Source organism: Pantoea sp. SGAir0430 (genome assembly GCF_043549295.1).
In genome coordinates this window covers 227,561-282,209 of sequence record NZ_CP039428.1, presented here as the reverse complement: position 1 = coordinate 282,209, position 54,649 = coordinate 227,561, and the positions used below count along the sequence as shown (strand labels likewise).

The window sequence follows — 54,649 nt, the reverse complement described above, 5'->3', positions numbered from 1 at the left end:
CGCGTCACCGCGACGGCAATTTGCGGCTCCGACTTACATCTTTATCGCGGGAAAATTCCCGGTACCGATCACGGTGATATATTTGGTCACGAATTTATGGGTGAAGTGGTGGAAGCGGGGAGTGAGGTTACCAACGTGAAAATTGGCGATCGCGTTGTGGTGCCCTTTGTTATTGCCTGTGGCGACTGTTTCTTTTGTCATCTGCATCAGTATGCGGCCTGTGAAAATACCAATAGCGGGCGCGGTGCTATTTTAAACAAGAAAAATATTACCTCGCCTGCAGCGTTATTTGGCTACAGCAAACTGTACGGCGGCGTGCCGGGCGGCCAGGCGGAATATGTCCGGGTGCCAAAAGCCAATGTCGGGCCGTTTAAAGTGCCGCTGGCGCTACCGGATGAGAAAGTGCTGTTTCTCTCCGATATCCTGCCCACCGCCTGGCAGGCAGTGCAAAATGCCGGGCTGGATAAAGGCTCCAGCGTCGCCATTTTTGGCGCCGGCCCGGTCGGGTTACTGAGCGCCGCCTGCGCGCGCCTGGTAGGGGCGGAAGAGATCTTTATGATTGACCACAACGCTTATCGACTGGAATTTGCCCGCCAGCGCTATGGGGTTACGCCGATCAATTTTGATGAAATCGACGATCCTGCTGGCTGGATCATTGATCATACCCAGGGCCACCGGGGCGTTGATGCGGTAATCGATGCGGTAGGTTTTGAAGCCAAGGGCAGCCTGACGGAAACGGTGATGAGTAATCTGAAGCTGGAGGGCAGCAGCGGGAAGGCGCTGCGGCAGTGTATTGCGGCGGTACGCCGTGGCGGTGTGGTCAGCGTGCCGGGCGTGTATGCCGGCTTTATCCACGGCTTCCTGTTTGGCGATGCATTCGATAAAGGACTGACGTTTAAAATGGGCCAGACGCATGTGCAGGCCTATTTACCGCGCCTGCTGTCGCTGATTGAGCAAGGGCTGCTGACGCCGGAAGAGATTGTGACGCACCATATGCCGCTGGAAGAGGCCGCGCGCGGCTATGAAATCTTTGAAAAACGTAAAGAGGATTGCCGTAAAGTGATTCTGGTGCCCGGTATGGCCAGTACCACGCCGGCGACCTGAGTGCTGACAGGCTGCCTGACGGCAGCCTGCTTCCGTGGCTTAACGCACGATATCTTCATCGCGGTCGTTGAGCTCGGGTAGTGCAATTTGCCGTGAGGGCGCGTTATCCAGCCGATCGCCATAATCAGCACTGACATCGGGCAGGCTGGTAAACTGGCCATCGACGAACAAAAAGCTCAGGTGTTTTTCCACCTCCGCCAGTAATTCGTCCACTTCCTGCTCTGTTTCTCCCCCGGCATCTTTACCATCCAGCTGCCAGCGATAACGATCACCCACTCTTTCCGCACCGCCAATATCAACGATATGGCCGTCGATATTTTCCACCAGTAAACGCTGACGGGAAAAATAGAGTAGATAGGGCATCCGATCGCGGTTGTTTTCTGACATAACATAACTCCTTCATGACGTTACCACGGTTAGCGCAGAAAATAATAGCGAAACGCAAATACTGCCCAATATACCGCGTTCAGACCTAAATAAGCCCAGCACCCCCAATAAGCCACAGGCTCGCGACGGGTGCGCAGTTTAGGTAAGAAAGCCAGTAAATAACCGGCTGCAGCAATAAGCGAAACGAAATAAAGTAGTTTCATGCGCTCTCCTGAATTTATTATCGTCTGATAAGCATAGTCAGGATAAATAAGGTTGGGGATAACGCAGGACATTCTTATCGGTGGCGATGACAAAGATAACGGACGTCAGCCAATCAGCGCTTTAGCTTTAGCGCGAATCTCACTCAGTTCTTCGGCGGTCACATGGCTTTTTTTCACCACTTTTCTGGCGCGCCAGTCGATGGAGGTGACCTGATCGGCCAGCGCCACACTATCACGGCTACCGGTAAGGGAAACTTCAAAAGGATAGCCTTTGACCTGGGTGGTACACGGGACGCACAACAACATGCCAACCTTGTTGTTATAGGCAAAGGGACTCAGCACAACCGCAGGACGATGGCCGCCCTGTTCATGGCCGAGGGTGGGATCAAAATCCAGCCAGATGAGATCGCCTGCATCGGGAACAAAACGTGACACCATCAGATTCTTTCCTTGCCCACTGAAGGTCCAAAATCAATTTTATCATGGACGTTATCGTCGGTGATCTCGTCCAGCAGAGCGTCCAGTGAATACACCTTTTCCCTAAGCGGCACAAGGATCAGCTTGCCATCTTCAACGCTGAGTTCCAGTTTATCGTCCACGCTAAGCGACGCGGATTGCATCACGCTGGACGGAATGCGAATCGAGGGACTGTTGCCCCATTTCTTTAAGGTGACGGTCGTCATAACAGGCCTCCGAAGAATGTGTATACATTGTATAGCCGTGATGATGTTGATACAACGTATAAACACCTTCAGCCTGACATGTTAAGAAAGCGGCAGGATTCAGCGCGCCGTTAACTGTTGCAGCGCCGCTGCGCTGGCGGCATCATCCGGCACATACACCAGCAGGCGGTCGCCGTTGCGTGACGCCGACCACCAGTTGTTCTGGCGCAGCGTCATTTCGCCCACTTCGGCACGGTAAAAGCGTTTCACGCGGTTTTCGACCTTGCCCAGTTCGTAGCGCTGCCAGGTGTGCGCGAACTCATCGGAACTGTTCAGCAATCGCGCCAGGAAGCTCTCCCAGTGCGGATCGCCCAGATGCTCGCCCATCTGACCGCGAAACATCGCCACCATCTGTGGCATCACTTCGTCCCAGTCGGTCATCACATTGCGCCAGCCGGCATGGTTGAACGCCAGCCAGATACAGTTGCGATCTTCCGGCGCGATCTGGGCTAAATCGACGCCCATCAGCGCACACCACGCCTGGTTATAGCCAAGGATATCGAAGCGCGGCGTTTCGATGATCGCCGGTAGCTGAATGGCATCCAGCATTTGCTGATTATGTCCGGCGAGTTTGCAGCAGGCAGCGGCGACGCGCGTCGATGGCAGGGTGTGTCCGGCCAGCGAAAACAGATGCTGTGTCTCAACATCATTGCATTGCAGGGCGCTGGCAATGGCCGTCAGCGTTTTGGTGGAGGCTTTGATATCGCGCCCCTGTTCCAGCCAGGTGTACCAGGTGACGCCGACATCCGCCAGCTGCGCTACCTCTTCACGGCGTAAACCCGGCGTGCGGCGCTGACGCATACGCGGTAAACCGAGGCGGTTAGGATCCAGGCTCTCACGGCGCGTACGTAAAAAAGTACCGAGTAATTTACGGTTGTTCAGCTCAGCGGGGGTAAGGGTTTGCGCGGTGCTCATCAGCAGCTCTCCAGACGAGACGGGTAGAATTTATACCATGATAATCAAGAACTGGTACCCGTTTAATGGTTAGGTGATGCTATGCCGTAGTGAAACTAAAAACAAGGTTAACGCTATGCAGACATCGCAACTTCAACGTGCAGGACTGGTGGTCCTGCTGGCCGGGCAGCTATTGCCGATGATCGACTTTTCCATAGTCAACGTCGCGCTGGATGCGATGGCGCAATCGCTGCGTGCCTCGCCGATCGCGCTGGCGCTGATCGTGGCGGTGTACGGTATCGCTTTTGCTATTTGTCTGGCGATGGGCGGACGCCTGGGCGATAACTTTGGCCGCCGTCGCGTGTTTTTAGCCGGCGTCTGGATCTTCGGCATTGCGTCATTATTGTGCGGCATTGCTAACAGCGTCGGCATGCTGATGTTTGCGCGCGCGCTGCAGGGCGTCGGCGCCGCTTTTATGGTGCCGCAGATTCTTGCCACGCTGCACGTTACGCTGCAGGGCAGGGCGCATGCGCGGGCCATTGGTCTGTACGGCGGTATCGGCGGGCTGGCTTTTATTATTGGCCAGGTGCTGGGCGGTTTTTTGATCAAAGCTGATATTGGCGGCTACGGCTGGCGCAGCGTGTTTCTCATCAACCTGCCGATCTGCCTGTTTGTCCTGCTGACCGCGCGCCGCTTCGTGCCGGAAACGCATAACCTCAAGCGCGTGCCGGTGGATGTGAGCGGTACGCTGCTGCTGGCTGGCGCGATCGGCTGTCTGATGCTGGCACTCGCGCTGGGGCCGCTGCTGCACTGGTCGTGGCCGTGCCTGTTACTGCTGGCGCTGTTTCCGTTGTTTCTGCATCGGCTGCGTCACAGCGCGCTGCGACTGGAAGCCGCAGGCGGATCGCCGCTGCTGCCGCCCTCGCTGCTGCGTCTTTCCAGCGTGCGTTTTGGTCTGACGCTGGCGGTGCTGTTCTTCTCCTGCTGGAGCGGCTTTATGTTCGCGGTGGCGCTGACGCTGCAATCCGGCATCGGCATGACCGCTTTCCAGTCCGGCAACGCGTTTATTGCCCTGGGCGCGGCCTATTTTATCGGCTCAATGCGTACTACCCGCATGGTTGAGCGTTATGGTAAACGTGCCACGTTACTGTCTGGCTGTGCAATTCAGATGGTCGGGCTGGTGGCGCTGATCGCGACGCTGCAGCTGGCGTGGCCGCAGGTGGGCATTGTTACGTTGATTCCGGCTACCGCGCTGATTGGCTTTGGCCAGTCGTTTATTGTCAGCACCTTCTACCGCATTGGCATGAGCGGTGTGCCGCATCATCAGGCCGGCGCAGGCAGTGCGGTGCTGTCCACCGTGCAGCAATCGGCGCTGGGACTGGGACCGATGCTGCTCGGCGGCGTGTTCACCCAGATCAATCAGCATGGTAATCATCTGGCAGCCATCAGCGGTACGCTGGCGGTGGAGTTGCTGATGATGGCACTGCTGGTGGTGCTGACCAGCGTCAACCGTCGGACGTTCCAGCCGGTGACGGCTGAAGGCTGACGCCGGAGGGAAAAAGTCAGCCCGTCTGGTCACCGTAAACGCTGATCCTGCAAGGTAATAACAGGTTTTTGGGCCGGGTGCGCATTGATGCGCCCCGGCACCTGAAAACTGCGCAGCGCTTACTTTTCCGCCAGGCGTAAACCACTTTCGGCATCGAACAGATGAATTTTTTGCGGATTGAAACCGATGCGCAGCGTCGCGCCACTGCTGGCCGCATGCCGTCCGGCCATCTGCATATGCAGCGCATGACCGTGCCAGTCAAGGTGCAGCAGAGTTGATTCCCCGGTAATCTCCACCACGTTCACCCTCGCAGGCGCGCCGTCCTGCACTTCGCACAGATCGTGCGGGCGCACCCCCAGCGTCACGGCAGCGCCTTCACGCTCCCGCGCCACCGCCTGCCACTGCGCGGGCAGCGGCTGCCACCAGTCCTGACACTGCACGCCCGGCACGCCGTCATGCGTCAGCAATTGTGCCGGTAACAGGTTCATGGGCGGCGAACCAATAAAACGCGCCACAAAGGTATCTGCCGGACGATCGTAGATCGCCAGCGGTGCGCCCTGTTGCACGATGCGTCCCTCTTTCATCACCACAATCTGGTCGGCCAGCGTCATCGCTTCTACCTGATCGTGCGTGACATACACCATGGTGGTTTTGAAACGCTGATGCAGCGACTTGATCTCGGCGCGCAGCTCCATGCGCAGCTGGGCATCAAGGTTAGAGAGCGGTTCGTCAAACAGAAACACCTGCGGATTACGCACCATGGCGCGGCCCATCGCCACGCGCTGACGCTGCCCACCCGAGAGCGCGCGCGGGTAGCGTTGCAGCAGCTTATCTATGCCAAGAATCGCGGCGATGCGCGCGATTTTCTGCTGTTGCTCATCGCGACGTACCTTTTTCACCTGCATATGAAACGCCAGGTTTTCGGCCACCGTCAGATGCGGATAAAGCGCATAACTCTGAAACACCATCGCAATGTCGCGATCGGCGGGATCGCGATCGTTAATCTGCACTTTATCCATCAGAATCGCGCCGTCGGAGAGACTCTCCAGTCCGGCGAGCAGGCGCAGCAGCGTCGACTTGCCGCAGCCGGACGGGCCAACCAGCACGGTAAAGCTGCCGTCGGGAATGGTCAGGTCGAGCGGATGCAGCACCGACTGTTTACCGTAGCGCTTGGCCACTTTAACGAGTTCAACACCGGCCATAATTTAAAACTCCTGTGCGCATAGTTGCAGTTGTTGCCAGTCGGGATAACGACGTGGCTGCGTGCTGATTGCCAGTGAGGCCACCGCAATGCCCCATAGCAGCGCGGTGGCAAGATCCTGCCGATGCAGCAGCGCGGTAAGAAAACCGGCGTTAAAGCTGTCGCCGGCACCGATGGTGTCGACCACCGCGACCGCGCGACCGGGCTGTTGCAGGCTGTGCTGACGTTGCCAGCAGCCCGCGCCCTGCGCACCGCATTTCACCACGCAGCCGCCGCGCCCGCTGAGCCGTTGCGCCAGCAGGTGCGCGCCGGTGTGCAGATCATCTGCGCCACTCAGCCCGAGCGTTTCGACTTCATTGAGCAGCAGCCAGTCGCACTGCGGCAGCCAGCGGGCGATCTGCGCGCGTACCTCATCGCTCCAGCCCTGTGGCGGCCAGCCGGTATCGACGGCAGTGATAAACCCGCGCTGCTGCAGTTCGGCCAGCAACTGCGGGTAGTCGTCATACAGTTGCAGGCAGAGAAACGTGCCGCACAACAGCACGATATCGCCGCTGCTGGCTTGCGCCGGGAGCTGGCTCAGCACGTCCTGCGCGCTGAGCCGCACAATATGACCGAGATTGCTGAGGAACGATCGCTCGTGATCGGAGTGCGTGACGCCAACGGTGAGCGAGGTTTCGCAGGCGTAGCGTGTCCAGTGCGCCGCGCTGTGCGGAAAATGGCTCGCCAGCCATGCGCTGAGGCCGTCATCACCCTGATTAGCGACGGCGCGATGGCGCACCTGCATCGCTTCCAGCGCCAGCGCGCAGTTGCCCGCCGAACCGCCCGGACGCAGCTCACTGTGCTGCAGCATCACTTCGGTGCCGCGCTGCGGCCAGCTGTCCAGCGTACCCATGATGACATCGACATTGATATTGCCCACCACGTAGAGCGTGGCGCGGGCTTCCTTATTGCTCATCATCCTTTGCTCCCGCCACTGGCAAGGCCGCTGACCAGCGTTTTTTGCAGCCAGATAGCGATAAAGAGAGGAGGAACCGACGCCAGAATACCGACGGCGGCAATCAGCCCATCGTCGGTGGCGCGGCCTGCGGTAAAGCCGGCAATGGTGACCGGCAGGGTTTGCGCGGCGATGTTACTGGTGAACAGCAGGGCGTAGAAAAATTCATCCCACGCCAGCAGCCAGCCAAACAGCGCCGCCGCGCCCAGCACCGGTTTCGCCAGCGGCAGCGTAATGCGCAGCAGCACCTGCCAGACGCGCAGCCCATCAAGACGCGCGGCCTGTTCGATATCCTGCGGCAGGGCATCAAACTGGTTTTTCAGCATCCAAGTGAGAAACGGTAAAATCAGCGAGCAGTACACGATGATCAAACCGGGTCGGGTGTTGAGCAGATCGAACTGCTGCAGCAGAAAGTAGAGCGGCAGCACAAACGCCACCGGCGGCACCATATAGATGGCCAGAGAGGCGAACAGCCAGCCGTCACGGCCGCGATAGCGCGAGAAGCTGAACGCCGCCGGGATCGCCAGCAGCAGGCACACCAGCGTCGCGCCGGTTGCCACCAGCAGGCTATTACCCAGCGCATGCAGAAACAGCGCGCCGGGCTGGCCGGGTTCCAGCGAGATCAGCCTGCCGTAGCGGCTGAAATCCCACTGGCGCGGCAGCCACTCCAGCGGCACGCGTGTCAGATCGCTGGTGGCGCTGACGCTCATCAGAAACAGCCAGCCCATCGGTGCCACGACAGAGAGCGCCACCAGCAGCGCCGCCGCGTATTTAGCGCAGGTACGCAGTTTAACCTTCATAGGCACTCCCCCGACGGCGCTGCCGCCACAGTAATAGCATGTAAAGGGTGATCAGCACCGCGCACAGCAGTGTCATTAACATGGCATAAGCCGCACCGCTGCCGGCGCGCAGGTAGCTGAAGGATTCCTGATAGACGTAAAAGCTCAGTGTTTTGGTGCTGTCGACCGGACCGCCGCGCGTCATCACATAGATGATGTCGAAGATCTTAAAGGCGTCGATGGTGCGTAACACCAGCGCCACGCTGAGCGAGCCAACAATCGCCGGAAAGGTGATGGCACGGAAACGCCGCCATGCCGATGCGCCATCCAGTCGTGCCGCTTCGTAGAGATCCTCCGGCACCGACTGCAGCGCCGCCAGCACCAGCAGCGTCACCAGCGGATAGTTTTTCCAGATGTCGGCAAACATTACTGCGTTGAGCGCGGAAGCCGGCGACCCGAGCCAGCTGCGGTAGCCATCGATGATACCGAGCTGCGTCAGTAGGGCGTTGATACTGCCGTAGTCCGGATTGAAATTGAGGCGCCACATCATGGCGTTCACAATGGTTGGCAGCGCCCACGGCAGAATCACCAGCACGCGCAGCACGTTACGTCCGGCGAATTTCTGGTTGAGCAGCAGCGCAACCAGCACGCCGATGACGCCTTCAATCGCTACCGACACCACGGTGAAGTAGAGCGTGCGCCACAGCGAGGTTTGAAAATCCGCATCGGTAATGGCGTAGAGATAGTTCTCCAGGCCAATCCATTGCGGCGCTTCACCGCCGCTGCCAATCAGCGCGGCGTCGGTAAAACTCAGCCAGATAGTGCGCAGCAGCGGCCAGGCGGTGAGCAACAGCATCACCAGTAGCATGGGTGCCAGCAGCACCCACGCCTGCCGTTGTTCGCGTTGACGCAAACTCAGCATACTGACCCCTTAACGCAGACGCGCCGCACTTTTGTCTACCGCCTGCATGGCCGCTTCCGGTGTCGCGCTGCCGACCAGAACCTGTTGCAGCTGCTGCTGCAGGGTGTTGGAGAGACGTGAGTAATCAGCGGTTTCCGGACGCGACAGCATGACATTCAGCGATTTGTCGGCAGCAGCGATCAGGCTCTCCTGATTCTTACTGACCGCGGGATCCTGATAGGAGCTTTTCCAGATCGGCAGACTGAGCGTGGCGTATTTATTCTGTACCGGCTGCGAAGTCATGTAACTGATGTACTGCCACGCCTGCTCCGGATGGCTGCTGCCTTTGGCAATGCCCAGACCCATCGAACCGTTGACCGCGCCGAAACGATTGGGCGCATCGCCAGGTGCCGGCATGATGCCAACCTGGCCGGCGACTTTACTCTGTTTGGCATCGTTGGCCATGTTGTACATGTAGGTCCAGTTGAGAGCGAAAGCCGCATCGCCGTTGGAGAAGGCTTTGCGCACGTCCTCTTCCAGATATTCGCGCGAAGCCGGGTTGGTCAGGCCCTCATCAAGCGAGCTTTTCATCAGCTTCACCGCCTGCAGCGAGGCTGGCGTAGAGAAATCGAGCTTACCGTTGTTATAGAATTTGCCGCCGAAGCCGGAGACCAGCGTGGTGTAGTCACACACCAGCGCTTCCGCCTGTGACCAGCTCCATACCAGCGGATATTTAACGATATTTTTCTGCTTAATGATGCGCGCATCATCCAGCACCTGCTGCCAGGTTTGCGGCAGATCTTTGATGCCGGCTTTTTCCAGCATCGCTTTGTTGTAGTAGAGATATTTGGTGTCGAGGATCCACGGCATGCCTAGTGTTTTGCCTTTGAACACCACGGTGTTCATTGCGCCGGGGAAGATTTTCTCTTTTTCATCTGCGCTGATACGGCTGCTGACATCCTGCAACAGGTCGAACTTGCTGAATTCCGCCGGCCAGATGGCATCAAACAGCACCACATCGTAACCATTGCCGCCCGCGCCGCGTGCCGCGACGATCTTATCGTGCAGCGCTTCGTAAGGAACAAACTCGAGATTGACCTGCACGTCCGGGTGCGCTGTCTGAAACGCCTGCGTCATGGCGCGGATATCGTTTTCACTGTAGGCCGCCTGGGTCATAAACAGGGCGTTAAGCGTAGTGGTAGCCGCTGCCGCGCTGCCCGCGCAGGCGAACAGTACGGCGGCAAAACAACCTTTCATCTGATTTTTCATTGCGTTCTCGCCTTCATGCAGTAGAGGGTGTTTAATTAAATCAATTTGATTGATTTAATATCGCGCACAGATTGCCAGCGCGCAGTGGCTGACAGCAGTGAGCTAAAGCAAGGGACGTGCCAGGGCAGAAAACAACGCTGCCATCCGACACTACTTTGCACAGATTTTTGCCGCTGTCAGGTAAACAGGTTGTAAAATGTGTGGCCGATCATAGATATTGAGGCGGCGGTCCGCAGCGGTGGTTAAAAGAGGGAAGCGAGCAGGATGAAAACGTCGGGAACCAATCTGGAACATGCGCGCGCGCACAATCGCCGGGTGATTATCGAAGCGATACGCCTGCACGGTGAGTTGACCCGTGCCGAGCTGGCGCGACTGACCGCGCTAACGCCGCAAACCGTCTCGAATATCGTCGCTGAACTGGAGCAGGCGGAGTTGCTCACCAGCCGTCAGCCGCGTAAGCAGGGCCGCGGTCAGCCGGCGATTCCGGTCACCCTGAATCCGGCCAGTGCGTTTTCCATCGGCATCCATCTCGACCATCAGACGCTACTGATTGTGCTGGTGGACCTGACCGGTGAAATCCATTTTCGCCGCCTTATTATGGTGCAAAAACCGCAGCCGGATGCCACATTAGCGCGCATTGCCGGGGTGCTGGCGGAGATCAAACAGCAGACCGGGCCGCGCTGGCAAAAAGTGCTGGGTATTGGCGTGGTGATGCCGGGGCCGTTTGGTGTGGAGGGTATCTCGTCAATGGGGCCGACCACGCTGCACGGCTGGGAGGATGTCGATATCGCCGCGCGTCTCGCTGAGATGAGCGGACTGCCGGTCACGCTGGAGAATGATGCCACCGTCGCGGCGATTGGCGAACGCTTTCACGGTGTGGCGCGTCATCTTAATTCCTTTATTTATCTGTACATTGGCACGGGCCTGGGCGCGGGCATCATCATGGATGGCCATGTGTACAGCGGCCATGCGCACAACGCCGGTGAAGTGGGGCATGTGGTGGTTGAACCCGGTGGACGTGAGTGTTACTGCGGCAATCATGGCTGCCTGGAGCGTTATGTTTCGCTGCAGGCCGCTTACGAATTCTGCGGGCTGGACCCGATGAGCGCGCTGCCGGAAGATTTACTGCAGGTTGATCCGGCACTGTTTGATCGCTGGATCGATACCGTACTTACGCCGCTGCGCCAGGGTATTAACATGCTGGAGTGTATCTTTGATGCCGAGAGCGTGATTATCGGCGGCATGATGCCAGCGGTGTTGCTGGATAAAATTATCCAGCGCCTGCCGCCGCTCTACCAATCGGTGCGCGGTCGCTATCTGACCGGCACGCGACTCAAGACCGGCATGACCGGCAGCGACACCGCCGCCCTGGGCGCAGCGGCTCTGCCAATTTTTGATGAGTTTAATCCGCAGTTCCAGGTGCTGATGAAGTGAAAAACGCGGCCAGCGTTTTACCGCATCACCCAGTGTCCGGCGCTCACTTCCTGATAATGCCGTGTTTCCGGCACAAATCCATTGGCACGCACCGGGCTCTTCAGCTCGCTGACGTCCACGTGCCGTTTTAAATGGCGGCGCGCCGGATCGGGCACAGGCACCGACGCGAGCAGTTTTTGTGTGTAAGGGTGCTGCGGATTCTCAAAAATAGCCGCGCGCGGACCAATCTCAACAATCTCTCCCAGTAGCATCACCGCCACACGATGGCTGATGCGCTCCACTACCGCCATATCGTGTGAGATAAACAGATACGACAGATTCAGGCTGTGTTGCAGATCGAGCAGCAGATTGATGATCTGCGCTTTCACGGTGACATCAAGGGCGGAAACCGACTCGTCGGCAATGATCATTTTCGGATCGAGCATCAGCGCACGGGCAATGCAGATGCGCTGACGCTGGCCGCCGGAAAATTCGTGCGGATAGCGTTTCAGCATGGTTGCGGGCAGGCCAACGCGCGTCATCAGTTCGGCCGCTTTGCTCTGTGCAGCGGCCTTACTGCCCAGCCGATGCTGTAAAAAAGGTTCGGTGAGGGCTTCAAGGACCGACATACGCGGGTTAAGGCTGGCAAACGGATCCTGAAAAATCATCTGCATGGCGCAGCGCAGCTTGCGCAGTTCTTGCCGGGAAAGGGTGAGCACGTCGCTGCCATCAAAAGCAATCTGCCCGCAGGCCGGCTGCACCAGCCGCGTTAGCGAGCGGCCGGTGGTGGATTTGCCACAGCCGGATTCGCCGACCAGCGACAAGGTTTCACCCGGCAGCAGATCAAACGAGATATTCTCCACGGCGTGCACCGCACCGGTTTTACGGCTGAACAGCCCTTCGTGAATGCTGAAGCGCGTGCTGAGGTTCTTCACCGACAGCAGCGGCGTTTGCCCTTGTGGCGTCTGCCGCGCCTGCGCCACCGGCGCTTCGCCGTTGAGCGCAAACTTACGCGGTCCATCGATGCCGCGCATGGCACCGAGCTGCGGCACGGTCGCAATCAGCGTGCGGGTATACTCTGCCGCCGGGGCAGAAAAAATCGCGGCGGTGCTGCCGGTTTCCACCATCGCGCCCTGATACATCACCAGCGTGCGGTCGGCGACTTCTGCCACCACGCCCATATCGTGGGTGATGAACAGCACGGCGGTGCCTTCCTCCTCCTGCAGGGTCTTGATCAGGTCAAGGATTTGACCCTGAATCGTGACGTCGAGCGCGGTGGTCGGCTCGTCAGCAATCAGCAATTTTGGACGCAGCGCCAGCGCCATGGCGATCATCACGCGCTGACGCATGCCGCCGGAAAAGTGGTGCGGGTAATCACTGAAGTGTTTGGCCGCGTTGGGAATACGCACTTTCTCCAGCAGCCGGATGGTCTCCTCGCGGGCAGCGCGTGCGCTGATTTTGCGGTGCGCGATCAGCGCCTCAGCAATCTGGTGACCGATAGTGAACGACGGATTAAGGCTGGTCATCGGCTCCTGGAATATCATCGCGATGGCATTGCCACGGATATCGCGCATTGCACGTTCGCTCAGCGTGAGCAAATCCACGCCGTTCAGCAGCACTTTGCCGCTGATACGTGCGTGACGACTATTCAGCAGACGCATGATCGCCATCGAGGTAACGCTTTTGCCTGAGCCCGACTCACCCACAATCGCCAGCGTTTCACCGGCCCCGAGGGTAAAAGAGACGTTTTTCACCACCTCACGCCAGCGGTCATCGCTGCGAAACGCGACGGTGAGATTTTCGATGCTCAGCACCGGCGGGTCAGCGCGATTCATTGTGCCGCCACAAAGCGCGCCGAGCGGGTGCTGACCGGCACATAGGTAAAATCGGTATCGAACGGATAAGCCGGCTGCTGCTTGCGCTTGCGCACCAGCCGTTCAACATACTGATCGACCACACCTTCCGACAGCGCCATCAGGTTGGGATTGGCAATCGGCGCCAGCTCGGGCGACAGGTAACCGGATTTCACCACCACAATTTTTGCCTGGCGCGGATCGAGTCCGAGCAGGGCGAAATCCGCCAGGTTGTGATAAGGACGACGCCGATCGGCAACCACCACGGTAATGCCTGCGATCTTCAGCAGCGCCTGACGGGCAACCGAACGGGCATCATCACTCAGCAGCAGCACGTCAAACTCGCCGCTGACTTTGCCGCCAGCAGGATCCAGCGTGGCACCGATAGTCAGGGAGAGCCGGGCACCGACGCCCGCGGCGAAGGCCGCCTCCGTGGCCGGTTTATCGGTAATGCCGGCAACGATGACATCCTGCGCATTTTGCCGCAGCAGTTCGGCCAGTACATCGGCCCGATCGCCCACGCCGCCGCCGGTTGGGTTATCGCCGGAGTCAGCGAGAATCACCGGCGCGGTATGACTGGAAATTGCCATGCGCACGCACTCTTCCGTACTGCCGGTCACGCAGCCAAACACAAATTGATCGCGCGCCTGCCAGTAAGCCAGCGCCAGTTTCGCTGCCTGTTCCGACAGCACATCAGCATCGGTACCGGTCATGATCGCGGCCGCCGTGGCGCGTGGCTCATCCGCCCAGACATAGCCCACCATCAGCGACGCATCCCAGATGTGTTCCAGCGCGTTAATGCCGGGCAGGCTGGCATACAGACTTTTGGCGGGTTCATCTTCGGTGCTGGTGCGTTCACCTGGCAGCACCACGGGGATCGGTGCCCACACCACGCCGGGCCGTACGCCGCTTTGCAGGCTATTAACCAGCATTGACACGGAACGACGCATGGTCTCTTCCACATCAATGTGCGGTGCCGTGCGGTAGGTCGAAAACATATCGATCGCGTCGATGATGCGCTGCGTGACATTGCCGTGCAGATCGTAGCTGACGCTAATCGGACAATCGGGCCCGACCAGCTCGCGCGTCGCGCTGATCCAGTCGCCTTCCGCGTCTTCCATCCCTTCGACATAAACCGCGCCGTGCATCGCCAGGTAAACGCCATCCACGGGCAAATACGCCTCGAGCCGACGGAGAAACTCCTGCTTGAAGGCATCATAGGTCACACGTGCCACCGGTCCACCGGCAATGGCGCGGGCGTGAAATGTCGGCAGAAATTCGGCCGCGTAATCCTGCAGAAAGGCGAAATAGGGATTGGTCGTCATCGCTTCACCCCGCACGATGCGGAAGTCGTCGGCGTAATTGAGCACCGGATTCCAGGTACTGCATTCAGTATGAATTCCACCATAGGCAATGCGCATAACAGACTCCGCTAGTCGGGTAAGTGAACGATAAAACGGTAAGCCGCCACACTGGCTGCGGCGCGGGCCCAGCTGAACTGATCAATCGCCATGCTGGCGATGGGCGTCTTGCCCATGATTGAAGGCAACACGTGACTATCTACCGCCTGCATCACCACCGTTCTGAGCAGGCCGTCGAACGCATCCGGCTGATGGGCGATGACAATCATCTCCGGATCGTTCATCTGAATGATATTGGCAATGGCGAGGCCAAGTGCGTCACCTGCCTGGTGCAGAATGGCGATCGCGGCGCTATTGCCTTTTACCGCCAGCGCTTCCAGTTCGGCGACGCTGGTGCAGGGCAGCTGTTTGTCACGCATGCTTTCACGCATCGCAGTGAGCGACGCCAGCGTATCAAGGCAGCCGCGTTTGCCGCAGCGGCACGGACGCCCGCCCGGCTCTACGGTACAGTGAGCAATTTCACCGGCCCCACCGTGCGCGCCGCGGTGCAGCTGCCCCTGAAAGAAGTGCGCAGAGCCAATGCCGTCGCCGTGGGAAATCAGGGTGAAATTCCGTGCCTTTTTCGCCACGCCGAAAATCTTTTCGCTGACCGCCAGAGCTTTGGCATCGTTTTCCAGTGACACCTCCAGACCGGTTTGCGCGTTAAGCAGTGCCGCCAGCGGGACGTTTTTCCAGCCCAGCAGGGCAGACTGAACGCACACCGCCTGGTTTTCATCCACAAAGCCGGAAAGCGTGACGCCCAGCCCGATAAGCTGGTCGGCGGAGATGCCTTTTTGTGCAAGCAGACCGGGGATGGCGGCGGCCAGCGCACCAGCCAGCAGCGCAGGATCGGGATTCAGCGGCATGTGGGTACTGGCCAGGATGCGACCGTGCATATCCGTCAGCACCAGATACACATCGTCACCGAGCAACGACGCACCGAGAAAATAGGCGCTGTCGGCACGCATTTTTAATAACACCGAAGGCCGACCCTGACCGTTACTTTCCGGAATGCTCTCCTCAAGCAGTCCTGCGCTAAGCATCTCTTTGATTAATGTGCTGATTGCGGCTTTACTCAGCTTCATTTTTTCCGCAATTGCCGTGCGGCTCATGCCATGCGAAGAAATTAATAAACGCAGAATTTGTTGCTGATGAGCATTAAGCATCCGGATTCTCACGGCACAGGCTGTATTTGGCCGACAATAATCAGCCATGAAAACAAATTCAAGCGTATTTAGTTTATTTTCTGAATTCAGATCGAATTATAAGTAAAATATATGAACTGACATCTTGGCTTTTGTTTGCAGAGTGTGCCTTATATAGCGTCGAGCCCGTTCTTCTGCTGCCGTTAACATGATCAAAGCGTATGGCAGGCGATGGCGTGCAATGACAGTCAGCTGCCTGCCGGGCAATGACTCTTCACTCTTTGTCACTGATTCACTGAGGCCTTCATGCAAAGCACACTCAAGCATTTCAGGATACTGACACTTGCCGCGGGTATTCTGGCGTCGTTTTCCAGCGCATCGGTTTTGGCTGCTCAGCTGGTCATTATGCAAAACGAACCGCCGCGCAGCATGGACCCGGGCAATCAGACCGCGACCTTTACCGGCACGGTGCTGGACCCGATGTATGAAGGCCTGACGCGGCTCGGTGACGATGGCAAAATCATGCCGGCCCTGGCGCTCTCCTGGCATGCCGACGACAGCGGACTGCACTGGGAATTTACGCTGCGTCCCAACGTTAAATTCCACGATGGCACGCCATTTAATGCCGATACGGTCGTTGAAAACTTTCAGCGTCATCTGGATACGAAGCGCGGTCTTGCCGGAAGTGGGAAAATTCGCACCTTTATTCAGGACGTGCAGAAAAAAGATGACTTAACCGTCACCTTTACACTGAAGAAAATTAATCCGGCGTTTTTAACTGTGCTGGCCTCCGGTCCGGGATTAATAGTGAGTCCACAAGCTGACAAAGCCGGCACGATCAATAATAAAGCCGACGGTACCGGACCCTATAAACTGGCGCAGTATAAATCCGGTGAATTTGTCCTGGAGCAGAAGAATCCGGACTATTGGGGCAAGTCTGCCGGGCCGGACGAAATAAAATGGACCTGGAGCAGTGAGCCGTCAGTCATGAATATGGCGCTGCAATCCGGTCAGGTCGATATTATTAACCCGGTGCCGCCGCAATTTGCCGGCATGTTAAAAAATAATCCCGGCGTGCAGTTAAAACAGTCGCCGGGCGCGGCGGTATTCTGGATCGATCTCAATACACAGAGTAAAGCCCTCAGCGATGTCAGAGTCCGCCAGGCGCTGAACTTCGCGACCGACCAGCAGGCGCTGGTAAAAGCGGTGATGTTTGGTTATGCGCAGCCGGCCAATTCCCCGCTGGCGCCGGTCGATGCCAACTACGACAAAGCGTTGCATGACTATCCGTACGATGTGCAGAAAGCCAAAGACCTGCTTAAGGCAGCGGGCTATGCCGACGGCTTCGCCATGTCGATTGCCGTGCAGGCACCCGACGCACGCACTGCGCAGGTTCTGCAGGGTATGTGGAGCAAAATTGGCGTCAAACTCAGCGTGCGTCAGATGGAGAGCGGCGTGTGGGCCAAAGCGGCGTTTGCCGATGCCAAAGAGAAAGCCGCGCAGGGGACGGACGCGGTGCTGGCGTCCTGGTCCTCGGGGCTGTACGGCTCGGATCTGCAGTTGCGTCCGCTGTATCACAGCAGCAGCTTTGCGCCCGGCGGGGCCAACCTCGGCTTCTTCAGCGACAAACGTACCGATGAGCTAATCGATAGCGCCGCCTCCACGCTCGACGGTGCCCAGCGCAAAGCGCTCTATTTCCAGGCACAGCAGCGGATCAGCGGACTCGCCCCGCAGGTGCTGCTCTACTATCAGGACGATCTGTATGCGACGCGCAAAAATATCAGTGGCGTGACAATGCAACCGGGCGGCCAGATTGTGGTTCGTGATGCCGTGAAAAAATAGTGCTGATGGCTGATTGATATGAAAGCGTATGTCGCAAAAAAGGTGCTCTCGCTGCCGTTAATTATCTTCGGTGTGTCGATCATCGTGTTTATCGCCATCCGCGCGTTGCCGGGCGATCCGGCACGCCTGATGGCCGGCCCGGAAGCGCCGCAGGAAGCGGTGGACAGTATGCGCGTGCGGCTCGGTCTGGATCAGCCTTTGCCGCTGCAATACGTCAGGTTTGCCGGTGAAGCGCTGCATGGCAATCTTGGGCTGTCGCTGCAGTCGCAGCGTCCGGTGATGACCGAAATCAGCGAACGCCTGCCGTACACGCTGTCGCTGGCGGCGCTGGCGTACCTGCTGGCGATTGCCATCGGCGTGCCGGCGGGCATGACCGGGGCCATTTACCGGCAGCGCATTCCCGATCAGATCGTCATGGTACTGACCATTGCCGGTGCCTCGATTGCGAACTTCTGGCTGGCGTTGCTGGCGATGAACTACTTTGCGGTACAGCTCGGCTGGCTGCCGCTACTCGGTGCTGATTCGTGGCGCAACTATGTGATGCCGACCGTTACGCTGGCGATTCTCCCGATGGCGATGATTGCGCGGATGACGCGCTCCAGCATGCTGGATGTGCTCAGTCAGGATTACATCCGTACCGCCAGAGCCAAAGGGTTATCGTCGGCCAGCGTTAACTGGAAACACGCGCTGCGCAATGCGCTGATACCGATTGTCACCATCGTCGCGCTGAATTTTGGCAGCCTGATCGGAGGTGCAGTGGTGACAGAGTCGGTGTTTAACTGGCCGGGTATTGGCCGCCTGCTGGTGGATTCGGTGAAATACCGCGATTATCCGGTGATTCAGGGCGTAACGTTAGTGGCGGTAACCGGCGTGGTGTTGATGAATCTGGTGGGTGAGATAGTGATTGGCCTGCTCAACCCGAAAATAAGGTTCGACTGATGAACAGTTTCGACACGTCTCTCCAGCCGCCGCCCGCGCGCCGCCGCCAGATCGTGAGGTTTTTGCTTGGCAACCCTTCCATCACGACCGGAGGCGGGCTGGTGCTGCTGGTGGTGCTGGCTGCCCTTTTCGCACCGCTGATCACTCACTGGGATCCCATCGAGCAGGATCTGTTGAACACGTTGCAGGCACCTTCCGCTGCCCACTGGTTCGGCACCGATGATTACGGCCGCGATATTTTTGCCCGCGTCATCTATGGTGCGCGCATTACGCTGTTTGAGGTGAGTCTCAGCGTGGCCATCTCGATGGCGATCGGCATTCCTCTCGGCATCATCTCGGGGCTGGCCGGACGCAAGATTGATGCGCTGATCATGTGGCTGATGGATATTATTTTCGCCTTCCCCGGCATCGTACTGGCGATTCTGATTGTCAGCGTGCTCGGCGAGGGGCTGACAAATATGCTGATCGCCATTTCGTTGTTCTCGATCCCGGTGTATGCACGTCTGAGTCGCAACCTGACGCTGGGACTAAAAAATATGGAGTATATCGAAGCGGCGCATATGCTTGGGGTGCGATACCCGCGCATTATCACGCACTATATTCTGCGCAACGCCATTGGCCCGCTGATTGTGCAGTCGACGCTAACGGCTGGTGCGGTGGTGCTTTCTGCCGCCAGTCTGTCGTTTCTCGGACTGGGCGTGCAGCCGCCGATGCCGGAGTGGGGCACCATGATGAGCGATGGCCGCAACTTTCTCGGGTTAAATATTTACGTCTCCCTATTTCCCGGACTGGCGATTTTGATTACCGTGCTCGGTTTTAATGTGCTGGGCGACGGCCTGCGCGATGTAATGGATAAACGTTTATGACTCACCCGCACTCAACCGTGATCTGCCTCGATTTGGGCGGTTCCTTTATTAAGCTTGGCGTGATGGATGCACAGGATCGGCTAACCCTGCTCGATCAGCAAAAAATCCCGGCGACGGACTGGCAGGCATTTTGCGCCAGAGTCAGCGAGATGATCGCCGGGCAGCATAACCATTTCAGCAGCCAGGCGGCTGTCGCCATCTCCACGGCGGGCATTGTGGCACCGCAAACCGGCGAAATGTTTGCCAGCAACATCCCGGCTTTTCACCGGCGTAATCTGGCACGGGAACTGGGTGAGGTGCTGCAGCGGCCAGTGATCGCGCACAACGACGCTGACTGCTTTGCCCTGGCCGAGGCGCTGGCCGGCAGCGGCAAAGGGCACAAAGTGGTGTTTGGCGCGATTCTCGGTTCCGGCGTGGGCGGTGGCCTGGTGGCGGACGGCCGCATTATCACCGGACAAAACGGCCTGACCGGCGAATGGGGCCACGGGCCGATTACCCTCACGGAAGTGACGCTGGCGCATCGTCGCGTGCGCGTGCCGCGCCAGGCGTGTCCGTGCGGCCAGACAGGGTGTCTGGACACCTACGGCGGCGCGCGCGGACTGGAAACGCTGCATCAGGTGCTGCACGCTGAAAGCGCCAGCAGCGTGGAAGTCATTGCCCGCTGGCAGCAGGCAGAAGCGCGGGCGCAGCAGACGATAGAAGCCTGGCTGCAACTGGTGAGCGAGCCGCTCGCCTACACCATTAACATTACCGGCGCGTCACGGGTGGCGGTAGGCGGCGGCCTGGCTTCGGTCACCCCGCTGATTACTGCGCTTAATGATGCGGTGCAGCGCTGCGTGTTGCGCAGCACAGCGCATGCGCTGGTGGTGCCGGGCGAGTTTGCCCATCAGGGCGGCATGGTGGGCGCGGCGCTGCTGGCGCGGCAGGCGCTCAGCGCGTCCTGAGCTTTTGCCCTTTCGCCCCTTGCTGGCTCTTTTCGGTTACCGTGTTGCGCTCAAGAGTTCGTTGAACCCGATTCAACCTTAAATGCGCTAAGCTTGACGCGCTAAAACCCGCAGCAAAGAGGCTGGTGAACAGACACTGTCGCCAGCCTCTTTGCTGTTTTTTTCACCTGCGGTACGGAAAAAAACATGTCATCAGTACAACCACAACTCTCTCAGCTTCCGGACGAGGCCTCGCTGCCGCGTCACAGCGTGCCAAAAGCGCTGTTCGCGCTGGGCACCGGCGGATTTGCCATCGGCACCGGTGAATTTGTCATCATGGGCCTGCTGCCCGATGCGGCGAAAGGCCTGAACGTCACGATTCCTGAGGCCGGCCATCTCATCAGCATTTATGCCCTCGGCGTAGTGATTGGCGCGCCGCTGCTGGCTATTCTCGGCGCGCGGGCTTCACGGCGTAATTTCCTGATGACGCTGATGGGCCTGTTTGCGCTGGGTAATCTGCTGAGCGCTGTCGTGCCGGGCTACCCTGCGATGCTGGTAGCCCGCTTTCTGGCGGGCTTTCCGCACGGCACCTTCTTTGGCGTTGCGGCGCTGGTGGCGGCAGGACTGGTGGAGCGCGCGCGGCGCGCGCAGGCGGTGTCGATGGTGCTGCTGGGATTAACCATCGCCAATCTGATTGGCGTACCTGCCGTTACCGCCATCGGCCAGTGGTTTGGCTGGCGTGATGCGTTTGCCATCGTCGGCGGACTGGCGCTGCTGACGCTGTTACTGGTGTGGCTTTGGGTTCCCAATGTGGCCGGTGACAAGCAGGCCAGTCCACTGCGCGAGCTCTCGGCGCTGACGCGCAAGCAGGTTTTGCTGACGCTGGCGATTGGCGCGATTGGCAGCGGCGGCATGTTCACGGTATTCAGTTACGTTAAACCCACCATGATGGAACTGGCCCACCTGCCGGAGAATCTGGTACCGGCGATACTGGCGCTGTTTGGTCTCGGCATGATTATCGGCAACCTTGTCGGGGGACGTCTGGCCGATCGCGGGCTGGAGAAAACCATCCGCATTGTGCTGGTGTGGTCGCTGCTGGTATTGAGCGCGTTTGTCTTCGCCGCGCATTATGCGCTGGCGGGCGCGCTTAACGTGATGCTGGTTGGTACCATGGTGGCGCTGGGAAGCGTGTTGCAAATCCGCCTGATGGACGTGGCCGGTGATGCACAAACCCTGGCGGCAGCGCTTAATCACTCGGCGTTCAACATTGCTAACGCGCTGGGGGCGTGGCTCGGCGGCATCACCATTTCCGCCGGGCTGGGCTGGCAGTCCACCGGCTGGGTTGGGGCCATTCTGTCCGTGCTGGGGCTGCTGATTCATGCCATTGCGGTGCGCGATGCGCGCCGGACGCCGGCGCTCGCCATAAAATAATTTTTACCGCGCGGGAATAAACGCCGCGCTGGTTCGTCTTATGCCCACGTTTCCTTACTGAGTTGGCTAAGATGAACTTTAAACCTACGGTCAGACATCTGCCGTTGTTACTGCTGGTCGTCATTATTCCCGGATTACTGCTGGTGCTGTTTCTTGCTGCAGGCGGTTGGCTGACGCCGCAGCGCCTCAGTGCGCAAAGTCTGGTGCAGTCGCTGCAGCAAAACAGCGGTGTGCATCCGGGATACCGGCGCAATCATGCCAAGGGCGTGTGCGTTACCGGCGATTTTACCTCCAGCGGCAACGCGGCGTTTCTGTCACGCGCCAGCGTTTTCCAGCCGGGTACGGTGCCGGTGATTGGCCGCTTTGCCATTGCCGGCGGTAATCCGCACGCGCCGGATTATGGCGTGCCGGTGCGCAGCCTGGCGCTGGAATTTCAGCTGGCGCACGGCGAGCAGTGGCGTACCGGCATGAACGCGCTGCCGTTTTTCCCGGTCAGTACGCCGCAGGCTTTTTACGATCAGCAGCAGGCCAGTCGACCGCTGCCGCAGACCGGCAAACCTGATGCGCAAAAGCTGATGACGTTTACCGTTGCCCATCCCGAAGTTAAACCTTTCTTTGCCTGGGTAAAAACCCACGTACTGGCCGCCAGCTGGGCACAGGAGCAGTACAACAGCCTGAATGCCTTCCGCTTTACCAATGTGCAGGGGGAAACGCGCTTTGTGCGCTGGAGTCTGGTGCCGCGTACGCCATGGCAGCCGATTAGCGCCGCTCAGCAGCAGCAGCCGGATTATCTGCAGAGCGACCTGCACGACCGGCTGGCGACCGCACCGCTGAAGTGGGATCTGGTGATCAGCGTGGCTCAGTCCGGCGATGCGGTGAACGATGCCAGCAAGGTGTGGCCAGCCGATCGGCAGCAGGTTGTCGCCGGTACGCTGACGCTGCGCGACAGCAGCCCGCAACAGGGCGGCAGCTGCAATGACATCAATTACGATCCGCTGATCCTGCCGCAGGGCATCAGCGGTTCGGACGATCCGCTGCTCAACGCGCGCTCCGCCGCTTACGCGAAATCTTTCAATCTGCGCACGGCTGAACAGGCGCGCCAGCAGGAGAAAAAATCATGAGTCACCAGACAACCCTGTTTCATCCGCTGCTGCGCATCGTACACTGGTTGATGGCGCTGGCCGTGCTGACCATGCTATTTATCGGCGTGGCGATGGTGGCGGATATCTCGGCTGCCCATTCACTGCTGCTGGCGATACACAAACCACTCGGCGTGGTGATCGCGTTGCTGGTGGTCGTGCGTATCGGGCTGCGGCGTTACTATGGTGTGCCCGCCATGCCAGCGTCGGTGCCGGGCTGGCAGCAAACGGTGGCACATTTGACCCATCTGGCGCTCTATTTACTGATGCTGGCGCAACCGCTGGTAGGCTGGGCAATGCTGTCGGCAGGCGGGTTTCCGGTGACAATTGGCGAGGGGCTGGTGCTGCCGCCGCTGCTGCCGGTTAGCGTGGAAAGTTATGCCGTGCTGCGCCCGTTACACTCGCTGCTGGCGTTTAGTCTGTTCGCGCTGATCCTGGCCCATCTGGCTGCCGCGCTGCTGCATGGTCTGATTTTACGTGATGGCGTGCTGAGTAGCATGACCGGCCTGCGCCGGGTGCGAGAGCAAAAATAATGTCTGCATTGAGCGATGACGAAATCCGCGCATTACTGCCGCATTTGCAGCGTTTTGCGCTGGGGCTGACGCGTGAGCGCATGGCCGCTGAGGATCTGGTACAAAACACGCTGGTCAAAGCACTGGACGCGGCGCGCGATGAAACGCGCAGTCTGCGTGCCTGGCTGTTTTCCATTCTCTGGCATCAGTTTATTGATGGCGAACGGCGCCGCAAGCGCTGGCAGGCGATTATGACGCTGTTCAGCCGCGCCGAGCCCTTTGCCGAGTCGGCTGAGCATCACGCCATCGCCGATGAGATGCTGGCGCTGTTCGCCCGTCTGCCGGCTGACAGTCGCGCATTGCTGCTCCTGGTTAACGTGGAAGGCATGCGTTATCAGGAAGCAGCTGACACGCTGGACATTCCGCTGGGCACCGTGATGTCACGGTTGTCGCGGGCGAGAAAACAGTTGCAGCACATGACCGAAGGCCTGCCGGCCCCGGTGACGTTGAGGAGATTAAAATGAATATCCCGCCCGATGAGAACCAGCTGCACGCCTGGCTGGATGGTGAACTGGATAGTGCCAGCCATCAGGCCGTCAGCGACTGGTTGGTGCAGCATCCTGACATCGCCGCCCAGGTTGAGGGCTGGCGTCAGGACAAGCTGCGCTTGCAACAAAGCCTGCAGCGCAATATGGCGCGAACCACCTTTACGCCACTGCAGCCGGCACAGCTGCGCCAGCGGCGTGCGCGGCAGCGTTATCAGCGGCTGGCGCTGGCCTGCTCGCTGGTGCTGGCGTTGGGGATCGGCAGCCTGTCCGGCTGGCAGATGACTGAACGCTTACAGAATCATCCGTTACCGATGGAGGATGCGGTACAGGCTTACCGGTTATTCGGCGATGGCGCGCAGCAGGCGACGATGGACATTAGCACCCACCAGACGACACAGCTGGCCAGCTGGCTGGGCCGCTATTTTATCAACGGTACGCTGCCGCCCAATCTGGAGCGCTTTGGCTATCAGCTCATCGGCGCGCGCCTGATGGCGAATGAGCATGGCGCCTCGGCGCTGGTGCTGTATCAGACCGCCAGCGGCACGCGCGTTGGCTGGTACATCCGCCCGCAGACCGTGCGGCTGGAAAAGGGATCGCGCCAGGCGGACAACCTGGTGGCGCAATACTGGAGCGATCGCCACTATAACTATGCGCTGGTGAGCCCGATGAGCGGCGAAGCCGCACCGGCGCTGCGTGCTGCGATAGGCAGCGAAGTGGGCTAATTCATTTGCCTGCCAGCTTGGCCTGCAGGAACGTCATAAATACCCGATTGATCTCGCTGCGCTGGCGATGCTGCGGATACAGCGCATTCAGGTGCAGCGAGGCCGGATGCCAGTCATCCAGTACCGTCACCAGCTCACCTCGCGCCAGCGCCGGAGCCACGATAAACTCCGGCAGCAGGATCATCCCCAGCCCGGCGACGGCCGCATCACGCAACATTTCTCCGTTATTGCTGACCATCGGTCCCTGGACCGCCAGCACTTTACGCGTGTCGCCCTGAAACAGCTCCCAGCCGGTCTGGCTTTCACGCCCATAGCGCAGACAGAGATGGTGCAGCAGATCCTCCGGCTCACGCGGTGCGCCGGCGCCCTGCAGGTAGGCCGGGCTGGCGCAGATCACGCGGCGGAATTCCCCCAGCCGTTTGGCGATCAGGCTGGAGTCCGGCAGCGTGCCAATGCGGATCGCCATATCAAAACCTTCACCCACCATATCCACATGCCGATCGGCCAGTTCCACCTGGAACTGGATACCGGGATGCTGACTCAGGAACTCGGCGATATAAGGGGAAAGATGGCTGATGCCGAACGACATCGGCACGCTGAGACGGAAACTGCCGCGCAGCACCTGACGACGACCGGACACCGCCAGTTCGGCTTCCTGCACATCATCCAGAATGCGCTGCGCATGCTGGGCAAACAGCTGGCCGTTGTCGGTAACGGAAAGTTTGCGCGTATTGCGATTCAGCAAACGCGCCCCGAGTGACTCTTCCAGCGCGGCGATGCGCCGGCTGACGTACTGCTTGGAGAGCATCAGCTGTTCAGCCGCAGCGGTAAAGTTGCCCGCTTTGATTACGGCGACGTAAATCCGGAGATCTTCAATCTGCATATTGTCCACTTATCTGTGACAGTCATTGTCATACCGGCGCATTGTTGGGCAAATCAGTTTACGTATACTGGTCAGCAACGGGAAGGGCCTTCGCCCTCCAGCTAAAAAATTTAAGGAGCAGACCATGATTGAACAACGACTGTCCGAACAACGTGGCTTAGGCGATCACGGCTGGCTGCATTCACGCCATACCTTTTCGTTTGCCAGCTACTGGGACCCACAACAGACCGGTTTTTCCGATCTGCTGGTGATTAACGATGATCAGGTAGCACCGGGTCGCGGTTTCGGTGCGCATCCGCACAACAACATGGAGATTATCTCCTACGTGCTGGAAGGCGCGCTGGAGCATAAAGATTCCATGGGTACCGGTTCGGTTATCGTGCCCGGTGACGTGCAGCTGATGAGCGCCGGCAGCGGCGTAACGCACAGCGAGTTTAACCACTCGAAACAGGATAATGTGCACTTCCTGCAGATCTGGATCGTGCCGGCAGAACGCGGTACCGAGCCAGGTTACCAGCAGGTGTCAGTGGCAGAAGCCGACAAACGCGGTCAGCTGCGCCTGATTGTTTCGCCGCAAGGCGACAATGGCTCGCTGCGCGTACGTCAGGATATGCGTATTTACGCGGGACTGTTTGACGGTGCTGAGCAGCAGACGCTGGAACTGGCTAACGATCGCTATGCTTATATTCATGTGGCGCGCGGCAGCATTGAAGTGAATGGCGTGAGCTTTAAAGCCGGCGACGGCGCGCGCGTACGCAATGAGACGGCGCTGCAGTTCGCTAACGGTAACAATGCTGAAGTGCTGGTGTTTGATTTACGACCAGTAGAAGTTAATCACCCGCAGCGTTAATTCATTGCGCGATAAGTCAGCGAGGCATGGCGTGAACCTTCACGCCATGCCTTTTTATTTGGCTTAAGGTACGAATAATAACCAGCACCTGACAGGTCCGGCATAAAATAGGAATTTTTACCTTTCACAAAAATGCAAAGCCCCTTAAATTTGCCTCCAGGATAAGCACGCTACGCCAGGTATTTGGCGGCTAAACAACAAACAAAGTTAACACTATTACATTCCATTAGAATTAATGGTAATGAGGATTTTGATGGTTTTAAAACGCAGCTTTAATATCGCAGTGGTATTGGTTTTAGCCTTTTCTGTAACGGCTTGTGGCATGTCTCATCGTGGCCGTAATACCGCCATTGGCGCCGGTGTGGGTGCGGTGGGCGGCGCCGTTCTGACCGGCGGCAGCACCTTCGGTACCCTCGGCGGCGCGGCTATCGGCGGCCTGATTGGTCACGAAGTCAGCCGTTAATTTCACCGCTACTCAGGATTTCGCCAGCAGGAATGCTGGCGAAATTTTAAACCACTTCATTCTTAAACCCTTATTCGTCCACTTTTCTTTTTTATCCATCGCCGGATAGCATCGTGTTTTATTTGGCTGCAATGATAAACACACCTAATCGCGATGCGAGATGTAAAACCTCGCCATAAGTATCGGAATCATCAATCAGGCTTAATGATTTATTAAGTGGCGTCAGCATGCCCGGTGAAATTCGATCGCCAAATAACATCACTGCCCGCGCTGAATCATCCTGACGGGATATCCATGAAAGGCCCTGCGCTGATTCACTCTGATGATGCAGAGCGGCTGCCCAGCGTCGGGTGAGGGGATAGTGATGTTTTTCTGTATCGATAAGCTGCTTACGCGTGATACCTAACTTGCGCAATGCGATGCTGCTCAGGTCGATCAGCAGCATATCTTCATTAACTTTAAGACAGGAGTGAAGTTGATAATGTAATTTTTTCTTATCCAGTGTCTTAAGACCGGGTGCGAAAGGCACGTCATGAAATACCGTTTCCATTAATGCGCAGTCTCTGGTCGAACCGCCGTAAAGGGTCGGTATTGGCTGCCCATGTCTGGTTTTTATTGGACTGAAGCGGGCATTCCCTTTCACTCCGGGATTGAACTGGTTGGCGGCATAATGCGACAGATGGACCCGGTGCAGAATGCTTCCTGCTGAAAGCGTAATAAATGACAGCTGAAGTAAAGCGCCTGGCAATGGCGCACCTTCTTCGGCAGTAATAACAGGCAGAGTTGATAAATCATCAGGTTGCGCCGCAGTGCTGCGCTTATCCATGCGTTATTCCTTCCATTTCATCCAGAGCGGCGTCGATGACGCGTTGCGCTTCGGTTAGCAGTAGATCCTGTGGCCGTTTGCCCGCAAGGAAACTGTTATTCGACAGAAACCACAATGCGATAGCCCAACTGTCTTTGTGTCCGGCAAAAATCCTGAGGATTTGAGCCAGTGGTTTAACCGGGCGAAAATGCGTGTCGCGATCCAGGCCATAATCGGGGAAATAATCTATCCCATTGTGATTGATGGCAAATATCTGGCCGCTTTTTTTCCATTTATTCGGCTGAGCGCTCGGATTTGTGGAACTCAACCCTGCCAGTTGCGCCACTTCTGCGGCGCTGAGCCAGTTTCCGCTCTCCAGCACGGCATTGCGCGCCTCTAGTAACATCGCCGCTTCTTTGAGTAAATGAGGCGAAGCTGGCACGCGCGGTAACATCGCACTGGCCAGTTGCTCCAGCGATTCCTGCCGCTGCCGCTGCTGAAAAATTGCAAACATGGATGAAGCGATTGCGGAAAGATTTTCTGACAGGTTGCGCAGCGTCAGCGCATCGCCTGGATGGTCGAAAGTAATGGCAACAACGTGACTGGCATGTGATTTTGACAGCCGACCCTGAATCTCCTGCGGGGTACCTGTCAGTGCAGAAACTCCGGTGTGATCTTTATCGCTAACCATCAGTTAACTCCCGCAAGGTTATTTAGGTTATCTGATTTTAAAGATATCCCGAATAACTTGCAATGGCATTGACGGTGCTGCTTTAAGTAAGCAAGAGGCGAGAGGTAAGAGGGAGCACACTGCAGGAAACGGATTGTTAAAAGTGGGAAAAGCTAACAATCCGTTTGAGGTTAGTCGATCTGTAGCTGATGAATCATCAGGGCGGCGCGGGCGGCTTCTTTGCCTTTTTTAATAAAATGTTCGGTATAGAACGCTTCAATCGCGTCGACCGGCTGAAAATTGTGCGGAGTGAGTGATACCGAAAACACCGGAACATTGGTGGCGAGCTGCACATTCATCAGGCCATCGACGACGGCCTGAGCGACAAAGTCATGGCGATAGATGCCACCGTCGACCACCAGCGCGGCGCAGACAATCGCATCAAATTTGCCGGTTTCGGCCAGGCGTTTAGCCAGCAGCGGCATTTCGAACGCGCCGGGTACGTCATAGCTTGTTAATGTATTTTCGACGCCTTGTTCTGCCAGTTCCTGCTCAAATCCCACCAGCGCGTTGTTCACGATCGCCTGATGCCATCCTGCTTTGATAAAAGCCACACGAAACTTATTCATAATGCTTCCATGATTAGCTGAAAAATTTATAAGTGAATAATAAAAAAGTCTTTTTTATCATCTGCCCACTATCCGTTTGGTATACCATATGTTGCAATTTTGATCCACAACGCGGGCAGTGCGGTTAACGTGCTGCTTGACGCCAGCCAGCGCCTGCAATACAAATAGACGCGTCGGGGGAGTCTCGCCTGAGAGACTGAGAGGCTAATAGCGCACTGCGCGGCTTAGCGACCCTTTGAACCTGACCCAGTTGATACTGGCGTAGGAAGACTGACGGCTCATGTGCAAAGCCGTCTGGCGCAAAGGCGAGCCCGATCGCTGGCGTCGATTCCCTTCACCTGTATCTGCGGGTCTCAGTTATCACTGAGAGGCCGATGTGAATTTCCCAGATTATTTACCGGAACGTTGTTCATGAGCCGCTGGAGCGTGCTCGGTAGCGGCGTGTCCGGGCTTTGTGTTGCCACGCTACTGGCTGAGCGCGGCGAAACCGTCGAGGTCATTGATGATGAAGCGCGTCAGCCTGCCTCGTGGTTTGCCGGTGGCATGCTGGCGCCGTGGTGTGAAGCAGAAAGCGCGCCAGCGGAGGTGATTACCCTCGGCCAGCATGCTGCGGCCTGGTGGCAAACGCGCTTCAGCAGCGTGGTGCATCAGGGTACGTTAGTGCTGGCACCGCCGCGTGATAACCCGGAGTTAAACCGCTTCGCGCGCATGACGACGGCGCATCAATGGGTTGATCCGGCGTCGCTTGAACCGGCGCTGGAAAACCGGTTTGCGCGCGGACTGTTTTTCCCGCGCGAAGCACATCTCGATCCGCGCCGTGCGCTGGCTGAACTGCGTGACAAACTGCTGCAGCGCGGTGTCCGCTTTGATGCGCGCCAGCCATCGGGCCGGATCATCGACTGTCGCGGTATCCATGCCAGAGCGCAGCTCTCCGGCCTGCGCGCGGTGCGTGGGGAAATGCTGATCCTGCAGAGTCATGAGGTGACATTTTCCCGGCCGATTCGTCTGCTCCATCCGCGTTTTCCCTGTTATCTGGTGCCGCGTCGCGACGGCCACTTCATGCTCGGTGCCACCATGATCGAAAGCGACGATGCCAGCGCTATCAGCGCGCGCGCCATGATGGAACTGCTCAGCGCGGCCTACACCCTCCATCCGGCGCTGGCGGAAGCGCGCGTCATCGAAAGCGGCAGCGGTCTGCGTCCGGCATGGCCGGCTAATCTGCCGGAAATCCACTATCACAACGGTATTTTTTATCTTAACGGCATGTATCGTCACGGTTTTCTGCTGGCACCAATGATGGCAGAACAGCTGATGCAGCGCCTGTCCGGGGAGGTTAGCCATGAATATTCAGCTTAACGGCCGCACCATCAGGACTGAGGCCACCAGCCTCAGCGAATTGCTGATCGAACAGCAAATCGATGCGGCCTGTGTTGCCACCGCCTGCAATGGCGATTTTGTGCCGAAAAGTCAGTATGCCAGCCTGCAGTTGCAGGAAGGCTGGCAGCTGGAAGTCCTGTCACCGATGCAGGGAGGCTGAGCGATGTTTTACGATTTCACGCCGCAGTCACGCTTGCTGCTCGGCACCGCAGGCTACCCTTCACCGGCGATTTTGCAGCAGGCGATCGCTGCCTCCGGCAGCGAAATTATCACTGTCAGCCTGCGCCGCGAAGGCACGGCGGGCGCGGCGTTTCGCGAGTTGCTGACCGGCCTGAATGTGCGCGTGCTGCCCAATACCGCTGGCTGCCACACGGTCAAAGAGGCCGTCACCACCGCGCACATGGCGCGCGAGCTGTTTAACACGCCGTGGATCAAGCTGGAAGTGATTGGTCATGCCGACACGCTGCAGCCCGATCCGTTCGCGCTGGTCGAAGCGGCACGCATTCTGTGCGCCGACGGCTTCCAGGTGTTTCCCTACACCACGGAGGATCTGATAGTCGGTGAAAAACTGCTGGCCGCCGGCTGTGAACTGCTGATGCCGTGGGGCGCGCCCATCGGCTCCGGCCAGGGATTGCGAAATATTGACGGGCTGCGGGCGATGCGAGCCTGGTTCAGCGATATTCCACTGATCATTGATGCCGGCATCGGCGCGCCGTCACAGGCAGCGCAGGCGATGGAGATGGGCTTCGATGCCATCCTGCTCAATACCGCCGTGGCGAAAGCGGGCGATCCGGTGGCGATGGCGCGCGCGTTCAGCCAGGCGATCGCCGCCGGGCAGGGCGCGCGCGATGCCGGGCTGATGGAGAAGCGTGATATGGCCGTGGCCTCAACGCCGATCTTCGGCCTCGCTAACCTGAACTAAGGAGCGCGCAATGGAACGCTACCAACGCCAGATGATGCTGCCGGAAATTGGCGTCGTCGGGCAGCAGAAACTGGCTCGCGCCCGCGTGCTGGTAGCCGGTGCCGGTGGGCTGGCCGCCACGCTGCTGCCTCAGCTGACGGGCGCGGGCGTCGGTCAGCTGTGTCTGTACGATGACGATCAGGTCGCGCTGCATAACCTGCATCGCCAGACGCTGTTCACCCTGCAGGATGTGGGGCGCAGCAAAGCTGTGGCGGCGCAGCAGGCTTTGCAGCAGCGTAATCCTGAGGTGCAAATCGAAGCGATGCCCGAGGCGCTGAGCGCCAGCAATATCGCGCAGGCGCTGACGGGGTGCGATCTGGTGATTGATGCCGCCGATAACTTCGCGGTGACTTACCAACTGTCTGATGCCTGTTTCCAGGCAGGCATACCGCTGATTAGCGCCTCGGTGCTGGGTCGTCAGGGCTATGCTGGCGGTTTTTGCGGCGGCGCACCGAGCTACCGTGCGCTGTTTCCGCAGCTGCCCGCCTCCGCAGCTAACTGTAACACCGCTGGCGTGATGGGCCCGGCCGTGGCGGCGCTGGGGGCGATGCAGGCGCAGATGGCGCTCAGCGTACTGCTCTGGCTGCAACCCTCACCGCTCGGCTGCATGGTCAACTGTGACTTCGTCAGCTGGCACTTTCGTTCGTTCCGCTTTGATGCGGCACAGGAACCGGCCCAGCCCGGCGTGCCGTTTATTGATGCTCACCTGTTACAACCCGGAGACTGCATTGTGGAGCTGCGCAGCTGCGAAGAGGCGCCTGCCAGCGTGGCCGATCGGGTTGAGCGCGTATTGCCGCACGAACTGGACGCCTGGCAGCCACCGGCGGATCGCCGCATCGTACTGGTCTGCGCCAGCGGCATCCGGGCGGCGCAGGCGGCCAGCGCGCTGGCGCAGCGCGGCTTTAATCAGCTGGCGATTCTGGCGGCGCGCCGGCCATGACGCAGGACATCCGCTTTGACCAGGTGAGCTTTGCCTGGGGCGAAAAACAGCTATGCGATCGGCTCAATCTGCAACTGCGCGGCGGCAAAACCACGGTGCTGCTGGGCTGCAGCGGCATTGGTAAAAGCACGCTGCTGCGTCTGGTGGCCGGCTTAGTGCAGCCGCAGCAGGGCAGCCTGAGCGGTATTGCGCAGCACGTGGCATGGATGGGGCAGCAGGATCTGCTCTATCCGTGGCTGACGGTGCTGGAGAACGTGATGTTGACGGCGCGTCTAAGCGGTGCGAAGCCGGACCGCGTGCGGGCGCACCACTTGCTGGCACAGGTGGGACTGGAAGACGAGGCGCAAGCCGCGCCCTCACAGCTCTCGGGTGGCATGCGGCAGCGGGTCGCGCTGGCGCGCACGCTGTATGCGCAGCGCGAGCAGGTGCTGATGGATGAGCCGTTCGCCACGCTGGATGTGATGACCAAACACCAGCTGCAAACGCTGACCGCGACGCTGCTGCGCGGCAAAACGGTGCTGCTGGTGACCCACGATCCGCTGGAAGCCTGCCGCATGGCCGATGACATTCTGCTGTTGCACGGCCAGCCGCTGCAGGTGACGCACTGGCCTGTGCCGGCAGGTACGGTGCCGCGCGCGCTCAATGATGCCGGACTGCTGCAGGCGCAGGCCGAACTCTTTTCCCGACTAAATTCCTATGAAAAAGCTGAGTAGTGGTATCTACCTGATCGCGGTGGTGCTGGGCGTGTGGCTGCTGGCGCGCCACAACGGCGTACCGGCATTTCTGCTGCCGGCACCGCAGGCGGTGCTGGAGGCTCTGTGGCAAAAGCGGCAGCTGCTCGCGCATCACGCAATGTTTACGCTGGCGGAAATTGTGCTGGCGCTGCTGCTCGGCGTCGGCGGCGGCGTGGTGCTGGCGGTACTGATGGCCTCCAGCCCGCTACTGCGTCGGGTGCTGTTTCCGCTGGTGACAGCCAGCCAGACCATCCCGGTATTTGCGCTGGCCCCGCTGCTGGTGTTGTGGCTGGGTTTTGGCATCGCGTCAAAAGTCGTGGTGGCGGCGCTGATTTTGTTTTTCCCGCTGTGCCTGTCGCTGTTCGACGGTTTATGCCGTACGCCTGCCGGCTGGCTGGAGCTGGCGCAAACGCTGTATCCCTCGCGCTGGCGAATTTTCTGGCGCGTACGCTGGCCGGCTGCGCTGCCGCAGTTTTTCGCCGGCCTGCAGATGGCGGTGGTGCTGGCACCGATTGGGGTGGTGATCGGCGAGTGGGTCGGTGCCAGCGAAGGGTTAGGCTACCTGATGATGCAATCCAACGCGCGGCTGGAAACGGCCACCAGTTTTGCCGCACTGCTGCTGTTAATGAGCCTGGCGCTGCTGCTCTCAGCGGCCGTGGCGCTGGTGCGTAAAAAATTTCTCTGGCAATCATACTAAGGAACTTGAGTGAATAGACTTCTTCGTGCCATCGCTTCGTTACTGCTGCTGGCCACCGTCAACGCGCAGGCAGCCGAAAAGGTGCGGCTGCTGCTCGACTGGTTCATTAACCCCAACCACGCGGCGATCTTTGCCGCTCAGTACAGCGGGGCGTTTAAACAGCAGGGGCTGGATGTCGAGATGATCGCACCGGCGGATTCCGCGTCGGTACCGCTGTTGCTGGCGGCAGGCAAAGCGGATCTGGCGATTAGCTATCAGCCGCAGCTCTATACGCTGGTGGACAAGCAGGTGCCGGTGATCCGGGTTGGTACGCTGATTAACCAGCCGCTGAACACCCTGACAGCGGTATCGGGCGATATTCACAGTATTAAAGACTTCGCCGGTAAATCGATTGGCTATGCGATTCCCGGCGCGGAAGATGTGGCTATCCGCAACATGCTGAAATCGCAGGGCGTCGACGTTAACAGCGTGAAACTGGTCAATCTGAATATGGACGCCGTCTCCGCGCTGCTGACGCATAAAATTGACGGCGCGCTGACCATTTTCCGTAACTACGAGCTGCTGGATTTGCAGGACAAAGGCGCAAAGCCGGTGTCGTTTAAACCGGAAGATTACGGCGTGCCGGCCTACGATGAGTTGATCATTCTGGCCAACAGCAACACAGCGGCAAACGATCCTCGCATCCCGGCATTTCTGCGTGGGCTGGATGCGGGCATCGCCTGGCTGCGCGCTCATCCGCAACAGGCGTGGCAGGCGTTCATTAAGCGTTACCCTGAACTGGATACGCCGCTCAATCATCAGGCCTGGCAGGCGACGCTGCCTTATTTTGCAACGCACAGTGCGGAATTCAATCAGGCGCGTTATCAGGCATTTGGTGAATATATGAAAGCCAACGGGCTGATCACCACCGTGGCGCCGCTGGCGCGCTATTCACTGTAATCCGTCCGCTTGCGCCGTTTTCCCAGGCCGGGAGAACGGCGCGCGTTGACATTGCGTGCGGCCGGGGGACAAACGGAGACCCGCATCCCCGGTTTTCGGAAAATACTGGATTTCTGTGACTGTTATCACTGCGCGGGTAACGCTAAAATAAATACTTCTCATTTAGCAGAAGGTTTTTCGTCACGATGTTTTCGCGTTTCACACTGGCCACGTTAACGGCCACACTCCTGCTCACCGGCTGCGCGCGTCATGCTGCCAGCGACAGCAGCGCTGATGCTGCCGCCGCAGAAGCCCCGGCTACCGCTTCCGCTCCGGTCGAAAACAACGACAGCGCTTCGCCGTTTGCCAGCGGACCGACCGTCATCAATGTCTCCCATCTGGTGACGCGCACCGACGATGGCTCATCCGTGTACGTGACGGTGGATGGGCAGGAAGCCGGACTGCTGCAAAAGGGCGAGAGTAAAGAGCTCCGCGTCCCGGCCGGTAAACACCAGATCGGCGGCTACGTGCAAACACTGTTTGGTTTTGGCAAAGTGACCATTCCTGCGGTCGATGTCACCACAGACACCAATGGCCCGAAAAACGTGGTCTATTCCGTTACGCGGCAAAAACCGCAGTTCAGCGAAAGCGCTGCCACGCCAAACAACTCCTGATTGACTGTGGTGTGGGCCAGATGTCGGCACCGTTGACCTCAGACTGGGGCAGGGCGTAATGCGCTCTGCCTGAACGGTCAGATAATTAAGTCGACATGCTGGCCACCCGGCATCTTTACACCCAGCGTCAGCTCTCCACCCAGCGCCTCAATGTAGCGCTTCAGCGTGGAAATCTTTAACTCTGCGCCACGCGCTTCCATTGCCGCCACAGATGACTGGGCAATGTGCATGGCCTGCGCTTGCTGACGCTGAGTCCGCTGCATCTGCTCACGTAATTGGTAAAGCTGGTATTCAAGACGCATCTGGCTGACGCGTTCATCGACCTGATGTTGCTGTTCGGGCGTCAGCGCCGCCAGCATCTCATCCAAGGTTTTCATTATGTGTTTCCCCGATTGCGTTCAGATGATGATGGTATTCGGTTTCGGCAATGCGAAGCATCTGCTGATAGAAACGCTTTTGATTTTTACCCTGTTTGTTGCCGGCACACAGCACAATCGCATGGCGGCGCGGATCGAAAACAAAAAAGCTGCGGATGGGACGACCTTTACTTTGCACGCGAAGCTCTTTCATATTGGGCACCCGCGATAACATCAGGGTATCAACGAAAGGGCGGCCAAGATGCGGACCGTCCTGCGCCAGAAGCTTCAGGGCGGCAAGCACGTCGAGACGCAACGCTTCATCCTGAGCCTGCAACCATTTCCAAAACCGATCTGTTGCTTCAACCTGCCACACGATGCCATCCTTGATAGTCTGTAGTCTATTTTATCGTCTGCAGTCTATCAAGGCTCGCGGATTAAAAAATCCGTGACAGGGAATTTATCTCATCTTTCGAATCTGGCTCGCAAAAACAGCGGTAAAGCGCAATAAGCCATCAGTGCATCAACGCATACACGACATCAATCGCGTTGATGACCAGGAAGAACAGGATAATGTGGGTGAGGGCATTAACGGACATCGCTTTGGGTTGAGACATCATCAGTCCTGAATAATTAACGTGAATACAGTGAAGTAACGTTAAATATTACCTGTTAAGAATAAGATTACTATGCTGTGCCACGGTTATCAGAGGTGCCGGACGGCTGCGTTTCATGCGCGGGTTCAGAAGGCACAGCATTTCATTTGCTTGCGGCCGCGCGTCCTTAATTTTAAAGATAAATCGCAGAGGGATTCGCCTGATGGCTGGCCCGGATTGCATGGCTAATGGCGTCGAGGCGCAGCGGTGAGATTAAATCGCCGGTAAGATTTGCGCCGTCAGAGTGCGTAAATGTTCACGCAGTAATTGATGTAAAGCGCGAATCGCCGGCGAGAATTGTTTGCGATGCGGGCAGATTAAATGCAGCGGCGTGCTTTCGCCTGGCAGCTGCGGCAGCACCCGTTCCAGCCGGCCGTGTCTGATATCGTCGCAGACATCAAGCCAGGATTTATAAGCAATCCCCATCCCGGCAATCGCCCAGCGGCGCGCCACTTCAGCGTCGTCGCACAGCAGTCGGCTTTTCACCGTAATCTGTCGCCGCATCCCTTCCTGCGGAAAAGTCCATTTATCATACACGTGACCGCCCATGACAAACGGCAGACAGTGATGCTGTGCCAGATCCTCGAGTTTTTCCGGACGGCCATGTCGATCAAGATAATCGGGTGCGGCGACCATCACACGGCGGTTTTCTTCCGCCAGCGGTAGCGCGACATAGCTGCTGTCCTCTAGCTTACCGTAGCGAATAGCGATATCCACCGGATCGCGGAACACGTCACTCACCTGATCGGAAAAGGAAAGACGCAATCCGAGCGCCGGATGTGCCCGGCAAAATTCTGTCAGTAGCGGCAGAATAATATGACGACCGATGTCAGATGGTAGGGCGATTTTCAGCTCGCCGCTCAGGGCATCGTCGTGGCTTTGCAGACTTTCCGCACCGGCGTGCATTAGCGCCAGCATCTCCTGCGCGAACGGCAGATACTTTTCGCCTTCCGCTGTTAAACGCAGGCTGCGCGTCGATCGCGCAAACAGGCGGCGATCGAGATCGCGCTCCAGCCGCTGAATGGCGGCGCTGACCTGACCGGGCAGCAGGTTGGCTTCGCGCGCTGCGCGGGAAAAGCTGCCCAGCGCGGCAGAGCGCACAAACAGGGTGACATCTTCTAAACGAATCATCGGCGTTCTCGCCATTATCGGGATTTTCACTCTACGAGTGAAAGTGTTGTCCTGCAACAGGCATTTTTCCCGGCGCGATGTCTGGCTATGCTGCTGTCAACACCCTGAAAATATTCACTCACCTGGAGCCTGTTGCATGAAAGCGATTGTTTATAGCCAAAACGGTTTACCGATTTCAGATGAAAATGCGTTGTATGAACTGGACGTGGCAAAACCGCAGCCAGGCGCACGCGATCTGCTGGTAAAAATCAGCGCGATTGCGGTCAACCCGGTTGATACCAAAGTGCGTGCTGGCGCCCCGACAGACACGCCGCGCATTCTCGGCTGGGATGCGGTGGGCGTGGTCGAGGCGGTGGGCAGCGATGTCACGCTGTTTCAGCCCGGCGATGAAGTTTACTACGCTGGCGACATCACACGCGCTGGCAGCTATGCCGAGTACGGACTGGTGGATGAACGCATCGCCGGACTCAAGCCGCGCACGCTGAGCGACGCCGATGCCGCCGCGCTGCCGCTGACGTCTCTTACCGCGTGGGAACTGCTGTTTGATCGCCTGGAAATTGATGCTGCCGACGAAGGCACATTGCTGATCATCGGCGCGGGCGGCGGCGTGGGTTCGATGCTGACGCAGCTGGCGCGCAAACTGACCCGACTGACGGTCATTGGTACCGCCTCTCGCCCGGAAACTGCCGACTGGGTGCGCTCGCTGGGTGCCCATCATGTTATCGATCATCAGCGTCCGCTGGGTGAGCAGCTGGCAGCGATTGGCCATAAAGAGGTGCGCTACGTGGCCTCACTGACCCATACCGACAGCTACTACCCGCAGTTGATCGATGTGCTGGCTCCGCAGGGCAAACTGGCGCTGATTGACGATCCGGAAACACTGGATGCGGTGCCGCTGAAGCGCAAAGCCATCTCGCTGCACTGGGAACTGATGTTTACCCGCTCGCTGTTCCATACCGCCGATATGCAGCGCCAGCATCAGATTCTACAGCAGGTGAGTCAGCTGATTGACGATCAAACCCTGCAGACCACCGCCGGCGAGCATCACGGCAGCATCAGCGCGGCCAACCTGCGTAAAGCGCATGCGCTGATTGAGAGCGGTCGTGCACGCGGCAAGATTGTCCTCAGCGGCTTTTAAGTCATTAAAACACGTAAGGTTAACCGTCCGTCAGCCCGGACGGTTATGGTAGCGACTTTGCTATTTATCTGCGCTCCGGCGCAATCTTCAATCAGGAGACTCTCATGACCCTTAATGATGCGGTTGCCCGCCGTCACACCGTAAAAGCTTTCTCTGCGGGCAAAACGCTGCCGCAGCAGGAGATCGACACGCTGCTTAACCTGCTGCGCAACAGCCCGTCATCGGTTAACTCGCAGCCGTGGCACTTTGTTGTCGCGTCGACTGCGGAAGGGCGGGAAAAGATGGCGCAATCCACCAGCGGCGCGTTCATTTACAACAACCCTAAGGTGCTGAACGCCTCACACGTGATTGCGCTGTGCATGCGCACCGATCTGGATGAAGCGCACCTGCAAAATGTGCTGGCGCAGGAAGAAAAAGACGGGCGTTTTGCTAAACCCGAAGCCAAAGCCGGGCAGGATAAAAGCCGCCGCAGCTACGTGGATATGCACCGTTATGAGCTGCGCGATGTGCCGCAATGGATGGAGAAACAGGTCTATCTGGCGCTGGGCGGACTGTTACTGGGCGCAGCGATGCTCGGCATTGATGCCACCCCGATGGAAGGCTTTGATGCGCGCGCACTTGACCAGGCGCTGGGCCTGCGTGAACAGGGCTTTACCAGCGTGGTGCTGGTTTCGCTTGGCTATCGCAGTGAGGAAGATTTCAACGCCACGCTGCCGAAATCGCGTCTGCCGCAGGACGAAATTTTCACCTTTATCTAAGGGACTTAACCAGGTGCGCACCTGCGCACCTGCGCGCTTAACGTGGGAACCGCAGGCAGAAACGGGTGATGCCGTGTTCGCTGCTCACCGTGCAACTGCCCTGATGCAGTTGCATGATCCCGCGCACGATTGACAGACCCAGCCCACTGCCGCCCTGCTGACGCGACGCATCGGCGCGCCAGAAGCGGTCAAACAGGCGTGCCTGCTGCGCCTGACTTAGCGTCGGCCCCTGATTCTCCACCACCAAAAGCATGGCGTCTGGCTGCGTGATGCTGGAGACGTGAATGGTGCCGTCACGCGTGCCGTAATGCAGCGCGTTAGCGATTAGATTAGCCAGCGCGCGCTGTAACAACTGCGGATCGGCGTGCAACTCGCCGTGAAGCGAGATGACAAGCTGCATGCCATGCTCTTCTGCCATACCCTCAAAATAGTCACTCAACCGCTCACCCAGCGGGGTCAGATCGATGCATTGCCTGTCCAGCGCCTGGCTGGCGTCTGCGGCTTTGGCGAGAAACAGCATGTTATCAATCATCTTCGCTAGCCGCTCCAGCTCCGCATAATTGGAACCCAGCAGCGTTTGATACTCGCTGACGCTGCGCGGCTGGTTCAGCGCCACTTCCGTCTGGCCAAGCAGCGTGCCAATCGGCGTGCGCAGATCGTGTGCCATGTCCGCTGAGACCTGGCTAAGTTGCTGATAACCTTGCTCCAGCCGGCTCAGCATCTGGTTGAGCGCCGCCAGCAGCGGTTGCAGCTCGCCTGGCGCGCTGGTCAGTTCAATGCGATGCGACAGCCGCCGCACGTCGATCACCCCGGCTTCTGCTGCCAGCCGGCGCAGCGGCGTCAGGCCGCGGCGCACCAGCAGCACACTGATCGCGGCGACCAGCAGCGCCGCCAGCGCGGTGCACAGGATAATCTGGTGGCGATAGCCGGTGAGGGTCTGCGTGCGGTCGCTCATCAGGCGACCGGTAATGATTTCGATCTGGCCACTGCCATCGCGCGTTGGCGTTAACGCGGCGGCGGCAATAAACGGCGTGCCGTCCGCCGCCTGCTGATGGTGGACCGATTGCAGGGTTAACGGCTGATCGGCGGCGACCGGCGTAATGGCTGGCACCGGACGCCCGCCAGGATTGATCACGATCAGCGGCGGCTGGCCGGGAAAGCGCAGCACCAGCAACGATTCGGTATTACCCAGCATGTTGGCGAACAGCCGCGGCTTCTGCTGAATCAGCGTCAGCGCATCTTCATCGCGCAGCAGTGTGCGCATTTGATCGATGCGCGTCAGCAGGGCTGCGTCATCGCGCACGCCGATCTGCTTCGCCAGTGCGTGATACAGCGCCATGCCGCTGAGTGTAAAAATGACCACCACCGTAGCACTGAGCAGTAGCGAAAGGCGGACGGCGAGCGAGCGGAGTTTCATGTTTCAGCTTCGCAGCGATAACCGACACCGTGCACGGTATGAATTAATGGTCGGTTAAAAGGGCCGTCAATTTTCTGCCGCAGCCGTTTTACCGCCACATCCACCACGTTGGTGTCGCTGTCAAAATTCATATCCCAGACGCGCGACGCAATCACCGTGCGTGTCAGTACCTCGCCGGGATGCAGCAGAAACAGATGCAGCAGATTGAACTCTTTGTTGGTCAGGTCGATGCGCTGTCCGGCGCGCTCGACCCGGCGACGGGCAATATCCAGCTGCAGATCGGCCAGCGTCAGGATGTCGGGTAGCTTCTGCTGGCTACCGCGACGCAATTGAGTGCGCACGCGCGCCAGCAGTTCGGCGAAGGAGAAGGGCTTGACCAGATAGTCATCGGCACCCAGCTCCAGCCCTTTGATGCGATCTTCCACCGTGCCTTTGGCGGTGAGGAAAATCACCGGCGTTTGCAATTGCTTATCCAGCTGCGCCATCACCTCCCAGCCATTGATGCCGGGCATCATCACATCCAGCAGAATCAGATCGTAATGGTGCTCCTGCGCATAAAACAGGCCATCCTGACCGTTTTCCGCCACGTCGACGATAAAACCGGCCTCGGTCAATCCTTTGCGCATGTAATCACGCGCCCCGGCTTCATCTTCTATCACCAATATTTTCATGCGATCTCCCGGCAGTGGCGGCCGCTTGCTGATGGCGGGCAGTATAACGCGGGTTAGCATAGAAAACCGAGGCTGACAGCGGCATGAGCCCCTGATGACAAAATCATGACAGAGCGTTAAGTAAAACTTAATGGCGCGACAAATTTCGCTAACTCATTAACATATATAAGAATTTGCTCTGCATTTTTGCGCGCTTTTGATGGTGGCGTCAGCGGCATCGTGTTATTACAAGGTTAAAACCTGTGAGATAGCCTGCCGGAGAGCATCATGAAAAAGCGTTGGTCTTTTGCCTTACTGTTGTCACTCAGCGCCCTCAGCCAACTGGCTGCGGCGCAGCAGACGCTGCGTTTTGGCGTCGATCCCACTTTTCCACCGTTCGAATCCAAAGCCAGCGATGGCTCGCTGCAGGGTTTTGATATTGATCTGGGCAATGCCATCTGTGCGCAGGCCAAAGTGAAATGTCAGTGGGTGCAGATTGGCTTTGACGGCAGCATTCCGGCGCTGCAGGCGAAGAAATTTGACGCCATTCTGTCGGCGATGTCGATGACGGAGAAGCGCCGCGAGCAGGTGGCGTTCAGCGATATGCTATACATCACGCCCAGCGCGCTGCTGACGCCTGCCAACAGCACGCTGACGGCGGATATCAGCACGCTGCGCGGGAAGAATATCGGCGTCGCGCAGGGCACCATCCAGGAAACCTACGCCAAAACGAAGTGGGCACCGCAGGGCGTCAACGTGGTCTCGTATCCGAATCAGATGGAGATCTATCCGGATCTGGTAGCGGGTCGACTCGATGCCAGCCTGGCGAATGCGGTTTCGGCCGAGCAGGGCTTTCTCAACACGCCGGAAGGCAAGGGTTATGTCAATAAAGCCACGCTGGTGGATAAAGCATTATTGGGGAACGGCGTAGGTATCGGGCTGCGTAAAGGCGATACGGCCAATCTTACTTTAATCAACAATGCGCTGGCTGCGCTGCACAGCAACGGCACTTACGACCGGCTGGCGCAGAAGTACTTTAAAGTTAAGGTTTATCCCTAATCGCAGGGCGATTTGCCTTCATTACGCACAGGAAAATCATGTCTTTACTCCCTGATTATACCCATCAGCGGGCGCGATTCCTGGCCGCTGTCACGCGCCAGCACGGCGCGCTGACTGCCTATCGCCATCCGCTGACCGCGCCCGACGGGGCCGCGCTGTACACCGACGTTGCGGTGATCGGCGATCCGGCGGCTCCCAAACGCATGCTGATTCTCTCCGGCACACACGGTGTGGAGGGCTATTACGGTTCAGACAGCCAGATCGCCTGGCTTGATAGCTTCGATGTCGCCGCGTTACCGCCCGACTGCGCCCTTGTGCTGGTCCATCTGCTGAATCCATGGGGCGCTGCGCATCTGCGGCGCGTCAATGAAGACAATATCGATCTCAACCGGAATTTCATCGATTTCAGCCAGCCCGCACCTGCTAATCCGCACTATGCGCTATGGCACGAGCTGTACCACGGCGACCGCGCACATGCCGATCGGCTGCTGGCGGAGACGCTGCAGCAGTCAGGCTGGCCGGCGCTGAAACGGGTAGTGGAAGCGGGCCAATATCAGGCAGCAGATGGCCTGTTTTATGGCGGGCAGCAGCCGGCCTGGTCGCACCGCACGCTGCACGCCATTGTCGAACAGCATCTGCGTCAGGCGCAGGTCATCCTGAGTTTCGACCTGCACACCGGTGCCGGCGCGTGGGGCCATCCGATGCTGCTGGCGATTGCTGAACAGCGCTATCCGGCGCATGACTGGGGCAAAACGTTATACGATGAGTGGCTGACGCTGCTGTTTACCGGCGCCGGGCGCGACAGCGACACCGGCGTGACCGCCACGGCAACGGGCTATGTCTCGCAGTTTCTGCTGACGTCGCTGCCTGACACGCAGCTGCTGCCGCTGGTGGTGGAGTGCGGCACTTATCCGGGTGAGGAGATGCACCGCAGGGTGCGCGACGATCACTGGCTGCATCTGAAGGGCGATCCGGCAAGCCACGCCGGACGCGCGCTGAAGCAACAGCTGGTGGAGGGGTTCTGGCCCGCCGATGAAGACTGGCGCGCCTTAACTGCGTTTCGTACCCGGCAGATTTTCCTGCGCGGCTGGCGCGCGCTGGTGGCTTATAACCGGCCGTAAAAGGTCATGCGCGCGGTTTCGGACAGCGCGATACCGGGCTGGGTGTTGTAGGCCAGCACCGCCAGCATACGCGTGACATCGCCTTCGGTGGGCGTCACGCGGTGCAGCGAATTGCGCCCGCGAAACAGCACCAGGTCACCGGCATCAATCTCCAGCGCCTCGACCGGCTGGCGCTGATCGAGCACGGCGGCGACGCCGTCGTAGTTCATCTCGCCGGCGTCCGCATCGCGCAGATCTTTCACATACTGAAACACACCGCCAGCGTGCGGTTTCTGCACCAGCAGCGTGATGGCGAAAGAGGAGTTATCAAAGTGCCAGCCCAGCTCCTGGCCATCAGGTGCGTAATGCAGATTAATCGACGATAGCGGGTCGGCGTACGGATACAGCGCCTCCTCGTTCAGCACATCACACAGAAAGCGTTTAAACAGTTCGTCATTGTACAGCTGGCGCAGCGGCGATTCGGCCGCAATCACATCGTCGGTGATGCAACCTTTGGTGCTGATCACATCACGATTGCGTGGATGATCGGCACGGTACGCGTCGTCCGGCTTCAGCAGATAAACGTTGTGTTTGCTGACGGTGTGGTACGCCAGATGACGCTGAGCCAGCCCGTCGGCCACGATTGCCTGCAGCGCAGCCGGTTGCAGAAACTGACGCAGCACCAGCGCGCCGTGTTGCTCAAGCTGCTGGCGACAGTGCTGACGCCAGTCGGCGTCGGCCAGCGGATGTAAATCAAATCGAATCAAAGCAGACATGGCGGTGGTTCTCGTTTTTGGCAGGTGTAGAGACTGTAACGGCCTGATATGTTGATGCCTAACGATAAATATTTAATACCTTGCTAAGGAAACCTTAATGCCTGCACCCGCGTCGCGTCTGCCGAAAATCAGCGTGATTCAGTCGTTTAAAGTGGCAGCGGAACTCGGTAGCCTGGCGAAAGCCGCCGCACAGCTGGCGCTGACGCCGGCTGCCGTCAGCCAGCAAATTCGTCAGCTGGAAGCGCAGCTGGGCAGCGCACTGTTTGTGCGTACCCAGAGCGGCGTGATGCTGACGGAAACCGGCAAAGAGTATCTGCGCTATGTCAGTGAAGCGTTCGATATTCTGCATCTGGGGCAGCAAAATTTGCGCCATGCGGCCAGCATGCCAAAGCTGACGCTCTATTCATTGCCGGCGCTGGCGTCGAAATGGCTGCTGCCAAATATCACCGCCTGGCGGGCTCACTGCCCGGGCTGCGATCTCAGCCTGCACGGCACTCATGCGCCGGTGGATTTCAGCGCCACACCGGCAGATTTTGTCATCTGCTTTGGTGAGGATCGCTACCCGCAACTCGACAAGCAACGGCTGTTCTGTGACGAGGTGCTGCCGGTCGCCAGTCCGGCGCTGATCCAGCGTTACCCGGGCGAATCGTTGCTCAGCCAGGCGCCGTTGATCCATCTGGACTGGGGCAATGAAGGACGCTTTCTGCCCGACTGGCGCAGCTGGTTTCAGGCCAAAGGCAGCATGGAGCCGGCGGTCCAGCCGGCATTCAGCTTTAATCTCACCTCACTTGCGATCGACGCGGCGGTAGCCGGGGCCGGTGTGCTGCTGGGGCAGCGTCGCCTGATTGCTGGCGAACTGGCGCGCGGCGCGCTACAGGTGGTGGATCCGCTCAGCCTGCCGCTGAGCAAACCCTATTTCCTCGCCTGGCCACAGCGCTCCCGCAGTCAGCCCGGCAGCGAGGCGCTGATTCAGTGGCTGACGCAGCTGGCGAGTTAACAAACTGTTAACTGCCGCAGCGTTCTGCGACAGGGATTGCCCTATGCTGATGCGCTTTGTGCGCAGTTGCGAAGAAAGGGAGTTCAGGCATGATGATTGATACCTCATTCTGGCTGACCACGCTGGTGGTCAGCATCACAATTTTGCTGTGGGCGCTGGCGCGGTTGCCGGAATACCTTACCGCGCTGCTTTTTTTTGCGGCGGCGATGCTGCTGTCGATAGCGCCAGCCAGCAGCGTATTTAGCGGTTTTGCCTCCTCAGCGTTCTGGCTGGTGCTGAGCGGTTTTGTGCTGGGCGCGGCGATCCGCAAAGTGGGCCTTGCCCAACGCTGGGCCAACTGGCTGGTGGTGCCGTTCAGCCAGAGCTGGCCGCGGATGGTGGCGGGCACGGTGCTGCTGAGTTATCTGCTGGCGCTGGTGATGCCGTCGAACATGGGACGCATCGCGCTGCTGATGCCGGTGGTGCTGGCGCTGGGCGAGCGGGCCGGTATCCGGCCGTGCAGTCGCGGCAGCATTGGGCTGGCGCTGGCGGTGGGCTTCGGCACCTTTCAACTCTCTGCCAGTATTCTGCCCGCCAACGTACCAAACCTGGTGCTGAGCGGCGCGGCGGAAAGCGCGTACCAGCTGCATTTGCAATGGCTGCCGTGGTGGCTGCTGCACATGCCGGTGGTGGGGCTGGGCAAAGGTATTCTGCTGGTTGCCTGCATTACGCTGCTGTTCCGCGCTCAGCCGCAGCCGGTGGCAACGCGGGAAGCATTGCCGGCGCTAAGCGGGCGCGAATGGCGGCTGATTGCCCTATTGGCCGTCACGTTACTGTTGTGGATGACCGACAGCCTGCACGGCTTATCCGCTGCGTGGGTCGGGCTGGCCGCGGCGTGTCTGTGTTTGTTACCGCGTGTGGGCTTTCTTTCGGGCGACGATTTTGCCAGCGGCGTCAATTTCCGCACCTGCATCTATATCGCCGGCATTCTCGGCGTCGCCACGGTGGTGGTGGACTCTGGCCTGGGGCGGCTCATCGCCAATGCACTGCTTCACCTGCTGCCGCTGCATGACTCGCCGTCATTCAGTAATTTTGCCGTGCTCAATGCGCTGGTGACGCTGCTGAATTTTGTGCTCACCGCCAACGGCGTGCCGGCGATGGTCACGCCGATGGCGCAGGAGCTGGCTGCCGCTTCGGGCTTTCCGCTACTGAGCGTGGTGATGTTGCAGGTTTTTGCCTACGCCACACCGCTGCTGCCATATCAGGCGTCGCCCATCGTGGTGGCAATGGGGCTGGGGAATGTGCCTGCCAGAGCCGGTCTGCAGCTGTGTCTGCTGGTGTTCGTGCTGAGCGCGCTGCTGCTGTTACCGCTGGATTATCTGTGGTTCCGGCTGCTAGGCTATGCCTGATACGCCGTCAGAGGTCACGAATTCGCTATGTCAGCTACTAACGATTGGGTTGATTTCCGTCGCGATGAGGAGACGGGCATCGAAAGTGTTAACGCGCACTTCTGCGGCCACGCTTACGATCCGCATGACCACGACGAATTGCTGGTCGGCGTGACGCAGCAGGGGCTGCAGCGCTTTAACTGTCACCGCGCGCTGCACACCAGCACGCCGGGCCGCGCTATTCTGATTGAGCCGGGCGCGGTACACGATGGTCACGCGCCCGATGCCGCCGGTTTTACCTATGTGATGCTTTATCTGCCACAACCCTGGGTGGCGGAGATGATGCAGCGCCGCGGGCTGGGCGATGTGGCGAATATTCAGGGGGCGTTTCGCTCCACGCTCACCGATGATGCGCAGCTGGCCAGTGCGATTCAGCAGGCATGGTTTGCGGTGCATCAGCGGGAAGGGCGACTGGCGCGCGATCAGAGCCTGGATCATCTGCTCACACTGCTTTCCCGGCATCTGGAAAATAAACCCGGCGTGCAGCTCAGTGACGCCCAGCGGCAGATGCATCTGCTGCGTGACTATCTGCACGATTTTATGTCGCAGGACATCGGGCTGGACGATCTGTCGCGCTTGTCCGGCATCGATCGTTTCCGCCTGACGCGCCAGTTTAAGCAGGCGTTTGGCCAGTCGCCGCACGCTTATCTGGTACGGCTGCGGCTGCGTAGCGCGCGTGCGCTGCTGGCACAGGGCGTTGAGCCAGTGCAGGTCGCAGCGCAGGTGGGCTTTGCCGACCAAAGCCATCTTGGCCGCTGGTTCCAGCGTGCTTATCGCCTGACGCCCGCCGCCTATCAGCGCCAGTGCACAAACGTTCTATACCGCTCTCTGCCGGCTATCCGATGATGGGATTTTTAATCCTCACCGGAGAGTTCTGACAGATGTTTGATACCAAAATTGCCCTGATCGTACGTGATGATTTAGCCACCTGGCAGCGCCTGAATGTGGTGGCTTTTCTGGCGACCGGCATTGCGGCAGCCGCGCCGGAGATGATGGGTGAACCCTACGTCGACGCGCTCGGTCGTCAGTACGGCAACATGGCCGGCCAGCCGATGCTTGTGTTTGCCGCCGATTTAGCCGGCCTGCAACGGGCGCATCGCCAGGGCGTGGAGCGCGAGTTAACGCTGATTCCCTACGTCGAAGCGATGTTTTCCACCGGCCACGATGCCGCCAACCGCGCGGTGTTTCTGGCCGAAGACGCCGATAATCTCAACCTGGTGGGCATCGCGCTGCGCGGCCCGAAAAAGGCGGTGGATAAAGCCATCAAAGGGCTGGCGCTGCACAGTTGAACGGCGGGTGCGCCTGTTCAATCTGTTCTGCCGCCATTAACAGCACATCTTCCCGCTCGCGCAGCGCCAGAAGCTCCAGGCCGATGGGTAACCCTTCCGTACTCAGGCCGACCGGAATGCTGATTGCCGGTGCGCCGGTGACGGCTGAGATCAGCGCGTTGCTGCCAGGCTGTAACTCGCCATGCTTCACTGGCGGATGGCGGACTACCGGATAAGCGAGCAGGTCGATCTGCTGCTGCTGAAAAAACTGCGCCAGTTGCTGATACAGTCTCTGCTGGCGCAGCTGCACCTCGCGATAGCCGTCACTCTGCATGCCGGGATGCTGCGCGCGGATTTTGAAGGTGGCCTCCAGCTGGGGATGATAGCGTCCTGACGCGGCAATCGCCGCCAGCGTGCGCAGCGGTGCCTGCGATTTATCCGCCAGCCAGGCGGCCAGCGCGTCAGCAAATTCATAGGCAATAATATTGGCTTCCGCCGCCAGCGTCTCCAGCTGCGGCCAGCTCAGCATGCGCGGCTGAAACGGCGCCACAGCGTCCTGCACCGCCTGGTTAATCTCCGTTTCCTCTGCGGCAAATCCTTCCTGCCAGATGCCGATGCGCAACGGCCGGTCGGGACGGGAAAAACGCTGGCCCGTGAGTATTTCACTGATCAGCCGCAAATCAGCCGCGTGGCGCACCAGCGGTCCGGGGATATCCTGGGTGGGCGACAGCGGCACGATGCCAGCGCTGCTCAGTGCACCGCGCGTCATACGTAAGCCGAACAGGCCATTAAACGCGGCCGGAATGCGCACCGAACCGGCGGTATCACTGCCTATCGCCAGCGGCACGAAGCCTGCGGCCACCGCCACGGCTGAACCGCTGCTTGAACCTCCCGGAGAACGGCCTTGCTGCCAGGCATTATGGGTGAAGCCACTCAGCGACGACGCGCCGGTGATGCCTGCTGCCAGTTCATGCATGGTGGTTTTGCCGATGAGGATTGCGCCAGCCTGACGCAGAGCCGTAACCAGCGGTGCATCCTCGCTGGCAATCACATCGCGCAGCAGCGCCGAACCGGCACTGGTCGGCCAGCCTTTGACTTCAATGTTGTCTTTAATCAGCAGCGGAATACCGGCCAGTGGGCCAACTGGCGCATTCTGCTGCCGTGCGGCATCGCTGGCAGCGGCCGCAGCCAGCGCGTCATCGGCAAACAGCCAGCTGATGGCGTTGTAGCGCGGCTGATCCACGTCAGCAATGCGCTGCAGCGCAAATGTGGTGAGCTGGCGTGCGCTCACCCGGCGCTGGGCCAGCGCCTGTTGCATATCCCCCAGCGACGCGGTGAGGTAATCAGCGTATTGCATGGTTCAGGCCTCCACAGGAATCCATTGCCGCTCTGGCGAAACCCGGCCGCACGAACTGCCGGCAAAGTGTGAGCTGCACCAGAGTGCCTGATGGCTGATGCACCAGTCTATCAGTAACTGACGTGACGTTACGGCGCGTGGTAAATCCTCACAAAAAACTGAGTTCCATTGCGGATGTGCAAACTGAACTGGATGATGCATCACATCACCGCTAAATACCGCGTGGGCACCGGCGCTTTGCAGCACAATTGAAGCGTGATCGACGCTGTGGCCCGGCGTCGGCATATAGCGCAGCACACCGGCAAACAGCGGGGAGTGCTGCACATCAATGGTTTCCAGCTGGCCGCTCGCCAGCAGCGGCGCAAGGCTATCGTGATACAGCGCCTGCATCGACGGCGTGCTGCGGCACTGTGCCAGTTCACGCGCTGAACAGATGTAACGCGCATGACGAAACATCGGCTGCCAGCGGCCAGCGCGCCAGCAGGTATTCCAGCCGACGTGATCGGTGTGGATATGCGTCATCAGCACCAGCGTCACTTCATCAGGGTCGACGCCCGCTTCGGCCAGACGTTGCGGCCACGCGGTTTGCAGCTGGTGAAACAGCGGCTTGTTATCGCGGTTACGGCCATTGCCCGTTGCGGTATCAATCACGATGGTGTCGCGAGCGGTGCGCACCACCCAGCTATGGATGGATAGCTCTGCTGGCTGCTGTGCCAGCGTGTCGCCCATCGTCTCGCGGTGTGCCGGAAACAGCGCAGCGAAGGGGAGTGAGCTGGTCTGCTCGATCACTTTATCAATGCTGCATTCACCTATGTGCAGGGTCATATTGCCTCCTAAAGCGTGGTGCCTGTTACTGCAGGTCACTATACTGAGGCTGTTTCATTATTTAAATCGATTAAAATCATGAAAAGCATCAATGAAAATGATTTCAGCAAAATCGACCTTAACTTATTGATTGTGCTGCTGGTCATTTATGACGTGCGCAGCGTAACTCAGGCGGCAAACCGGCTTTATCTGGGGCAGCCGGCGGTCAGCGCGGCATTAAAAAGACTGCGGGCAATGTTTGACGATGCGCTGTTCGTGCGTTCCTCGCAAGGCATGACGCCCACACCGCGCGCAGAGCAGCTGGTGCGCCAGATCGCACCGCTGCTGCAGAGCGTCCATCGCGTTATTTTCACTGCCGATCGCTTTGATGCCGCGCACGATAGCCGCAGTTTTACGCTCGGCATGAGCGACTGGCTTGAGCACTGGCTGATGCCCGATTTACTGCTGCAGCTGGCCGCCTCGGCCCCAAATATTGATATCCGGGTGGTGGCTGCCGATCCGTGGCAGGCCATTCCGCTGATGGAGCAGCAGCAGGCTGACGTGGTGGTGACCGTCGGAGAGGAAACCAGTCACGATCTCACGCGGGAGCACATTGCGCGCGCCGGCTTCCGCACGGTATGGCATCGTGGACAAATTGACCTTGCGCCACCGCTGACGCTGGCGCAGTTCGTGCAGTATCAGCATGCGCTGGTCTCCTATCGCGGCGTGAGTGAAAGTGCGCTGGACGCCGCGTTAGCCCGCGAGGGGCTGACGCGCCGCGTGCGTTATGTCACGCCGCACTTCTCGGTGTTACCGCTAATGTTGCAGCGTCTGCCGCTGTTCGCGACCGTTCCGCAGGGACTGGTGCAGGCATGGCAACAGCGCTATGCGCTGAGTACGGCGGCGGTGCCGATCGGCATGCCGGATTATGCACTTTCGCTGCTGTGGCATAACGCCCGGGCCGAAGACCCGGCGCACCGCTGGCTGCGCGCCACGCTGCGTCAGCTGATCGAACGCAAGCTGGCGTGAAACGCTTACCACGGCACTACGCGGCCGAGGTAATCGAGATAGTGCAGGCCGCCGCGTCCGGTCTGGCTTTCCACCGTGTTGAGCAGATTTGGGATGCTCTCCTCAATGCTCAGTCGCGCCCCGGCGCCACCCATGTCGGTGCGCACCCAGCCGGGGGCCAGCAGCAGTAGCGTGCGTGCATCGTCGTGACGCGCGGCGAAGCTGCGCATAAACATATTCAGCGCCGCTTTGCTGCCGCGATACACCTCGTAGTTGCCATGGGTGTTGTTGGTGAGACTGCCCTGGCCGGAGGACATCACCGCCAGCGTGCCGCGCGCGCTGACGTTGTTTCTGAAGGTTTCCAGCACGCGCAGCGGGCTCAGCGCGTTGGTTACCATTACGCGAATAAACTCTTCCGTCGACACATCGGCAAGGGTTTCGCGATCGTCATTTTTCACGCCCGCGTTGACCAGCAGCAGATCGAACTGCTGGCCGCTTAGCCGCAGATGCAGGGCGTTGACCTCTGCTGGCACGGTGATGTCCACGCTCTCCACCTTCAGCTGCTGCGGGTAGCGCTGCGCCAGCTGTTGCAGCGCGTGAAGGGAGTGCTGGCGGCCGGTCGCCACCACCTGATAGCCACGCTGCAGCATATTCTCCGCCAGCGCGAAGCCGAGGCCGCGCGAAGCACCAATTAATAAAGCACGGGAAGCCTTGTTCATAACCCTCTCCTGGTTTTGGGGTGAGTGAAAAGTCTACCCTTGCATGACAACAGGCGGAACGCGCAGCATCTGCATAGATAACCTGCAGCAAACGCCTTGCCAGATGGCGCTTAATCGATAAGGATGATGCGATGAATACCATCGATTTGAATTTACTTCCTGCGCTGGACGCGCTGCTCAGTGAAGGCAGCGTAGTGGGCGCTGCGCGTCGCCTGGGGCTGAGCGAGTCAGCAATGAGCCGCACGCTGGGGCGACTGCGTGCCGCCACCGGCGATGCGCTACTGGTGCGCGCCGGGCGCGCGATGGTGCTGACGCCACACGCCGAAGCGCTGCGCAGCCAGGTGCATGCCACTTTACAGGACACGCAGGCGCTGCTGAGTCCACCCGCGCAACGCTTTGCTGCCGCTGAGCTGCAGCGCCACTTCACGCTGCGTACCAACGAAGGATTTGTCGAAGCGTTTGGCAGCGCGCTGATCGCCGCAGTCCGCGCACAGGCGCCCGGCGTGCAGCTGCGCTTCATGCCGAAAGCAGAAAAAAATGATCGACCGCTGCGCAGCGGCGACGTCGATCTTGAGATTGGCGTACTGGGCAATATGGGACCGGAGATTCGGCTGCAGGCGCTGTTTCGCGATCGCTTCGTCGGCGTGGTGCGCGCCGGGCATCCGTTACTCGCGGACGTGACGTTGGCGCAGCTGGCCGCATATGGTCACATCGTGGCGTCAAGGCGCGGTGAGCTGGGCGGACCGGTGCATGAGGCGCTGCTCGCCGCCGGTTTTACCCGCCAGGTGGCGGCCGTGGTACCCGCTTTTTCCACTGCCGTCGCGCTCACGCTGCACAGCGACTGGCTGGCGCTGGTGCCGCATACGCTGTGCCTGCACCATCCGCTAATCAAAGATAATCCGGCGTTTGCGATGTTCGAATTACCGTTTGCCACACCAGAGGTGACAGTGTCACAGCTATGGCATCCGCGGCTGGAGCAGGATGCCGCACACCGCTGGTTGCGTGACACGGTGCGGCAGGTATGCCGCGCTTAGATCAGCCGCCGCGCACCGATCCGCGCCATACCACATCAGCCTGATACAGTAGCGTGTCGTGCTGCTGCTCACTCTGCGGCGTAAAACCACTCTCCGCCTGCTCGGTCTGCGTCAGCCACGCGATGGCGTCGCGGGCAAAGCGCTCCACCGGCTGGGCGAAGGTGGTGAGATTGTAAGAGGACCAGCCAGCCTGCGCGATGTTGTCGTAGCCGATCAGGCACAAATCCTCCGGTACGCGCAGCTGGAAACGGTGGCGCGCTTCATCCATGAAACCGCAGGCCATCAGGTCGGTGACGCAGAACACCGCGTCCGGGCGCTGATGACGCGTCAGCAGGCGATGCGCCAGAATCTGACCGCTCTCATACGAGGTGGTGCCGAATCGCTCCACGCTGACCTTCAGTCCGGCGCGCTCCGCCACGGCGATAAACGCCGCTTCACGTTTGATCAGGCTCGGCGTACCGGCCAGCGAATTGGCGAACGCCAGCTGACGGCAGCCGGCGCGCTGAAACGCCATCACCGCCGTTTCGGCCGCTGCCTGCGCGTCGAGGTTGATGCTGAGCGATCCCGGCAGCGCTTCGTCGCGGTTGATCAGGATGATGCGCTGACCGTGCTGATAGCACTGGCGGGTGATGGTGCGATCCGGCATGCCGGAAAGGATGATGGAGGCATCGGCGCGAAAATTGATCGCCTGCAGCAGCGCGGCGGAGACGCTGTTGTCGGAACGATCGGTATTTATCAGCATCGCCACTTTGCCCGCTTCCTGTAAAAACTGTGTCAGCCAGCGCACCAGCGTTGCGCGGTAAGGCGTGGCGATTTCCGAGACGATCAGACAGACGATGCCGCTGCGGTTGCGCACCAGCCCGCGCGCCAGGTGGTTAACGTGATAGCCCAGCTCCTGCGCCGCTTTCATCACCCGGGCACGCGTGGCTGCAGAAACGCTGGCACCGGGCGTAAAGGCGCGCGACACCGCCGATCGCGACACGCCCGCGCGATCCGCCACATCCTGCGCGCTCACCCCGGCTTTGTCATTCTGCATCTTCAACTCCTCACAATTACGGCTGAAAAGCAGTCTGCCGGAAATTGCAAAGCTGTGCAATTTGTCTGCGATCACATTTGTTGCATTTTTGTGACACAGCCTGTCAATTGCAGATTGCGCTATTTGACAGGCTATTTTCTGTTCATTACTAATTTGCACACGCGTGCAAATAAAACCTCTGTTAAGCACGGAACCCTGCCAACCAAGGAGAACATCATGCGCTACACCTCACTGGCCATCGCGCTGTCCCTCAGTTGCACCACGCTGCCGTTTGCTGCGACGGCCGCTGGCAATCTCAATATGGTCTGCTCGGCGGACGTGGTGGTGTGCGAACACATGACGCGCATTTTCAGCCAGGCACATCCGGATATTAAAGTCAGCATGGTGCGGCTGTCGGCGGGTGAAGCCTATGCCCGCCTGCGCAGCGAAGCGCGTAACCCGCGCACCGACATCTGGTGGGCCGGTACCGGCGATCCGCATATGCAGGCGGCGGAAGAGGGGCTGACGCAGCCGTATAAATCGCCGCTGCTCGACCAGCAGCAGGACTGGGCGCAGAAGCAGGCGGAAAACTCAGGTTACCGTACGGTCGGGATTTATGCCGGTGCGCTCGGCTGGGGCTACAAC

60 protein-coding genes and 1 riboswitch (2 of these 61 cut by a window edge) are annotated in these 54,649 nt (G+C 59.1%); of the genes, 33 read left to right on the top strand and 27 right to left on the bottom strand.

All coding sequences use genetic code 11. The features are described 5' to 3' along the window. Nucleotides 1–1,104: the 3' portion of a zinc-dependent alcohol dehydrogenase gene (locus E7738_RS20270; protein ID WP_136545748.1), read on the top strand. Its footprint begins 90 nt before the window's first position; 1,104 of the gene's 1,194 nt are visible here — the last part of the coding sequence; its start codon lies off the left edge, out of view; it ends in the stop codon at nucleotides 1,102–1,104. Nucleotides 1,105–1,143: 39 nt separating this feature from the next. Here the strand turns inward: E7738_RS20270 and E7738_RS20265 are convergent, their stop codons facing one another. The 5 genes from E7738_RS20265 to E7738_RS20245 all read right to left on the bottom strand — a co-directional run bounded on the left by E7738_RS20265 (nucleotide 1,144) and on the right by E7738_RS20245 (nucleotide 3,331). Continuing rightward, the gene (locus E7738_RS20265; protein ID WP_021508894.1) at nucleotides 1,144–1,491 is read right to left on the bottom strand and encodes a hypothetical protein; all 348 of its coding nucleotides are present in this window, start codon (nucleotides 1,489–1,491) and stop codon (nucleotides 1,144–1,146) included. Between the two features lie 29 nt (nucleotides 1,492–1,520). Beyond that, nucleotides 1,521–1,694, bottom strand: coding sequence for a hypothetical protein (locus tag E7738_RS20260; RefSeq protein ID WP_021508895.1), 174 nt, complete (start codon nucleotides 1,692–1,694; stop codon nucleotides 1,521–1,523). A gap of 105 nt (nucleotides 1,695–1,799) precedes the next feature. Then, a complete protein-coding gene (gene mazF / locus E7738_RS20255) occupies nucleotides 1,800–2,132 on the bottom strand; it encodes an endoribonuclease MazF (RefSeq protein ID WP_058770345.1) in 333 nt (110 codons plus the stop codon). Beyond that, a complete protein-coding gene (locus E7738_RS20250; protein WP_058770344.1) occupies nucleotides 2,132–2,377 on the bottom strand; it encodes an AbrB/MazE/SpoVT family DNA-binding domain-containing protein in 246 nt (81 codons plus the stop codon). Before E7738_RS20250 ends, mazF begins: the two co-directional genes overlap by 1 nt. Nucleotides 2,378–2,476: 99 nt before the next feature. Further along, a complete protein-coding gene (locus E7738_RS20245; RefSeq protein WP_058770343.1) occupies nucleotides 2,477–3,331 on the bottom strand; it encodes a helix-turn-helix transcriptional regulator in 855 nt (284 codons plus the stop codon). A gap of 115 nt (nucleotides 3,332–3,446) precedes the next feature. Here E7738_RS20245 and E7738_RS20240 point away from each other — a divergent pair, with 115 nt between their 5' ends. Beyond that, the gene (locus tag E7738_RS20240) at nucleotides 3,447–4,856 is read left to right on the top strand and encodes an MFS transporter (protein ID WP_104187580.1); all 1,410 of its coding nucleotides are present in this window, start codon (nucleotides 3,447–3,449) and stop codon (nucleotides 4,854–4,856) included. Between the two features lie 119 nt (nucleotides 4,857–4,975). On the opposite strand, the gene E7738_RS20235 is transcribed toward E7738_RS20240, so the two are convergent. The 5 genes from E7738_RS20235 to E7738_RS20215 are packed head-to-tail and all read right to left on the bottom strand — an operon-like array spanning nucleotide 4,976 to nucleotide 10,000. After that, entirely contained in the window at nucleotides 4,976–6,058 is a 1,083-nt protein-coding gene (locus E7738_RS20235; protein WP_059009291.1) for an ABC transporter ATP-binding protein, read from the bottom strand. Nucleotides 6,059–6,061: 3 nt separating this feature from the next. After that, nucleotides 6,062–7,012: a carbohydrate kinase family protein gene (locus tag E7738_RS20230; RefSeq protein WP_394516561.1), complete on the bottom strand. Its 951-nt coding sequence runs from the start codon at nucleotides 7,010–7,012 to the stop codon at nucleotides 6,062–6,064. Beyond that, on the bottom strand, nucleotides 7,012–7,851 hold the full coding sequence (locus E7738_RS20225; protein WP_021508900.1) for a carbohydrate ABC transporter permease: 840 nt from the start codon (nucleotides 7,849–7,851) through the stop codon (nucleotides 7,012–7,014). Before E7738_RS20225 ends, E7738_RS20230 begins: the two co-directional genes overlap by 1 nt. Continuing rightward, complete coding sequence (locus E7738_RS20220; RefSeq protein WP_021508901.1) at nucleotides 7,841–8,752, bottom strand: carbohydrate ABC transporter permease; 912 nt, start codon at nucleotides 8,750–8,752, stop codon at nucleotides 7,841–7,843. The genes E7738_RS20225 and E7738_RS20220 overlap by 11 nt, the downstream gene beginning before the upstream one ends. Nucleotides 8,753–8,761: 9 nt before the next feature. Then, entirely contained in the window at nucleotides 8,762–10,000 is a 1,239-nt protein-coding gene (locus E7738_RS20215; RefSeq protein WP_058776097.1) for an extracellular solute-binding protein, read from the bottom strand. A 264-nt stretch (nucleotides 10,001–10,264) separates the two neighbouring features. Here E7738_RS20215 and E7738_RS20210 point away from each other — a divergent pair, with 264 nt between their 5' ends. Then, nucleotides 10,265–11,434, top strand: coding sequence for an ROK family transcriptional regulator (locus tag E7738_RS20210; RefSeq protein WP_058759002.1), 1,170 nt, complete (start codon nucleotides 10,265–10,267; stop codon nucleotides 11,432–11,434). A 17-nt stretch (nucleotides 11,435–11,451) separates the two neighbouring features. Here E7738_RS20210 and E7738_RS20205 read toward each other — a convergent pair whose 3' ends face one another. From E7738_RS20205 to E7738_RS20195, 3 genes are read right to left on the bottom strand one after another with little or no spacing between them, the layout of a single operon-like run. Next, nucleotides 11,452–13,248 (bottom strand): ABC transporter ATP-binding protein, encoded by a 1,797-nt coding sequence (locus E7738_RS20205; RefSeq protein WP_394516555.1) that lies wholly within the window; start codon nucleotides 13,246–13,248, stop codon nucleotides 11,452–11,454. Then, nucleotides 13,245–14,687 carry a M81 family metallopeptidase gene (locus E7738_RS20200; RefSeq protein ID WP_394516554.1) on the bottom strand — a complete coding sequence of 481 codons (1,443 nt, stop codon included), beginning with the start codon at nucleotides 14,685–14,687 and terminating at the stop codon, nucleotides 13,245–13,247. Before E7738_RS20200 ends, E7738_RS20205 begins: the two co-directional genes overlap by 4 nt. 11 nt (nucleotides 14,688–14,698) lie before the next feature. After that, on the bottom strand, nucleotides 14,699–15,832 hold the full coding sequence (locus E7738_RS20195) for an ROK family transcriptional regulator (protein ID WP_031279975.1): 1,134 nt from the start codon (nucleotides 15,830–15,832) through the stop codon (nucleotides 14,699–14,701). A 285-nt stretch (nucleotides 15,833–16,117) separates the two neighbouring features. Between E7738_RS20195 and E7738_RS20190 the strand changes: the two genes are divergently transcribed. From E7738_RS20190 to E7738_RS20150, 9 genes are all read left to right on the top strand, one after another. Continuing rightward, the gene (locus E7738_RS20190; RefSeq protein ID WP_394516553.1) at nucleotides 16,118–17,653 is read left to right on the top strand and encodes an ABC transporter substrate-binding protein; all 1,536 of its coding nucleotides are present in this window, start codon (nucleotides 16,118–16,120) and stop codon (nucleotides 17,651–17,653) included. A gap of 18 nt (nucleotides 17,654–17,671) precedes the next feature. Continuing rightward, nucleotides 17,672–18,592: an ABC transporter permease gene (locus E7738_RS20185; RefSeq protein ID WP_021508908.1), complete on the top strand. Its 921-nt coding sequence runs from the start codon at nucleotides 17,672–17,674 to the stop codon at nucleotides 18,590–18,592. Continuing rightward, on the top strand, nucleotides 18,592–19,458 hold the full coding sequence (locus E7738_RS20180; protein WP_058776091.1) for an ABC transporter permease: 867 nt from the start codon (nucleotides 18,592–18,594) through the stop codon (nucleotides 19,456–19,458). The genes E7738_RS20185 and E7738_RS20180 overlap by 1 nt, the downstream gene beginning before the upstream one ends. After that, on the top strand, nucleotides 19,455–20,402 hold the full coding sequence (locus E7738_RS20175) for an ROK family protein (RefSeq protein ID WP_394516552.1): 948 nt from the start codon (nucleotides 19,455–19,457) through the stop codon (nucleotides 20,400–20,402). Before E7738_RS20180 ends, E7738_RS20175 begins: the two co-directional genes overlap by 4 nt. A 186-nt stretch (nucleotides 20,403–20,588) precedes the next feature. Then, nucleotides 20,589–21,812 (top strand): MFS transporter, encoded by a 1,224-nt coding sequence (locus tag E7738_RS20170; RefSeq protein WP_336699157.1) that lies wholly within the window; start codon nucleotides 20,589–20,591, stop codon nucleotides 21,810–21,812. 71 nt (nucleotides 21,813–21,883) lie between these two features. Continuing rightward, a complete protein-coding gene (locus E7738_RS20165; protein WP_394516551.1) occupies nucleotides 21,884–22,933 on the top strand; it encodes a catalase family peroxidase in 1,050 nt (349 codons plus the stop codon). Beyond that, nucleotides 22,930–23,484 (top strand): cytochrome b, encoded by a 555-nt coding sequence (locus E7738_RS20160; protein WP_021508913.1) that lies wholly within the window; start codon nucleotides 22,930–22,932, stop codon nucleotides 23,482–23,484. Before E7738_RS20165 ends, E7738_RS20160 begins: the two co-directional genes overlap by 4 nt. Continuing rightward, nucleotides 23,484–23,987 carry a sigma-70 family RNA polymerase sigma factor gene (locus E7738_RS20155; RefSeq protein WP_021508914.1) on the top strand — a complete coding sequence of 168 codons (504 nt, stop codon included), beginning with the start codon at nucleotides 23,484–23,486 and terminating at the stop codon, nucleotides 23,985–23,987. The genes E7738_RS20160 and E7738_RS20155 overlap by 1 nt, the downstream gene beginning before the upstream one ends. Beyond that, nucleotides 23,984–24,733 (top strand): anti-sigma factor family protein, encoded by a 750-nt coding sequence (locus E7738_RS20150; RefSeq protein ID WP_021508915.1) that lies wholly within the window; start codon nucleotides 23,984–23,986, stop codon nucleotides 24,731–24,733. The genes E7738_RS20155 and E7738_RS20150 overlap by 4 nt, the downstream gene beginning before the upstream one ends. 1 nt (nucleotide 24,734) lies before the next feature. On the opposite strand, the gene E7738_RS20145 is transcribed toward E7738_RS20150, so the two are convergent. Then, nucleotides 24,735–25,616: a LysR family transcriptional regulator gene (locus tag E7738_RS20145; RefSeq protein WP_127835000.1), complete on the bottom strand. Its 882-nt coding sequence runs from the start codon at nucleotides 25,614–25,616 to the stop codon at nucleotides 24,735–24,737. Nucleotides 25,617–25,740: 124 nt separating this feature from the next. Between E7738_RS20145 and E7738_RS20140 the strand changes: the two genes are divergently transcribed. Then, nucleotides 25,741–26,466: a pirin family protein gene (locus E7738_RS20140; RefSeq protein ID WP_021508917.1), complete on the top strand. Its 726-nt coding sequence runs from the start codon at nucleotides 25,741–25,743 to the stop codon at nucleotides 26,464–26,466. Nucleotides 26,467–26,719: 253 nt separating this feature from the next. Beyond that, nucleotides 26,720–26,929, top strand: a complete 210-nt coding sequence (locus E7738_RS20135; protein ID WP_031279978.1) for a glycine zipper 2TM domain-containing protein — start codon at nucleotides 26,720–26,722, stop codon at nucleotides 26,927–26,929. A gap of 118 nt (nucleotides 26,930–27,047) precedes the next feature. Here E7738_RS20135 and E7738_RS20130 read toward each other — a convergent pair whose 3' ends face one another. The 3 genes from E7738_RS20130 to E7738_RS20120 all read right to left on the bottom strand — a co-directional run bounded on the left by E7738_RS20130 (nucleotide 27,048) and on the right by E7738_RS20120 (nucleotide 29,033). Then, entirely contained in the window at nucleotides 27,048–27,755 is a 708-nt protein-coding gene (locus E7738_RS20130; protein WP_264444164.1) for an RES family NAD+ phosphorylase, read from the bottom strand. After that, nucleotides 27,748–28,425: a hypothetical protein gene (locus E7738_RS20125; RefSeq protein ID WP_058776083.1), complete on the bottom strand. Its 678-nt coding sequence runs from the start codon at nucleotides 28,423–28,425 to the stop codon at nucleotides 27,748–27,750. Before E7738_RS20125 ends, E7738_RS20130 begins: the two co-directional genes overlap by 8 nt. A gap of 170 nt (nucleotides 28,426–28,595) precedes the next feature. Continuing rightward, a complete protein-coding gene (locus E7738_RS20120; protein ID WP_058770327.1) occupies nucleotides 28,596–29,033 on the bottom strand; it encodes a 6,7-dimethyl-8-ribityllumazine synthase in 438 nt (145 codons plus the stop codon). 165 nt (nucleotides 29,034–29,198) lie between these two features. Continuing rightward, a riboswitch (TPP riboswitch) is annotated at nucleotides 29,199–29,318 on the top strand. Between the two features lie 126 nt (nucleotides 29,319–29,444). Between E7738_RS20120 and E7738_RS20115 the strand changes: the two genes are divergently transcribed. From E7738_RS20115 to E7738_RS20080, 8 genes are all read left to right on the top strand, one after another. Further along, entirely contained in the window at nucleotides 29,445–30,389 is a 945-nt protein-coding gene (locus E7738_RS20115; RefSeq protein WP_262258322.1) for an FAD-dependent oxidoreductase, read from the top strand. Continuing rightward, nucleotides 30,373–30,570 (top strand): sulfur carrier protein ThiS, encoded by a 198-nt coding sequence (gene thiS, locus E7738_RS20110; RefSeq protein WP_262258321.1) that lies wholly within the window; start codon nucleotides 30,373–30,375, stop codon nucleotides 30,568–30,570. The genes E7738_RS20115 and thiS overlap by 17 nt, the downstream gene beginning before the upstream one ends. Before the next feature lie 3 nt (nucleotides 30,571–30,573). Beyond that, entirely contained in the window at nucleotides 30,574–31,332 is a 759-nt protein-coding gene (locus E7738_RS20105) for a thiazole synthase (RefSeq protein ID WP_010615680.1), read from the top strand. Between the two features lie 10 nt (nucleotides 31,333–31,342). After that, nucleotides 31,343–32,311 (top strand): HesA/MoeB/ThiF family protein, encoded by a 969-nt coding sequence (locus E7738_RS20100; protein ID WP_394516550.1) that lies wholly within the window; start codon nucleotides 31,343–31,345, stop codon nucleotides 32,309–32,311. Further along, nucleotides 32,308–33,024 (top strand): ABC transporter ATP-binding protein, encoded by a 717-nt coding sequence (locus E7738_RS20095; protein ID WP_058781068.1) that lies wholly within the window; start codon nucleotides 32,308–32,310, stop codon nucleotides 33,022–33,024. Before E7738_RS20100 ends, E7738_RS20095 begins: the two co-directional genes overlap by 4 nt. Next, a complete protein-coding gene (locus E7738_RS20090; RefSeq protein WP_058776076.1) occupies nucleotides 33,008–33,742 on the top strand; it encodes an ABC transporter permease in 735 nt (244 codons plus the stop codon). Before E7738_RS20095 ends, E7738_RS20090 begins: the two co-directional genes overlap by 17 nt. Nucleotides 33,743–33,751: 9 nt before the next feature. Then, the gene (locus E7738_RS20085) at nucleotides 33,752–34,681 is read left to right on the top strand and encodes an ABC transporter substrate-binding protein (protein WP_058781069.1); all 930 of its coding nucleotides are present in this window, start codon (nucleotides 33,752–33,754) and stop codon (nucleotides 34,679–34,681) included. A gap of 185 nt (nucleotides 34,682–34,866) precedes the next feature. Next, on the top strand, nucleotides 34,867–35,334 hold the full coding sequence (locus tag E7738_RS20080; RefSeq protein WP_058759022.1) for a hypothetical protein: 468 nt from the start codon (nucleotides 34,867–34,869) through the stop codon (nucleotides 35,332–35,334). Nucleotides 35,335–35,411: 77 nt separating this feature from the next. Here the strand turns inward: E7738_RS20080 and E7738_RS20075 are convergent, their stop codons facing one another. The 3 genes from E7738_RS20075 to E7738_RS20065 form a co-directional block, all read right to left on the bottom strand. Then, nucleotides 35,412–35,711 carry a helix-turn-helix domain-containing protein gene (locus E7738_RS20075; protein ID WP_021508926.1) on the bottom strand — a complete coding sequence of 100 codons (300 nt, stop codon included), beginning with the start codon at nucleotides 35,709–35,711 and terminating at the stop codon, nucleotides 35,412–35,414. Further along, a complete protein-coding gene (locus tag E7738_RS20070) occupies nucleotides 35,695–36,066 on the bottom strand; it encodes a type II toxin-antitoxin system RelE/ParE family toxin (RefSeq protein WP_058770321.1) in 372 nt (123 codons plus the stop codon). Before E7738_RS20070 ends, E7738_RS20075 begins: the two co-directional genes overlap by 17 nt. A 493-nt stretch (nucleotides 36,067–36,559) precedes the next feature. After that, the gene (locus tag E7738_RS20065) at nucleotides 36,560–37,477 is read right to left on the bottom strand and encodes a LysR family transcriptional regulator (RefSeq protein ID WP_058759023.1); all 918 of its coding nucleotides are present in this window, start codon (nucleotides 37,475–37,477) and stop codon (nucleotides 36,560–36,562) included. 136 nt (nucleotides 37,478–37,613) lie between these two features. Here E7738_RS20065 and E7738_RS20060 point away from each other — a divergent pair, with 136 nt between their 5' ends. Further along, the gene (locus tag E7738_RS20060; RefSeq protein WP_021508931.1) at nucleotides 37,614–38,615 is read left to right on the top strand and encodes a zinc-binding alcohol dehydrogenase family protein; all 1,002 of its coding nucleotides are present in this window, start codon (nucleotides 37,614–37,616) and stop codon (nucleotides 38,613–38,615) included. A 104-nt stretch (nucleotides 38,616–38,719) separates the two neighbouring features. Beyond that, nucleotides 38,720–39,373 (top strand): oxygen-insensitive NAD(P)H nitroreductase, encoded by a 654-nt coding sequence (gene nfsB / locus E7738_RS20055; protein WP_058770319.1) that lies wholly within the window; start codon nucleotides 38,720–38,722, stop codon nucleotides 39,371–39,373. Nucleotides 39,374–39,410: 37 nt separating this feature from the next. Here the strand turns inward: nfsB and E7738_RS20050 are convergent, their stop codons facing one another. After that, complete coding sequence (locus E7738_RS20050; protein ID WP_309784175.1) at nucleotides 39,411–40,790, bottom strand: heavy metal sensor histidine kinase; 1,380 nt, start codon at nucleotides 40,788–40,790, stop codon at nucleotides 39,411–39,413. Continuing rightward, entirely contained in the window at nucleotides 40,787–41,461 is a 675-nt protein-coding gene (locus E7738_RS20045) for a heavy metal response regulator transcription factor (protein WP_104093403.1), read from the bottom strand. The genes E7738_RS20050 and E7738_RS20045 overlap by 4 nt, the downstream gene beginning before the upstream one ends. A gap of 267 nt (nucleotides 41,462–41,728) precedes the next feature. Between E7738_RS20045 and E7738_RS20040 the strand changes: the two genes are divergently transcribed. Next, a complete protein-coding gene (locus tag E7738_RS20040) occupies nucleotides 41,729–42,499 on the top strand; it encodes a transporter substrate-binding domain-containing protein (RefSeq protein ID WP_021508935.1) in 771 nt (256 codons plus the stop codon). Between the two features lie 38 nt (nucleotides 42,500–42,537). Then, complete coding sequence (locus tag E7738_RS20035; RefSeq protein WP_394516549.1) at nucleotides 42,538–43,620, top strand: DUF2817 domain-containing protein; 1,083 nt, start codon at nucleotides 42,538–42,540, stop codon at nucleotides 43,618–43,620. Here the strand turns inward: E7738_RS20035 and E7738_RS20030 are convergent. After that, nucleotides 43,605–44,375, bottom strand: a complete 771-nt coding sequence (locus tag E7738_RS20030; RefSeq protein ID WP_394516548.1) for a HalD/BesD family halogenase — start codon at nucleotides 44,373–44,375, stop codon at nucleotides 43,605–43,607. The genes E7738_RS20035 and E7738_RS20030 overlap by 16 nt on opposite strands. Before the next feature lie 97 nt (nucleotides 44,376–44,472). On the opposite strand from E7738_RS20030, the gene E7738_RS20025 reads away from it, so the two are divergent. The 4 genes from E7738_RS20025 (at nucleotide 44,473) to E7738_RS20010 (ending at nucleotide 48,088) form a co-directional block, all read left to right on the top strand. Next, nucleotides 44,473–45,372 (top strand): LysR substrate-binding domain-containing protein, encoded by a 900-nt coding sequence (locus tag E7738_RS20025; RefSeq protein ID WP_394516547.1) that lies wholly within the window; start codon nucleotides 44,473–44,475, stop codon nucleotides 45,370–45,372. Nucleotides 45,373–45,464: 92 nt separating this feature from the next. Beyond that, entirely contained in the window at nucleotides 45,465–46,760 is a 1,296-nt protein-coding gene (locus E7738_RS20020) for an SLC13 family permease (RefSeq protein WP_394516577.1), read from the top strand. Nucleotides 46,761–46,787: 27 nt separating this feature from the next. Further along, nucleotides 46,788–47,645 carry an AraC family transcriptional regulator gene (locus E7738_RS20015; RefSeq protein WP_021508940.1) on the top strand — a complete coding sequence of 286 codons (858 nt, stop codon included), beginning with the start codon at nucleotides 46,788–46,790 and terminating at the stop codon, nucleotides 47,643–47,645. Between the two features lie 35 nt (nucleotides 47,646–47,680). Further along, the gene (locus E7738_RS20010) at nucleotides 47,681–48,088 is read left to right on the top strand and encodes a DUF2000 family protein (protein ID WP_021508941.1); all 408 of its coding nucleotides are present in this window, start codon (nucleotides 47,681–47,683) and stop codon (nucleotides 48,086–48,088) included. Here E7738_RS20010 and E7738_RS20005 read toward each other — a convergent pair. Further along, nucleotides 48,063–49,424 (bottom strand): amidase, encoded by a 1,362-nt coding sequence (locus E7738_RS20005; protein WP_021508942.1) that lies wholly within the window; start codon nucleotides 49,422–49,424, stop codon nucleotides 48,063–48,065. The two genes, E7738_RS20010 and E7738_RS20005, sit on opposite strands and share 26 nt — an antisense overlap. A 3-nt stretch (nucleotides 49,425–49,427) precedes the next feature. Then, the gene (locus E7738_RS20000; RefSeq protein ID WP_021508943.1) at nucleotides 49,428–50,249 is read right to left on the bottom strand and encodes an MBL fold metallo-hydrolase; all 822 of its coding nucleotides are present in this window, start codon (nucleotides 50,247–50,249) and stop codon (nucleotides 49,428–49,430) included. 78 nt (nucleotides 50,250–50,327) lie between these two features. Here E7738_RS20000 and E7738_RS19995 point away from each other — a divergent pair, with 78 nt between their 5' ends. Further along, nucleotides 50,328–51,257 (top strand): LysR family transcriptional regulator, encoded by a 930-nt coding sequence (locus E7738_RS19995; protein ID WP_021508944.1) that lies wholly within the window; start codon nucleotides 50,328–50,330, stop codon nucleotides 51,255–51,257. Nucleotides 51,258–51,262: 5 nt separating this feature from the next. Here E7738_RS19995 and E7738_RS19990 read toward each other — a convergent pair whose 3' ends face one another. Next, nucleotides 51,263–51,955, bottom strand: coding sequence for an SDR family NAD(P)-dependent oxidoreductase (locus E7738_RS19990; RefSeq protein WP_058776064.1), 693 nt, complete (start codon nucleotides 51,953–51,955; stop codon nucleotides 51,263–51,265). 131 nt (nucleotides 51,956–52,086) lie between these two features. Here E7738_RS19990 and E7738_RS19985 point away from each other — a divergent pair, with 131 nt between their 5' ends. Further along, nucleotides 52,087–52,989: a LysR family transcriptional regulator gene (locus E7738_RS19985; RefSeq protein WP_021508946.1), complete on the top strand. Its 903-nt coding sequence runs from the start codon at nucleotides 52,087–52,089 to the stop codon at nucleotides 52,987–52,989. Between the two features lies 1 nt (nucleotide 52,990). Here the strand turns inward: E7738_RS19985 and E7738_RS19980 are convergent, their stop codons facing one another. After that, nucleotides 52,991–54,025, bottom strand: coding sequence for a LacI family DNA-binding transcriptional regulator (locus tag E7738_RS19980; RefSeq protein ID WP_021508947.1), 1,035 nt, complete (start codon nucleotides 54,023–54,025; stop codon nucleotides 52,991–52,993). A gap of 216 nt (nucleotides 54,026–54,241) precedes the next feature. On the opposite strand from E7738_RS19980, the gene E7738_RS19975 reads away from it, so the two are divergent. After that, nucleotides 54,242–54,649 carry the beginning of an ABC transporter substrate-binding protein gene (locus tag E7738_RS19975; RefSeq protein ID WP_141495874.1) on the top strand. 621 nt of this gene lie beyond the right edge of the window, so only the first 408 of its 1,029 coding nucleotides appear in the window; the start codon lies at nucleotides 54,242–54,244; its stop codon lies off the right edge, out of view.

Coding starts and splice junctions, on each gene's coding strand:
- E7738_RS20265 (WP_021508894.1), bottom strand. CDS start 1,491: ATGTCAGAAAACAACCGCGATCGGATGCCCTATCTACTCTATTTTTCC.
- E7738_RS20260 (WP_021508895.1), bottom strand. CDS start 1,694: ATGAAACTACTTTATTTCGTTTCGCTTATTGCTGCAGCCGGTTATTTA.
- mazF (WP_058770345.1), bottom strand. CDS start 2,132: ATGGTGTCACGTTTTGTTCCCGATGCAGGCGATCTCATCTGGCTGGAT.
- E7738_RS20250 (WP_058770344.1), bottom strand. CDS start 2,377: ATGACGACCGTCACCTTAAAGAAATGGGGCAACAGTCCCTCGATTCGC.
- E7738_RS20245 (WP_058770343.1), bottom strand. CDS start 3,331: ATGAGCACCGCGCAAACCCTTACCCCCGCTGAGCTGAACAACCGTAAA.
- E7738_RS20240 (WP_104187580.1), top strand. CDS start 3,447: ATGCAGACATCGCAACTTCAACGTGCAGGACTGGTGGTCCTGCTGGCC.
- E7738_RS20235 (WP_059009291.1), bottom strand. CDS start 6,058: ATGGCCGGTGTTGAACTCGTTAAAGTGGCCAAGCGCTACGGTAAACAG.
- E7738_RS20230 (WP_394516561.1), bottom strand. CDS start 7,012: ATGAGCAATAAGGAAGCCCGCGCCACGCTCTACGTGGTGGGCAATATC.
- E7738_RS20225 (WP_021508900.1), bottom strand. CDS start 7,851: ATGAAGGTTAAACTGCGTACCTGCGCTAAATACGCGGCGGCGCTGCTG.
- E7738_RS20220 (WP_021508901.1), bottom strand. CDS start 8,752: ATGCTGAGTTTGCGTCAACGCGAACAACGGCAGGCGTGGGTGCTGCTG.
- E7738_RS20215 (WP_058776097.1), bottom strand. CDS start 10,000: ATGAAAAATCAGATGAAAGGTTGTTTTGCCGCCGTACTGTTCGCCTGC.
- E7738_RS20210 (WP_058759002.1), top strand. CDS start 10,265: ATGAAAACGTCGGGAACCAATCTGGAACATGCGCGCGCGCACAATCGC.
- E7738_RS20205 (WP_394516555.1), bottom strand. CDS start 13,248: ATGAATCGCGCTGACCCGCCGGTGCTGAGCATCGAAAATCTCACCGTC.
- E7738_RS20200 (WP_394516554.1), bottom strand. CDS start 14,687: ATGCGCATTGCCTATGGTGGAATTCATACTGAATGCAGTACCTGGAAT.
- E7738_RS20195 (WP_031279975.1), bottom strand. CDS start 15,832: ATGCTTAATGCTCATCAGCAACAAATTCTGCGTTTATTAATTTCTTCG.
- E7738_RS20190 (WP_394516553.1), top strand. CDS start 16,118: ATGCAAAGCACACTCAAGCATTTCAGGATACTGACACTTGCCGCGGGT.
- E7738_RS20185 (WP_021508908.1), top strand. CDS start 17,672: ATGAAAGCGTATGTCGCAAAAAAGGTGCTCTCGCTGCCGTTAATTATC.
- E7738_RS20180 (WP_058776091.1), top strand. CDS start 18,592: ATGAACAGTTTCGACACGTCTCTCCAGCCGCCGCCCGCGCGCCGCCGC.
- E7738_RS20175 (WP_394516552.1), top strand. CDS start 19,455: ATGACTCACCCGCACTCAACCGTGATCTGCCTCGATTTGGGCGGTTCC.
- E7738_RS20170 (WP_336699157.1), top strand. CDS start 20,589: ATGTCATCAGTACAACCACAACTCTCTCAGCTTCCGGACGAGGCCTCG.
- E7738_RS20165 (WP_394516551.1), top strand. CDS start 21,884: ATGAACTTTAAACCTACGGTCAGACATCTGCCGTTGTTACTGCTGGTC.
- E7738_RS20160 (WP_021508913.1), top strand. CDS start 22,930: ATGAGTCACCAGACAACCCTGTTTCATCCGCTGCTGCGCATCGTACAC.
- E7738_RS20155 (WP_021508914.1), top strand. CDS start 23,484: ATGTCTGCATTGAGCGATGACGAAATCCGCGCATTACTGCCGCATTTG.
- E7738_RS20150 (WP_021508915.1), top strand. CDS start 23,984: ATGAATATCCCGCCCGATGAGAACCAGCTGCACGCCTGGCTGGATGGT.
- E7738_RS20145 (WP_127835000.1), bottom strand. CDS start 25,616: ATGCAGATTGAAGATCTCCGGATTTACGTCGCCGTAATCAAAGCGGGC.
- E7738_RS20140 (WP_021508917.1), top strand. CDS start 25,741: ATGATTGAACAACGACTGTCCGAACAACGTGGCTTAGGCGATCACGGC.
- E7738_RS20135 (WP_031279978.1), top strand. CDS start 26,720: ATGGTTTTAAAACGCAGCTTTAATATCGCAGTGGTATTGGTTTTAGCC.
- E7738_RS20130 (WP_264444164.1), bottom strand. CDS start 27,755: ATGGATAAGCGCAGCACTGCGGCGCAACCTGATGATTTATCAACTCTG.
- E7738_RS20125 (WP_058776083.1), bottom strand. CDS start 28,425: ATGGTTAGCGATAAAGATCACACCGGAGTTTCTGCACTGACAGGTACC.
- E7738_RS20120 (WP_058770327.1), bottom strand. CDS start 29,033: ATGAATAAGTTTCGTGTGGCTTTTATCAAAGCAGGATGGCATCAGGCG.
- E7738_RS20115 (WP_262258322.1), top strand. CDS start 29,445: ATGAGCCGCTGGAGCGTGCTCGGTAGCGGCGTGTCCGGGCTTTGTGTT.
- thiS (WP_262258321.1), top strand. CDS start 30,373: ATGAATATTCAGCTTAACGGCCGCACCATCAGGACTGAGGCCACCAGC.
- E7738_RS20105 (WP_010615680.1), top strand. CDS start 30,574: ATGTTTTACGATTTCACGCCGCAGTCACGCTTGCTGCTCGGCACCGCA.
- E7738_RS20100 (WP_394516550.1), top strand. CDS start 31,343: ATGGAACGCTACCAACGCCAGATGATGCTGCCGGAAATTGGCGTCGTC.
- E7738_RS20095 (WP_058781068.1), top strand. CDS start 32,308: ATGACGCAGGACATCCGCTTTGACCAGGTGAGCTTTGCCTGGGGCGAA.
- E7738_RS20090 (WP_058776076.1), top strand. CDS start 33,008: ATGAAAAAGCTGAGTAGTGGTATCTACCTGATCGCGGTGGTGCTGGGC.
- E7738_RS20080 (WP_058759022.1), top strand. CDS start 34,867: ATGTTTTCGCGTTTCACACTGGCCACGTTAACGGCCACACTCCTGCTC.
- E7738_RS20075 (WP_021508926.1), bottom strand. CDS start 35,711: ATGAAAACCTTGGATGAGATGCTGGCGGCGCTGACGCCCGAACAGCAA.
- E7738_RS20065 (WP_058759023.1), bottom strand. CDS start 37,477: ATGATTCGTTTAGAAGATGTCACCCTGTTTGTGCGCTCTGCCGCGCTG.
- E7738_RS20060 (WP_021508931.1), top strand. CDS start 37,614: ATGAAAGCGATTGTTTATAGCCAAAACGGTTTACCGATTTCAGATGAA.
- nfsB (WP_058770319.1), top strand. CDS start 38,720: ATGACCCTTAATGATGCGGTTGCCCGCCGTCACACCGTAAAAGCTTTC.
- E7738_RS20050 (WP_309784175.1), bottom strand. CDS start 40,790: ATGAAACTCCGCTCGCTCGCCGTCCGCCTTTCGCTACTGCTCAGTGCT.
- E7738_RS20045 (WP_104093403.1), bottom strand. CDS start 41,461: ATGAAAATATTGGTGATAGAAGATGAAGCCGGGGCGCGTGATTACATG.
- E7738_RS20040 (WP_021508935.1), top strand. CDS start 41,729: ATGAAAAAGCGTTGGTCTTTTGCCTTACTGTTGTCACTCAGCGCCCTC.
- E7738_RS20035 (WP_394516549.1), top strand. CDS start 42,538: ATGTCTTTACTCCCTGATTATACCCATCAGCGGGCGCGATTCCTGGCC.
- E7738_RS20030 (WP_394516548.1), bottom strand. CDS start 44,375: ATGTCTGCTTTGATTCGATTTGATTTACATCCGCTGGCCGACGCCGAC.
- E7738_RS20025 (WP_394516547.1), top strand. CDS start 44,473: ATGCCTGCACCCGCGTCGCGTCTGCCGAAAATCAGCGTGATTCAGTCG.
- E7738_RS20020 (WP_394516577.1), top strand. CDS start 45,465: ATGATTGATACCTCATTCTGGCTGACCACGCTGGTGGTCAGCATCACA.
- E7738_RS20015 (WP_021508940.1), top strand. CDS start 46,788: ATGTCAGCTACTAACGATTGGGTTGATTTCCGTCGCGATGAGGAGACG.
- E7738_RS20010 (WP_021508941.1), top strand. CDS start 47,681: ATGTTTGATACCAAAATTGCCCTGATCGTACGTGATGATTTAGCCACC.
- E7738_RS20005 (WP_021508942.1), bottom strand. CDS start 49,424: ATGCAATACGCTGATTACCTCACCGCGTCGCTGGGGGATATGCAACAG.
- E7738_RS20000 (WP_021508943.1), bottom strand. CDS start 50,249: ATGACCCTGCACATAGGTGAATGCAGCATTGATAAAGTGATCGAGCAG.
- E7738_RS19995 (WP_021508944.1), top strand. CDS start 50,328: ATGAAAAGCATCAATGAAAATGATTTCAGCAAAATCGACCTTAACTTA.
- E7738_RS19990 (WP_058776064.1), bottom strand. CDS start 51,955: ATGAACAAGGCTTCCCGTGCTTTATTAATTGGTGCTTCGCGCGGCCTC.
- E7738_RS19985 (WP_021508946.1), top strand. CDS start 52,087: ATGAATACCATCGATTTGAATTTACTTCCTGCGCTGGACGCGCTGCTC.
- E7738_RS19980 (WP_021508947.1), bottom strand. CDS start 54,025: ATGCAGAATGACAAAGCCGGGGTGAGCGCGCAGGATGTGGCGGATCGC.